Annotated in this window: 41 protein-coding genes, 1 tRNA gene and 1 pseudogene; 15 read left to right on the forward strand and 28 right to left on the reverse strand. The window is 67.1% G+C overall.

Features of this window, described 5'->3' with window-relative positions:
- From Q331_RS0116620 to Q331_RS0116665, 10 genes are all read right to left on the reverse strand, one after another.
- A partial coding sequence (locus Q331_RS0116620) for a transposase (RefSeq protein ID WP_026380667.1) occupies positions 1-257 on the reverse strand: 257 nt, incomplete at its 3' end.
- A 433-nt stretch (positions 258-690) separates the two neighbouring features.
- Positions 691-1,566 carry a hypothetical protein gene (locus Q331_RS0116625; RefSeq protein ID WP_026381599.1) on the reverse strand — a complete coding sequence of 292 codons (876 nt, stop codon included), beginning with the start codon at positions 1,564-1,566 and terminating at the stop codon, positions 691-693.
- Positions 1,567-2,033: 467 nt separating this feature from the next.
- On the reverse strand, positions 2,034-3,431 hold the full coding sequence (locus Q331_RS0116630) for an NAD(P)(+) transhydrogenase (Re/Si-specific) subunit beta (RefSeq protein ID WP_026381600.1): 1,398 nt from the start codon (positions 3,429-3,431) through the stop codon (positions 2,034-2,036).
- A gap of 60 nt (positions 3,432-3,491) precedes the next feature.
- Positions 3,492-3,938, reverse strand: coding sequence for an NAD(P) transhydrogenase subunit alpha (locus Q331_RS0116635; protein WP_026381601.1), 447 nt, complete (start codon positions 3,936-3,938; stop codon positions 3,492-3,494).
- Positions 3,928-5,121 (reverse strand): Re/Si-specific NAD(P)(+) transhydrogenase subunit alpha, encoded by a 1,194-nt coding sequence (locus Q331_RS0116640; protein WP_026381602.1) that lies wholly within the window; start codon positions 5,119-5,121, stop codon positions 3,928-3,930. Before Q331_RS0116640 ends, Q331_RS0116635 begins: the two co-directional genes overlap by 11 nt.
- A 15-nt stretch (positions 5,122-5,136) precedes the next feature.
- Positions 5,137-5,424, reverse strand: coding sequence for an aa3-type cytochrome c oxidase subunit IV (locus Q331_RS0116645; protein ID WP_026381603.1), 288 nt, complete (start codon positions 5,422-5,424; stop codon positions 5,137-5,139).
- A gap of 128 nt (positions 5,425-5,552) precedes the next feature.
- Positions 5,553-5,903, reverse strand: coding sequence for a hypothetical protein (locus tag Q331_RS22240; protein ID WP_156953391.1), 351 nt, complete (start codon positions 5,901-5,903; stop codon positions 5,553-5,555).
- A 42-nt stretch (positions 5,904-5,945) separates the two neighbouring features.
- Positions 5,946-7,373 (reverse strand): ABC1 kinase family protein, encoded by a 1,428-nt coding sequence (locus Q331_RS22245; RefSeq protein WP_051631290.1) that lies wholly within the window; start codon positions 7,371-7,373, stop codon positions 5,946-5,948.
- A 73-nt stretch (positions 7,374-7,446) separates the two neighbouring features.
- Complete coding sequence (locus Q331_RS0116660) at positions 7,447-8,190, reverse strand: ZIP family metal transporter (RefSeq protein ID WP_026381604.1); 744 nt, start codon at positions 8,188-8,190, stop codon at positions 7,447-7,449.
- Between the two features lie 392 nt (positions 8,191-8,582).
- Positions 8,583-10,442, reverse strand: coding sequence for a M3 family oligoendopeptidase (locus Q331_RS0116665; protein ID WP_051631291.1), 1,860 nt, complete (start codon positions 10,440-10,442; stop codon positions 8,583-8,585).
- Between the two features lie 224 nt (positions 10,443-10,666).
- Here Q331_RS0116665 and Q331_RS0116670 point away from each other — a divergent pair, with 224 nt between their 5' ends.
- The 3 genes from Q331_RS0116670 (at position 10,667) to Q331_RS24340 (ending at position 16,032) form a co-directional block, all read left to right on the forward strand.
- Positions 10,667-12,259: a sigma-54-dependent transcriptional regulator gene (locus tag Q331_RS0116670; protein WP_026381606.1), complete on the forward strand. Its 1,593-nt coding sequence runs from the start codon at positions 10,667-10,669 to the stop codon at positions 12,257-12,259.
- Positions 12,260-12,345: 86 nt separating this feature from the next.
- Complete coding sequence (locus tag Q331_RS22250) at positions 12,346-14,085, forward strand: L,D-transpeptidase family protein (protein WP_051631292.1); 1,740 nt, start codon at positions 12,346-12,348, stop codon at positions 14,083-14,085.
- Between the two features lie 204 nt (positions 14,086-14,289).
- Complete coding sequence (locus Q331_RS24340) at positions 14,290-16,032, forward strand: DUF882 domain-containing protein (RefSeq protein WP_051631293.1); 1,743 nt, start codon at positions 14,290-14,292, stop codon at positions 16,030-16,032.
- Between the two features lie 129 nt (positions 16,033-16,161).
- On the opposite strand, the gene Q331_RS0116685 is transcribed toward Q331_RS24340, so the two are convergent.
- The 3 genes from Q331_RS0116685 to Q331_RS0116695 form a co-directional block, all read right to left on the reverse strand.
- Entirely contained in the window at positions 16,162-16,452 is a 291-nt protein-coding gene (locus Q331_RS0116685; protein ID WP_026381607.1) for a DUF2312 domain-containing protein, read from the reverse strand.
- 116 nt (positions 16,453-16,568) lie between these two features.
- A complete protein-coding gene (locus tag Q331_RS0116690) occupies positions 16,569-16,868 on the reverse strand; it encodes a DUF1244 domain-containing protein (RefSeq protein ID WP_026381608.1) in 300 nt (99 codons plus the stop codon).
- A 5-nt stretch (positions 16,869-16,873) separates the two neighbouring features.
- The gene (locus tag Q331_RS0116695) at positions 16,874-17,704 is read right to left on the reverse strand and encodes an N-formylglutamate amidohydrolase (RefSeq protein WP_026381609.1); all 831 of its coding nucleotides are present in this window, start codon (positions 17,702-17,704) and stop codon (positions 16,874-16,876) included.
- Positions 17,705-17,808: 104 nt separating this feature from the next.
- Between Q331_RS0116695 and Q331_RS0116700 the strand changes: the two genes are divergently transcribed.
- The 3 genes from Q331_RS0116700 (at position 17,809) to pyk (ending at position 20,790) form a co-directional block, all read left to right on the forward strand.
- Positions 17,809-18,735 carry a DMT family transporter gene (locus tag Q331_RS0116700; protein WP_026381610.1) on the forward strand — a complete coding sequence of 309 codons (927 nt, stop codon included), beginning with the start codon at positions 17,809-17,811 and terminating at the stop codon, positions 18,733-18,735.
- 181 nt (positions 18,736-18,916) lie between these two features.
- Positions 18,917-19,357: a DUF1036 domain-containing protein gene (locus tag Q331_RS0116705; protein ID WP_034492804.1), complete on the forward strand. Its 441-nt coding sequence runs from the start codon at positions 18,917-18,919 to the stop codon at positions 19,355-19,357.
- Positions 19,354-20,790: a pyruvate kinase gene (gene pyk / locus Q331_RS0116710; protein ID WP_026381612.1), complete on the forward strand. Its 1,437-nt coding sequence runs from the start codon at positions 19,354-19,356 to the stop codon at positions 20,788-20,790. The genes Q331_RS0116705 and pyk overlap by 4 nt, the downstream gene beginning before the upstream one ends.
- Positions 20,791-20,816: 26 nt before the next feature.
- Here the strand turns inward: pyk and Q331_RS0116715 are convergent, their stop codons facing one another.
- Both Q331_RS0116715 and ykgO read right to left on the reverse strand, forming a co-directional pair.
- A complete protein-coding gene (locus Q331_RS0116715) occupies positions 20,817-21,392 on the reverse strand; it encodes a tetratricopeptide repeat protein (protein ID WP_026381613.1) in 576 nt (191 codons plus the stop codon).
- Between the two features lie 96 nt (positions 21,393-21,488).
- Positions 21,489-21,614 carry a type B 50S ribosomal protein L36 gene (gene ykgO, locus Q331_RS0116720; protein WP_026381614.1) on the reverse strand — a complete coding sequence of 42 codons (126 nt, stop codon included), beginning with the start codon at positions 21,612-21,614 and terminating at the stop codon, positions 21,489-21,491.
- Between the two features lie 158 nt (positions 21,615-21,772).
- Between ykgO and Q331_RS0116725 the strand changes: the two genes are divergently transcribed.
- Positions 21,773-22,210, forward strand: coding sequence for an EamA family transporter (locus Q331_RS0116725; RefSeq protein WP_026381615.1), 438 nt, complete (start codon positions 21,773-21,775; stop codon positions 22,208-22,210).
- Positions 22,211-22,328: 118 nt separating this feature from the next.
- Positions 22,329-22,943, forward strand: coding sequence for an MliC family protein (locus Q331_RS22260; protein ID WP_034492807.1), 615 nt, complete (start codon positions 22,329-22,331; stop codon positions 22,941-22,943).
- A gap of 71 nt (positions 22,944-23,014) precedes the next feature.
- Here Q331_RS22260 and choV read toward each other — a convergent pair whose 3' ends face one another.
- Both choV and choW read right to left on the reverse strand, forming a co-directional pair.
- Positions 23,015-24,247 (reverse strand): choline ABC transporter ATP-binding protein, encoded by a 1,233-nt coding sequence (gene choV, locus Q331_RS22265; RefSeq protein WP_051631299.1) that lies wholly within the window; start codon positions 24,245-24,247, stop codon positions 23,015-23,017.
- Positions 24,244-25,086, reverse strand: a complete 843-nt coding sequence (choW, locus tag Q331_RS0116740; RefSeq protein ID WP_026381616.1) for a choline ABC transporter permease subunit — start codon at positions 25,084-25,086, stop codon at positions 24,244-24,246. Before choW ends, choV begins: the two co-directional genes overlap by 4 nt.
- Positions 25,087-25,430: 344 nt before the next feature.
- On the opposite strand from choW, the gene Q331_RS0116745 reads away from it, so the two are divergent.
- Entirely contained in the window at positions 25,431-25,733 is a 303-nt protein-coding gene (locus tag Q331_RS0116745; RefSeq protein WP_026381617.1) for a hypothetical protein, read from the forward strand.
- Positions 25,734-25,826: 93 nt separating this feature from the next.
- Here Q331_RS0116745 and Q331_RS0116750 read toward each other — a convergent pair whose 3' ends face one another.
- From Q331_RS0116750 to Q331_RS0116765, 4 genes are all read right to left on the reverse strand, one after another.
- Positions 25,827-26,627, reverse strand: a complete 801-nt coding sequence (locus tag Q331_RS0116750) for a TlpA disulfide reductase family protein (RefSeq protein ID WP_026381618.1) — start codon at positions 26,625-26,627, stop codon at positions 25,827-25,829.
- A gap of 7 nt (positions 26,628-26,634) precedes the next feature.
- A complete protein-coding gene (gene dsbD / locus Q331_RS0116755) occupies positions 26,635-28,440 on the reverse strand; it encodes a protein-disulfide reductase DsbD (protein WP_026381619.1) in 1,806 nt (601 codons plus the stop codon).
- 87 nt (positions 28,441-28,527) lie between these two features.
- Complete coding sequence (gene dsbG, locus Q331_RS0116760) at positions 28,528-29,349, reverse strand: thiol:disulfide interchange protein DsbG (protein ID WP_051631296.1); 822 nt, start codon at positions 29,347-29,349, stop codon at positions 28,528-28,530.
- 154 nt (positions 29,350-29,503) lie between these two features.
- Complete coding sequence (locus Q331_RS0116765) at positions 29,504-30,055, reverse strand: thioredoxin family protein (RefSeq protein WP_026381621.1); 552 nt, start codon at positions 30,053-30,055, stop codon at positions 29,504-29,506.
- Between the two features lie 174 nt (positions 30,056-30,229).
- Here Q331_RS0116765 and Q331_RS0116770 point away from each other — a divergent pair, with 174 nt between their 5' ends.
- Positions 30,230-30,880 (forward strand): L,D-transpeptidase, encoded by a 651-nt coding sequence (locus tag Q331_RS0116770; protein WP_084175121.1) that lies wholly within the window; start codon positions 30,230-30,232, stop codon positions 30,878-30,880.
- 93 nt (positions 30,881-30,973) lie between these two features.
- On the opposite strand, the gene Q331_RS0116775 is transcribed toward Q331_RS0116770, so the two are convergent.
- From Q331_RS0116775 to Q331_RS0116795, 5 genes are all read right to left on the reverse strand, one after another.
- On the reverse strand, positions 30,974-32,338 hold the full coding sequence (locus tag Q331_RS0116775) for an ATP-binding protein (RefSeq protein WP_026381623.1): 1,365 nt from the start codon (positions 32,336-32,338) through the stop codon (positions 30,974-30,976).
- Positions 32,338-33,000: a response regulator gene (locus Q331_RS0116780; protein ID WP_026381624.1), complete on the reverse strand. Its 663-nt coding sequence runs from the start codon at positions 32,998-33,000 to the stop codon at positions 32,338-32,340. The genes Q331_RS0116775 and Q331_RS0116780 overlap by 1 nt, the downstream gene beginning before the upstream one ends.
- Positions 33,001-33,104: 104 nt before the next feature.
- Entirely contained in the window at positions 33,105-33,827 is a 723-nt protein-coding gene (locus Q331_RS0116785) for a LysE family translocator (RefSeq protein ID WP_026381625.1), read from the reverse strand.
- A 1-nt stretch (position 33,828) separates the two neighbouring features.
- A complete protein-coding gene (locus Q331_RS0116790; protein ID WP_026381626.1) occupies positions 33,829-34,896 on the reverse strand; it encodes a 1-aminocyclopropane-1-carboxylate deaminase/D-cysteine desulfhydrase in 1,068 nt (355 codons plus the stop codon).
- Between the two features lie 9 nt (positions 34,897-34,905).
- Positions 34,906-35,868, reverse strand: coding sequence for a hypothetical protein (locus Q331_RS0116795; protein WP_026381627.1), 963 nt, complete (start codon positions 35,866-35,868; stop codon positions 34,906-34,908).
- A gap of 345 nt (positions 35,869-36,213) precedes the next feature.
- Between Q331_RS0116795 and Q331_RS22270 the strand changes: the two genes are divergently transcribed.
- The 3 genes from Q331_RS22270 (at position 36,214) to Q331_RS23245 (ending at position 39,505) form a co-directional block, all read left to right on the forward strand.
- Positions 36,214-37,215, forward strand: coding sequence for a PLP-dependent cysteine synthase family protein (locus tag Q331_RS22270; RefSeq protein ID WP_051631297.1), 1,002 nt, complete (start codon positions 36,214-36,216; stop codon positions 37,213-37,215).
- Positions 37,216-37,552: 337 nt separating this feature from the next.
- Complete coding sequence (locus Q331_RS0116805) at positions 37,553-38,482, forward strand: DMT family transporter (RefSeq protein ID WP_026381628.1); 930 nt, start codon at positions 37,553-37,555, stop codon at positions 38,480-38,482.
- Between the two features lie 36 nt (positions 38,483-38,518).
- Positions 38,519-39,505: a LysR family transcriptional regulator gene (locus Q331_RS23245; RefSeq protein WP_026381629.1), complete on the forward strand. Its 987-nt coding sequence runs from the start codon at positions 38,519-38,521 to the stop codon at positions 39,503-39,505.
- A gap of 25 nt (positions 39,506-39,530) precedes the next feature.
- Here Q331_RS23245 and Q331_RS0116815 read toward each other — a convergent pair.
- Positions 39,531-39,617, reverse strand: a tRNA-Leu gene (locus tag Q331_RS0116815).
- Between the two features lie 222 nt (positions 39,618-39,839).
- Here Q331_RS0116815 and Q331_RS0116825 point away from each other — a divergent pair.
- On the forward strand, positions 39,840-40,433 hold the full coding sequence (locus tag Q331_RS0116825; protein ID WP_026381630.1) for a YqaA family protein: 594 nt from the start codon (positions 39,840-39,842) through the stop codon (positions 40,431-40,433).
- Positions 40,433-40,939: a disulfide bond formation protein B gene (locus Q331_RS0116830; RefSeq protein WP_026381631.1), complete on the forward strand. Its 507-nt coding sequence runs from the start codon at positions 40,433-40,435 to the stop codon at positions 40,937-40,939. Before Q331_RS0116825 ends, Q331_RS0116830 begins: the two co-directional genes overlap by 1 nt.
- A 259-nt stretch (positions 40,940-41,198) precedes the next feature.
- Here the strand turns inward: Q331_RS0116830 and Q331_RS22280 are convergent.
- Positions 41,199-41,514: pseudogene (locus Q331_RS22280) on the reverse strand (IS5/IS1182 family transposase); the annotation flags it as partial.

A 41,514-nucleotide genomic window follows, 5' to 3' on the forward strand; every position in this document is an offset into this window, starting at 1 on the left:
GGGCTGCTCGCCTGGCGCGCGGTGTCCCCCGCCAGCCGTTTCTTGCCGGCCTCGAGGAACTCCTTCGACCAGCTGTAGTAGAGGCTCGTCGCAATGCCTTCGCGCCGGCACAGCTCCGCGATGCTCTCCTCGCCACGCAGGCCCTCGAGCACGATACGGATCTTCTCCTCCGCCGAATGATGCTTGCGCGTGCGCCGACGGATGTCTTTCACGACACGATCGGCCGGCAGCTTGGGCGTTCCGGGTTTCTGTCTCATCTCCACTCCTTGGCGGTTACGATGAGCCAGAAACCCTCCTTTACGAAATCACCTCAGATGGCCCATGGGCGCTGATCCCGGACAAACACCGTACGCCGGTCAAGGAATTTTTTCCTATTTTTTTACGCGCCAGCCGTTGGCCGCTTTTCCGGGGAGCGTGCCCTTCTCGGCCCGTTCTCGGCCCTCGCCGTTTCCTCCCCCGGCCGCAACTGGTCGCCGCGCGCCCGCCCCCTCGCCGGAAGTCTCCGGCGGTTCGCGGGCGGAAGGTTTCGTGCCCCCCGGCCCTTCCGCCCGCTACGCCGTCGCGCCCTACCGCGACGCGACGGATGGAGGTCGGGCTTCCCCGACCCCCGCGCCTCTGGCCGCGGCCTGTCGGCCGCGGCCCGATATCTTCCAGGGTCCGATTTTTCCCCGGGAACCTCGGCCAGCCGGCTTATTCTTCCGGCAGCGTCCGCTCGAAGGCGAGCACGTTCACCGAATCCTCGATCGGGAAGGCCCGCAGCGTGACCATCTCGTGGCCGGGATGGCCGTTGCGGATCTTGTGCAGCACCTCCCAGGGATTGGCGTTGGCTTCCGTGCCGATATAGGCGTGCTCGCCGTTGTCGCCCCAATCGAGCGCCGTGCCGTCATAGCCGTGGCAGGCGGCGCAGATGTTCTGGAAGATGTCGCGGCCTCCCATCAGGTCTCCGGCCACCTCCCCTGTTTTGGCGTTGATATAGGCGTTGGCGTCGTGCTGGCCCTGGCTCAGGAACAGCCGCAGCCACTCCGTCGCGTCGGAGGAGATCATCGCCTGTGTGTATTGATGCGTGTCGTCGCGCAGGATGGCTTCGACCTCGTCCGTGCTCATGCCGATGGCGCCGCGCACGCCGACGATGCCGGTCTTGTACTCGTCGCTGGCGCGCTGGCCGGCGACGCCGAGATAGTCCCAGCCGTGGCAGGAGGCGCAGCGCCAGGTCGTGTCTCCCGACTTCTCCGTGTTGGAGGCCGGCCAGGAAGGATGCGTGCCCTGCGGCGCCGGCACGTTCAGCGCCAGCCACCAATTGTCGTAGATGCGCCCGCCCATCGACAGCATCCAGGCCCGGCTCGGCTGTGCCGGCCGTCCGTAGATGTAATTGTCGTGCCTGGCATCGTGCGCATGCGCCTCTTCGGCCTCGGCGCCTTCGGCCGCATCGGCCGTGTCCTTGGCGTCGCCGCTGCTGTCCTGCGCCGCCGCCGGCTGCACCGCCAGCGCCGCCAGAATGGCAAGCATGACAGCGCCCCGGCGCCAGAAAACCGGCACAAGGACGGATTCGTCCGCTCTCTCGTCCATAGATACCCCCCTAGTTCATTTCTTTATTCTTATTCCGGACTTTGCGTCCATTGGTCTCAGGATGCATTTCGTCGCAATGATGCCAAGTGTTCATCAATTATTACTTATTTCTAGTTATAATAATTCTCAAATAGCCATTTTTCGCAGATTCTCCGGCGGTTTATCCGAACCCGCCATCCGCCGAAGGTTTCGCCACGATGAATCGCCGGCGAAGCCGGCATGAAAAAAACCCTGCCGCCCGGTTCTTACGGGCGGCCCCAGGCCCGCCGGCGAAGCCGGCATGAAAAAACCCTGCCGCCCCGAAACTAACGGGCGGCCCAAGCCCGCCGGCGAAGCCGGCATAAAAAAACCCTGCCGCCCGGTTCTTGCGGGCGGCCCCAGGCCCGCCGGCGAAGCCGGCATAAAAAAACCCTGCCGCCCGGTTCTTACGGGCGGCAGGGCTGAAAGATCGCGGCTTGATGACGGCGTCAGTCGAGCGACTTGACGATCTCCTCCGTCATCTTCTTGGCGTCGCCGAAGAGCATCATCGTCTTGTCCAGGAAGAACAGCTCGTTCTGGATGCCGGCATAGCCCGACGACATGGAGCGCTTGACGAAGAGCACCGTGCCGGCCTTGTCGACGTCCAGGATCGGCATGCCGTAAATCGGCGACTGGGGATCGTCGCGCGCCGCCGGGTTGGTCACGTCGTTGGCGCCGATGACATAGGCGACGTCGGCCTGGGCGAACTCCGAATTGATGTCCTCCAGCTCGAACACCTCGTCGTAGGGCACGTTGGCTTCCGCCAGGAGCACGTTCATGTGCCCCGGCATGCGGCCCGCCACGGGGTGGATGGCGTATTTCACTTCCACGCCGTTCTTCTTCAGCATGTCGGCCATTTCGTGCAAGGCGTGCTGCGCCTGCGCCACGGCCATGCCGTAACCCGGCACGATGATGACCTTGGCCGCGTTCTTCATCAGGAAGGCCGCGTCTTCCGCCGAGCCCTGCTTCACCGGCCGGTCGTCATCGCCGCCGGCCGCCGCCGTCGTCTCGCCGCCGAAGCCGCCGAGGATGACGGAGATGAAGGAGCGGTTCATCCCCTTGCACATGATGTAGGACAGGATGGCGCCGGAAGAGCCGACCAGCGCGCCGGTGATGATCAGCGCCGTGTTGCCGAGGGTGAAGCCGATGCCGGCGGCCGCCCAGCCGGAATAGGAGTTGAGCATCGACACCACCACCGGCATGTCGGCGCCGCCGATCGGGATGATGATGAGGATGCCGAGCGCCAGGCTGACGAGGGTGATCAGCCAGAAGGCCGAATGCGCCTCGCTCGCCGTGAAGATGATGACGAGCAGCAAAAGCGCGACGCCGAGGCCGATATTGATGGCATGGCGCTGCGGCAGCATGATCGGCTTGCCGCTCATGCGCCCGTCGAGCTTCAGAAAGGCGATGATGGAGCCGGTGAAGGTGATGGCGCCGATGGCCACGCCCAGCGACATCTCAATAAGGCTCGCCGCGTGGATGTCGCCGACCGCGCCGATATCGAAGGCCTCCGGCGCGTAGAGCGCCGCGGCTGCGACGAGGACGGCGGCAAGGCCGACCAGCGAGTGGAAGGCGGCGACGAGCTGCGGCATCGCCGTCATGGCGATGCGCTGCGCCACCATGGCGCCGATGCCGCCGCCGATGGCGATGGCCAGGAGGATGAGGCCCCAGGCACCGAAGCCGGCCGGCGGATGGCCGATCAGCGTCGTCAGCACCGCGATCAGCATGCCGGCCATGCCGAACTGGTTGCCGCGACGGCTGGTTTCCGGATGCGACAGGCCGCGCAGCGCCAGGATGAACAGGACGCCGGAGACGAGATAAAGAAGTGCGGTGAGGCTGGCGGACATCAGGCGCGCGCTCCCTTAGCGACGCGCGCGCGCGCCGTTTCATTCGGCAGGCAGGTCATCTTATTTCTCTTTTCGCTTGTACATCGACAGCATGCGCTGCGTGACGAGGAAGCCGCCGAAGATGTTGACGCTGGCCAAGATCACGGCGACGAAGCCGAACCAGCGCGCCGCCCCGGTCCCCTCGCCGACCAGATCGACGCCGACGGCCAGAAGCGCGCCGACGATGATCACCGAGGAGATGGCGTTGGTGACCGACATCAGCGGCGTGTGCAGCGCCGGCGTCACCGACCAGACCACGTAATAGCCGACGAAGATCGCCAGAACGAAGATCGACAGGCGGAAGACGAAGGGATCGATCGCCCCTCCCGTGGCGGCGTGCGCCGCCGCGCCAGCCGCGTCCGCGCCGCCTTCTCCGAGCGCGGAAAGGGCCTGTGCGGCCGCCTCGCTCGCGGCCTCGGCCGCCGAGCGCGCCTGTTCTACCGCTTGTCTGACGGTGTCATCCGCCATGTGCTGCTCCCTGTGCTTTGGCGGCCTCGCCGTCCGCGGGCGCCGCGGTCTCGGCCGCCTTGCCGCCGAACTGCGGGTGCACCAGCGCTCCGCCATGGGTGAGAAGCGTCGCCGCGATGATTTCGTCCTCGCGGTTCGGCTTGAAGCTCTTGGTCTCCTTGTCGATCATCGGCTCGACGAAGGCGTAGATGTTGCGCGCCAGAAGCGCGGAGGCGGAGGCGGCGATCTGCCCCGCCATGTTGGTGATGCCGATGAGGGTGACGTTGCCCTTCTGAACGGCCTTGTCGGGCTCAACGCCTTCCACGTTGCCGCCGCGCTCCACCGCCAGATCGACGATGACGGAGCCGTCCTTCATCGACGCCACCATCTCAGCGTCCACCAGCTTCGGCGCCGGCCTTCCCGGGATGAGGGCGGTGGTGATGACGATGTCCTGCTTGGCGATGTGCTCGCGCACCAATTCGGCCTGCTTGGCGCGGTATTCCGCCGACATCTCCTTGGCGTAGCCGCCGGCCGTCTCGGCCGCCTTGAACTCCTCGTCCTCCACGGCGACGAACTTGCCGCCGAGCGATTCCACCTGTTCCTTGGCCGCGGGCCGGACGTCGGTCGCCGTCACCACCGCGCCGAGGCGCTTGGCCGTGGCGATCGCCTGCAGGCCGGCAACGCCCGCTCCCATGACGAAGACGCGCGCCGCCGGCACCGTGCCGGCCGCCGTCATCATCATCGGGAAGGCGCGCCCATAGGCTTCCGCCGCCTCGATGACGGCGCGGTAGCCGGCAAGGTTCGCCTGCGAGGACAGGACGTCCATGGACTGGGCGCGGGTGATGCGCGGGATGAGCTCCAGCGAGAAGGCGGCGAGGCCGGCATCGGCGAGCTTCTTCAGCTCCGCCTCGTTGCCGTAAGGGTCCATGAGCGCCACCACGGCGGCGCCGTTCTTGGCCCCGGCGAGCCCCTCCGGCCGGCGCACGGCGAGGATGACGTCGGCGCCTTCCAGCGCCGCCTCGCGGCTTGCGGCGATCGTGGCGCCGGTTTCCTGAAAAGCCTCGTCGGAGAAGGATGAGCGCGCTCCCGCGCCCGTCTCAACGACGATCTCGGCTCCGAGCGCGGCGAACTTTTTCACCGATTCGGGACTGGCGGCGACCCGAGGTTCGTCTTCCCTCGGCTCCTTGAGGACAGCAATACGCATGGAATTTTCAGCCTATTAGGCGAGAGAGATGAGAAAGAACAAGAGGGTAACGGCGAAAGCCCCTACAGCGGGCTTCCAATTGCCGCGCGTGAAGAGGCCGAAGAGCAGCGTGCCGAGGGCGAGCGCAAGCGCGATGGAGCCGAGCCAGAGCGCCCCGGCCAGCCCGAAGATCGCTACGATCATGACCAGGGTCACGACGTGGATGATGCCGAGAAGCGTCAGCGACAGGAAGGTGTTATAGGTCTTTTCGTGCGGCTCGAAATCGTTCGCCGCACCCCTCGGTGAGGTCACCTCTACAGCCATCAAGAAACCTTTGCATCGGTTGGCGGAAACGTCGTGCCCGCGCCTTTAGCATGCTCGTTCCAAGAAGAGCAACGCCGCCCTGCTTGAAAAGCCGGACGGCGCCACAAACTGTATTCGGCGTTGCCTTCCTAGCCGACCCGGTTCAGCGTGAAGGAAGCTCCCGGCTGGCTGCATTGCATCGTCGCAGGTCCGGCGAGGCGGCACGTTGCCGCCCGCTGCTGTCTGGTGGCGACGGAATACCAGCTGATTTCCACCGTGTTCGGCCCGGCCATGGCGTAGCTGCCGGTGGCGAGCTGCGCGCCGGTGGTGGCGTCCTGCGTCGTCATGGACCCGGCCTGGAAGGTGGAGACGAAGACGCCGTCGCTGGAGCGCCATCGTCCCTCCACCGGCGAAGCGATCTCGCGCCCGCCGCTCTGGCAGCCGGCGAGCAGCGCTGTCCCGGCAAGCGCTAGCGCCGCCACGAAATATCCTGTTCTCACATCAGGCCTCCTGATCCCGTCAGCATTGCTGCACTAATGCTGCTATGGGCGAATCGATCCAATTGTTTCCCCTTCCAGCCCTGCGGCCAAGAGCGCCGCCTCCTGGCGCCGCGTCACCTCTTCCACCGAGAATCCTTCGATCTCCTCGTTGAAAAGCCTGTAGAAGTTCATCTCGGCGCGAAGGTGCAGAAACACCCCGCCAAGGCCGATCGCCGCCCGGTCCATGAAGACGAACTCGCGCGGCACCGTCACCGGCCCCTTCTCTTTCAGCGCCTGATGCACCTTGAAGGCCTCGCCGCGACCGTATTGCGCCGGCGGCACGCCGTCGGCGATGGCCCGCACCCGGTCCTCCAGAAGCGGCCCGTAGATGAAGCGCGCCCAGATGTTGAGGATGTCGATGAGCTCGTTGGAAAGGCCGCGGAAGCCCCAGGTCTCGTAGGCGGCGACGATGCGCTCGCGATCCCCGTTCTGCAGCCCGCGATAGAGTTCGATCACCCCCTCCACGAAGCGCGGCGGGAAGATCCGCACGCAGCCATAATCGAGAAGGTTGATGCCGGCCGGCCGGCCCTCTTCCTCAAAGACGGTGTAATTGCCCAGATGCGGGTCGCCATGAATGACCGCGACATGGCTGAACGGGTGCCACCAGGCGCGGAACATTGCCTCGGCGAGGAAGTTGCGATCCTCCAGCGAGTGTTCCTTGAATTCCAGCAGACGCTTGCCGTCGAGCCAGTTCATCGTGAGCAGGCGCCTTGTGGAGAGTTCTGAGTAGAGCTGCGGCACGCGGATGCGCTTCTCGTCCTGAAGCACCGCGCCATAGAGCGCCATATGCCCGGCCTCGCGCTCGTAATCGAGCTCCTCGCGCACTCTCGCCGCGATCTCCTCGGCCATTTCGCGCGTGTCGATGGCCGGGTCCATGCGCCGGTGCAGGGCGAAGATCATGCCGAGCTGGGAAAGGTCGGCCTCCACCGCGCTCGCCATCTCCGGATATTGCAGCTTGCAGGCGAGCTTGGTGCCGTCATGCGCCCATGCCCGATGCACCTGGCCGAGCGAGGCGGCCGCCGCCGGCTGATGCTCGAACTTGGCGAAGCGCTTCTGCCAGCCGGCACCGAGCTCGGCGGTCATGCGCCGCTTGACGAAGGCCCAGCCCATCGGCGGCGCGTCCGATTGCAGCTGCGCGAGTTCGGCGGAATATTCCGGTGGGAGCACGTCCGGGATGGTGGCCAGAAGCTGCGCCACCTTCATGATCGGTCCCTTCAGCCCGCCGAGGGCGCGGGCGAGCTCGGCGGCATTGCGGCTCCGGTCGATCTCCAGGCCGAAGGCGCGCGAGCCGATCATCTTGGCGGCGATACCGCCCACGCCGGCACTGACGCGGGCATAGCGGGCCGCTCGCCCGGAAAAGCGGTTGCGCTCCTCGTCCTGCGCGTTCGGACGCGGATTGTCGGGTGTCTCGCGCGGCGGATCGCTCGGCATATTCCTCATCCAAGAGAAGTGGCACCGCCTAGATAGGGCGCCGGCGCGGCGTCTTCACCTGTCTTCTGGCGCTTCAGCCGAGCCCCTTGGAAAGGGCGAAGGAGACGACGAAGCCGGCGGCGGTGATGATGCCGGCGTAATCCTGGTCCTGCGCGAAGGCTTCCGGGATCATCGTATCCACCAGCATGGCCAGGATCGCCCCCGCGCCGATCGCCGTCGCCAGGGCGATGATGCGCGCATCGAGGCCGTCGAAGAGGAAGTAACCGGCGAGCGCCGCCAGCCCGGTGACGGCCATGATGCCGCCCCAGACGGAGAAGACATGTGCCGCCGAGCGCCCGGCGCCGCGCATGCCGGCGGCGCTGGAGAGCCCTTCCGGCACGTTGGAGAGGAAGACGGCGATCACGGTGACGAGGCTGACCGCCCCGCCCTCCAGCATGGAAAGCCCGATGACGATGGATTCCGGTATGCCGTCCATCAGCGCCCCGACGGCGATGGCGGCGCTGCTCCCCGCGCCGGCATGGGCCGGGCGCCGCGAGCGCTTGCGATGCCGCGCGCCGAAGCGGGCGAGGACACGGTTGGCGAAGGTGAAGGCGAGCGCGCCGGCGAAAAAGCCGCAAGCGCTCCACAAGAGGCCCCCGCGCTGGAAGGCGTCGTCCATCAGCTCGAAGGCGAGCGCGGAGATGAGGACGCCCGCGCCGAAGGCCATCACCCCGGCGATGACGGCCTGCGGCACGCGGGCGTAAAAGCCGATCGTCGCGCCGATGACGAGCGCGCTGCCGGCGACAAGGCCCCACATCCCGGCAAGAAGGCCGGTCATCGCGGCGCCTCATTTCCCTTGCTGATCATGCCCGATCTTGGGCGCAAAGCCGCCCGCCCTGCAACGTCGCCGGGCTCCCGCGCGGCCGCCTCCTTCGCCGGGCGCCGACGTCAAAAGGAAAGGGCCGCCTTTCGGCGGCCCTCCGCGAGAAACGGGCGGTTCATGCCCTTTTGAAAGCTCTGTTTCGTGCCTTTCACGAAACCGGCAGAGGCTGCTCCACCGTCACGTGATCGGCCGGGATTTCCCGCCTTCCATTCTCACTCGACACTGGATCACCTCCTTTCGCGTTGTTGCCATTGATGCGAATTTTGGGGCCTGGCCGGCGAAAGGCAAGCGCAAAGATCGGGCACGCCGGAAAACGCGGCAACTCCTGCCCTGCCTGCCTTGGCCGCTCACGTCCCCTGAACCTCCTCCAACTCGTCGATGAGCCCCTCGATCACCGACAGGCCCTTGGCCCAGAAGGCAGGATCGGAGGCATCGAGCCCGAACGGGGCGAGAAGCTCTTTGTGGCGCTTGGAGCCGCCGGCGCTCAGCATGTCGAAATAGCGCTCCTGGAAGCCCGGCTCGGCGCCCAGATAGACGGCGTAGAGCGAGTTCACCAGGCAGTCGCCGAAGGCGTAGGCGTAGACGTAGAAGGGCGCGTGGATGAAGTGCGGGATATAGGCCCAGAACACCTCGTAGCCCTCGCCGAGCCGGATGGCCGGGCCGAGGCTTTCGCTCTGGACATCCATCCACACCTCGCCGAGCCGCTCCGCCGTCAGCTCGCCCTGACGCCGTTCCATATGCACCTGGCGTTCGAACATGTAGAAGGAGATCTGCCGCACCACGGTGTTGATCATGTCCTCCACCTTGCCGGCGAGGAGCACCTTGCGCTCCTTGGCCGAGGGCGCCGCGTCCAGCATGGAGCGGAAGGTCAGCATCTCGCCGAAGACGCTTGCCGTCTCCGCCAGCGTCAGCGGCGTCTGCGCCATCAACAGCCCCTGCGGCCCGGCCAGCACCTGGTGGACGCCGTGGCCAAGCTCGTGGGCAAGCGTCATCACGTCTCGCGGTTTGCCCTGGTAGTTGAGCAGCACATAGGGGTGCACGCTCGGCACCGTCGGATGCGAGAAGGCGCCCGGCGATTTTCCCGGCCGCGTCGGCGCGTCGATCCAGCTCTTGTCGAAGAAGCGGCCGGCGATCTCCGCCATGCGCGGGTCGAAGCCGGCATAGGCGGAAAGCACCGTCTCCTTCGCCTCCTGCCAGCCGACGACGCGCTTCACCGTTTCCGGCAGCGGCGCGTTGCGGTCCCAGAAGTCGAGCTTGTCCTTGCCGAGCCACTTTGCCTTCAAGGCGTAATAGCGATGCGACAGGCGCGGATAGGCCTCCCGCACCGCCTCCACCAGCGCCTCGACGACTTCCGGCTCTACACGGTTGGCGAGATGGCGCGAGGCGGCGACGTCGGTGAAGCCGCGCCAATCGTCGGAGATCGACTTGTCCTTGGCGAGGACGTTGGTGATCAGCGTAAAGGTCCGCAGATGCGCCTTGAAGGTCGCCGCCAGCGCCCCTCCGGCGGCCTTGCGCCTTGTCTCTTCGTGCTCCGTCAGAAGGTTCAGCGTCGGCTCCAGGGGCAACTCCTCGCCGTCCACCTTGAAGCGCAGCGCCGACATCGTCTCGTTGAACAGCCGGTTCCAAGAGGAGCGCCCCGTCAGCGCCTTTTCGTGGAAGAGCCGCTCCAACTCGTCGGAGAGCTGGTAAGGCCGCTCCTCGCGCAGATCCTCCAGCCAGGGCCCGTAACGGGCGAGCGCCTCGCTTCTCAGCGCCTTCTCCAGCACCTCGTCGTCGATGCGGTTGAGCTCCAGCGGGAAGAATAGGAGCTTGGTGGAGATGCCGGTCAGCTTGTCCTGCAAATCGCCGTGGAACTTGGCGCGCCTGGCATCGCTGGTGTCGCCGGCATAAACGAGGCTGGAAAAGCTGATCAGTCGGCCGATCTTCTCCTCGATCGCCTCAAATTCGCCGATCAGCGCCGCCAGGCGGTCGCCGCCGTCGGGCGCCGCGGCGATGGCCGCCAGCTTGCCCTTATGCGCCTTCTCGAAGGCCGTGGCCGCGGCCTCCGCCCATTTCAGGTCGCCCGTCAGCTCCGGCGCGTCCATCGCCGGGTAAAGGTCGCTGAGGTCCCATTCCGGCAGCTCGCCCAGCCCCTCGGCGGCGCTCATCGCCTCCTCGGCCGCCGCGCGGCTCGGTTGCATCGGCGTTCGGCACGCATCTATCGGCATCTGCCTCTCCTCGTCGCTGTTGGCGGGCTCGCCGTCCCGCTCCTCGCTCCACGACCTAATGCCGCGCTTGCCGTCTGGCAATTTCGTCGCCGCCGGCAAGCGCCCCGACCCCAGGAGAAGGTCGCACGGTCTTTCCCGTCTTTCTCGTCGCATGGGTAATAGGCTCTTAACCCAAGTCTGGGCACCTTGGAGCGGAATGAGACAACTTCGCCGTAGCGATGCCGATGCCCGCACGCATTCTTCTCGTCGATGACGATCCGATAACGCTCCGCCTTCTGGCGAATATGGTCCGCGTCTTCGGCCATGAGCCGGAGGCCGTCTCCGGCGGCGAGGCGGCCCTGGAGCGCCTTGCCGATCCGAGCGGCGGCCGGATCGACGCGGTAGTTCTCGATCTCGTCATGCCGGACCTGGACGGCATGACCGTCCTGGAGCGCCTGCGTCGCTTTCCGGCTGCGCCGCCGGTCGTCGTGCAGACGGCGCAGAACGGCATCGACACCGCCGTCTCCGCCATGCGCGCCGGCGCGTTCGACTTTCTCGTCAAGCCCGCGGCTCCGGAGCGTCTTGGCGTCGCCCTGGCCAACGCTTTGAAGCTGACGACGCTGAAGGAAGAGGTGGAGCGTCTGCGCCACGGTTTCTCCGACACCCTCACCTTCGCCGATCTCACGGCCGCCGCGCCGGTCATGGGCCGCACGGTGGATCTGGCGCGCCGCGCCGCGCGCTCGGCCATCCCCGTTCTCCTGGAAGGCGAGCCTGGCACGGGCAAGGAATGGCTCGCCCGCGCCATCCATGGCGAGAGCCCGCGCCGCGCCCGCCCCTTCGTCACCTTCAATTGCGGCGCCGTGGAACCGGATGCGGTGGAAGATGTCCTGTTCGGCGTCCGGGCCAAGGGTGCGCGCCAGGCCCGGCGCGGGCGTGTGCACGAGGCGCAGGGCGGCACGTTGCTTCTCAAGCAGATCGCCGACCTTCCCGCCGCCGCCCAGGCCCGCCTCGCCGAGATCCTGGAGCAAGGCGTGCTGCCGCAGCTCGGCAAGGAGCGCGCCCAGAAGGCCGATTTCCGCCTCCTCGCCACGACCTCCCGGCGCCTTGTCGACCGCGTCGCGGAGGGCGGCTTCCGCGACGATCTGTTCAACCGCCTCAACGTCTTCCCGATCTGGGTGCCGCCGCTGCGCGACCGGCCGGAGGACCTTCTTTCCCTCGCCCGCGCCTGCCTCCTCCGCTTCGCCGCCGAGGAGGGCCGCACCCGGCTGCGAGACGTGGCACCGGATGCCCAGGCTCTCCTGGCGGCCTTCGCCTGGCCGGGCAATATCCGTCAGCTGGAAGGCGCCATCTATCGCGCCGTCATCCTGTGCGAGGGCGAGTTCCTGCAGCCCTGGGATTTCCCGCAGGTGCAGACCGCCCTTAATGCCGGCGCCATCTCAGATCTCGTGCGCGCCTGGCAGAGCGAGGCGCAGGCAGGAGTCGTCGCCGCGAACCTGGCGGCGATCGCCGATCCGCCCGCCGCGCGTGCTTATTTGCGGCCGGTCGAGGCCCTGCCCCGGCCCGATGTTGCCTCCCCGCATCAGCGCCGCGGCGAAACGCGGTCGGGCGTTTCCGCTGGCGCTGACAAAAATTCGCCCTCCCTCTATGGTTCGCTCCAACTGGTAGATCGTGATGGAGAGATGCGCTCTCTGGGGACGCTGGAGGAAGCGGCGATTCGCTTCGCCATCGAGCATTACGGCGGTCGCATGAGCGAGGTGGCGCGCCGCCTGCGCATCGGCCGCTCTACGCTCTACAGGAAGTTGAAAGAGTACGGCATCGCCGACGCCGACGCGGCTTGAATGCCGAAACGATAACGCGGCAAGACCGCTTGAGACGGGCCCGCTTGAGACGGGGCGGAGAGACGTTGATGAGGGCGATGGCGCCAATGCGAAAAACCCTTCTTTCCAGTTTCGTGACGGCCGTTCCGGGCCTCGCCGCGGGCACGCTCCTGGCGGCTCAGCTTGTCGGGCCGGCTTCCGCCGCGCCGGCGAGCCCCGCTCCGGCGCCCGCGCCGATCCAATTGGCGCATGTGCCGCCGCAGGACGACGAGGCGGAGGTCTCCCCGCCGGTCATCACCCCGGCTGCGGCGGAGCTGCGCGCCGCGCTCGGCCATGCCCGTTCCTTCTCCGATGCACGCCAGAAGAAGGTCTTCGCCGCCATTCGCGCCTTTTACGAGGAGCACCGTTTCGAACCGGCCTTCCTGCGCGACGGCAAGCCCACCCGCCAGGCGAGCGCCCTGGTGGAGCGCCTTGGCGAGGCAGCCGCCGACGGCCTTGACCCGTCCGACTACGCCGATGCGAAACTTCCGGCTGCGCGCCTCGACGATCTTGCCGAGCGCGCCCGCGCCGAGCTCGCCATTGCCGAGGCAGCCGCCCGCTTCCTCGTCGACCTCGCCGCCGGACGCATCGCGCCGAACTCGGTCGCTCCGAGGGACATCTTTCTAAAGCCGGAGCTGCCCGATATCGCCGCCGCCCTCGATGAGTTGGGGACCACGGACGACGTCGTCGCCACGCTTGCCGGTTACGAGCCGCCGCACCGTCAATACGCCGTGCTGAAGCGCCATCTTGCCGAGTTGCGCGCCGCCAACGACGGCGAGCCGCTGCCGCGCATCGAGCCGGGCAAGGTGTTGAAAAAGGGCGTGCGCGATGCCCGCGTGCCTGTCCTGCGCCAGCGTCTTGGCATGGAGGCGCCGGATATGCGCAATCCGGAGCTGCGCCCCTATCTTGACCATGCCGACCTGGAAATCTTCGACGAGGACGTCACCGCCGCCGTGGAGGCGTTCCAGACGGCGAACGGCCTCACCGTCGACGGCATGGTCGGTCCGCAGACCCTGGCGGCCCTCAACGGCGCCCGCCGCGAGGAGCGCATCGCCGCCATCGTCGTCAATATGGAGCGCTGGCGCTGGGCGCCGCGCCAGCTCGGCCGCTACTACGTCTTCGTCAACGTGCCGGAATTCATGGTCAGGGTGCACCGCGACGGCAAGACGACCTTCGAGACCCGCGTCGTCGTCGGCAAGCCGGCGAACCGCACGCCGGTCTTCTCCGACGAGATGGACCACATCGTCGTCAACCCGTACTGGAACGTGCCGAACTCCATCGTCTCCAAGGAGATGCTGCCGCAGATCCAGCGCGACCCTTACGGCTACTTCGCCAAGAACGGCTATCAGCTCCTCGCCGATATCCGCGGCAAGACCTATTATCTCGATCCCACGCGCATCGACTGGTACGCCATCGACACCAAGCTCTTGCGCGTGCGCCAGCCGCCGGGCGATCGCAACGCGCTCGGGCGCATCAAGTTCATGTTCCCCAACCGGCACGCCGTCTATCTGCACGACACCCCGGCCAAGAGCCTGTTTCAGCGCACGTCGCGCGCCTATTCGCATGGCTGCGTGCGCGTTCAGGACCCGCTCGCCTTCGCCGACGCGGTGCTGGCGGAGGACGGCGAGTGGAACTCCGACCGGCTGAAGCGCATGTTCGGGGGCCAGGAGACGCAGGTGAACATGTCCAAGCGCCTGCCGGTGCATCTCGCCTATTTCACGCTGGTGCCCCAGAAGGACGGCTCGCTTTTGACCGTCCCGGACCTCTACGGCTACGATGCGCGCATGCGTCAGATGTTGAATTTGTAAACCATGGCGAAGGTCGGGGCGGAAAAATGACCCGCCAGTCGCATTTTCGCCATAGGTTTCGTTTGGTAATGCCGCATTAAGCAAGGGGCGCGATAATCGCCTCTTCGCTGAGGGGTTAAAAGGGGAAGGGGCAATTCCCCCAAGGGAAGGTAAGTCCGCTTGCTGGTAACGGCCGGGTTCAAACTCGCCCGCCTAAGGCGTCCTGTGGCGTCTGCGGCCCTGGCGCTGTCGCTCGTTGTTGGCGGCGCCGGCATCGCCGATGCGGCCCGCTCTGGCGACCGCACCTTGAAGCTCTATTTCGCGCACACCAAGGAGCGCGGCACCTTCACCTTCCGCAAGAACGGCCGCTACGACCAGAAAGAGCTGAAGCGCCTCAACCATTTTCTGCGCGACTGGCGCCAAAATGAGCCGGCGCAGATGGATCCGAGCCTCTTCGACCTCATCTGGGAGGTTTATCGGGAGACCGGTGCCAAGGGCGAGATTCACGTCGTCTCCGCCTATCGCTCCTTGAAGACCAACAACATGCTGCGTCGCCGCTCCTCCGGTGTGGCCAAGCGCAGCCAGCACACCGCCGGCAAGGCGATGGATTTCTACATCCCCGACGTGCCGCTGGCGAAGCTGCGCAAGGCGGCGCTGCGCAAGCAGGTCGGCGGCGTCGGCTACTACCCGACTTCCGGCTCGCCCTTCGTGCATCTCGATGTCGGCAGCGTGCGCCATTGGCCGCGCATGACCCGCAAGCAGCTTCTCGCCCTCTTCCCGGACGGCAAGACGCTGCATATCCCTTCCGACGGCAAGCCGCTCTCCGGCTATCAGACGGTCCTCGCCCAGTACGGGCGCGGCGGCATGAAGGCCTCGCTCGGCACCGTCTCCTCCGGCCGCGGCTCAGAGCCGAGCGAGCGTCGCACCGTCGTCGCCTGGCTGAAGGACGTCTTCGACGATGAGGAGGCCGCGGACGATGCGGCCAATGTGGCCACCGGCGCCGCGCCTGCACGTGCCCTCCCCACGGAGAGCCCGACCGTTCTGGCCGAGGCGCCCTCGCTGCTGCCGCGTGCCGCTCCGGCGGAGATCCGCACCGTCGCCACCCGCACCGTTGCCCTCGCCGATATGGACGACGCGCCGGCCGGCTTTGACCCGTCGGATTCGCTTGCCATCATGGCCTATGCCGGCCTGCCGCAGGCGCGCCCGGTTTCCCTCGCCGCGGCCGATGCCGCGCCTGAGACCGCCGCCCCGCTCGCCGCCCCGCTCCAGGCACGCGAGCTCACCGCCCTTTACGAACGCGCCCTCGCCGAGGCCGATCCGGCCACCGCCGCGCCGACGGAGCGCGGCGCCATCGCCGGCATCGTTCTGGCCAGCGCCGTCGCCGAGCCGCCGGCCGCCGGCCTGCCGCGCGCCCTTGATGTGGAGCGGCCCGTCCTCGCCTCCCTCACCCGCGCCGATATCGCGGCGGAGGATCCCTTCCAGGCCATCGAGGCCGCCGCAGGTCCCGCCGGCCCCGCCGCCGCCGAGGAGATCGATGCCGGCGCCACGCTCGCTTATGCCACCATGCCGGAAGCCCGGCCGGAGCCCGTCGCGGCCGGCGCCAAGACCGCCGCCGCTGAGCGTCTCGATCGCTCGCCCGCGCCGCTCAGCCTCGCCGCCGCCATCGCCACCAGCGGCACGCCGGTCGCCGATGGCGCCGCCCCCCGTCTCGTCACCCAGCGGCCCGACGCCGGCGCGCTGTCGCGCCTCATGGGCAAGGACACGACCCGCACCTTCATCTTCGCGCTATTGAAGGCGCCGCATCCGGCGGGCGCGGCAGAGTTTTTCGCCATCCCGGTAAGCGAGGGCGCGGCGCGCGCCGTCATCGCCCCACAACCGCTGCGCACCGACCGCTTCGCCGCTCGCGACGATCTAGCCGCGCTGAACGAGCCGGACCGGGTCCACCTACTCATCGCCTCGCTGCGCTGAGGTCAAGCAAGGCGCCACAAGCGCCTGTTGAACAACCTCCAGGAACTGAAAAGCCCGGCACTCGTCCGGGCTTTTTCTTCTCGTCTGCCGCGCAAGCGTCCTTGCGGCCGCGCCCTGGCCAAACGGGGCTCAGGCGGCCTCGTCCTCGCCGACCCCCACCGGCGGCGCCATGCCGAGCGCATGCATATAAAGGTCCAGAAGCGCCTCCTGCTCCTGCCGCTCGGCCGTGTCCTGCTTTCTAAGCCGCACCACCTGGCGCATCACCTTGGTGTCGAAGCCGTTGGACTTCGCCTCCGCATAGACGTCGCGGATGTCGTCGGAGAGAGCCTTCTTCTCCTCCTCCAGCCGCTCGATCCGCTCAATCAACGCCCTGAGCTGTCCGGCAGCCACGCCGCCAGGGCCCGTGCTTTCGCCCGCCATGCCACTCTCCTTGAAAATCCCGTTGTTCCTGACCTGCCGGCGTCCGGCCCGACGGTCAATCGCGGCCTTGCCCCATCCACGCTTTCCACGCTCAGGGCAAAGGCCCTGAGGCTGAGCTAGTGCTGATGGTTTTTCGCCAGTTCGGCGAGCTTTTCCGGGCTCGCCTCCATCTGGTGGCGCGCCTTCCATTCCTCGTAGGGCATGCCGTAGACGATCTGCCGGCTCTCCGCCTTGCTGAGCGGCACGCCGCGTGCCTCGGCGGCCTCCTGATACCAGTTGGACAGGCAGTTGCGGCAGAAGCCGGCGAGATTCATCATGTCGATATTCTGCACGTCGGTGCGCGCGCGCAGATGCTCCACGAGCCGGCGGAAGGCCGCAGCCTCCAACTCGGTGCGCATTTCCTCGTGCTTGGCCATCGTCTTCATCCCTTCACAACGTCATCGGCATGCGAGCCGTATTGGCGCGTCTTGTAGAGCGCCTCGTCTTGGAGCACCTGGCGCAGGATCGCCTCCAGCCGCTCCGCCCATTCGGCGATGCCCGGCGGATGGGCGATGAGGTCGTTGCGCACTTCGATGAGCGCATGGGCGAGCCCGCGCGCCGTGCCATGCTTGTTGAGCGTATCGCCGCTGAGCGCGCCCGTATAGGGCTCGTTGTCCCCGACCCTCAGCCCGTGCTCCTCGCGCAGAAGCTCAAGCAGTGGCTGGGCGAGGCGTGGATCCTTGTCCCAGAGAACGCCCGCATGCCACGGCCGGCGCATGCCTTTCCAATCCGGCGTGAAGGAATGGATGGAGAAGATTGCCGGCGGCCGCCCGGCCGCGATCATGGCTTCGATCGTCGCCGTAATCCTCCGGTGATAGGGGCGATAGAAGCGCTCAAGCCGGCGCTCGCGCTCGCCGGCATCGACGCCGCGATTGCCAGGCACCAGCGTGCCGTCGGAGATGCGCATGATGAGCGTCGGATCGTCCTCGCCGCGGTTCGGATCGATGAGGAGCCGGGAGAACTGCGTCAGGATCGCTGGCGCGCCGAGCCGCTCCGCCAATTCCTCCGCGAGCGGGCCGACGCCGATATCGTAGGCGATATGGCGCTGAAGCTCCTCCTCCGGCAGGCCGAGATCGGCGTATTCGGCCGGCATCTTGCGCGTGGCATGGTCGCACAGGATCAGCAGCCCGCCGGCGAGGTCGCCGTCGAGACTGATCAAGGCTTCTTCGGGCGCGCCCGGCTGGTCGCTGCGCGCGGCGGCAAATTCCGTCATCGGGATGGGGCGAGACGCTTTGGCAAAGAGGGCGGCCCATGATAGGGCCGTGGCTCTTACATAGACCCGCGCGCGGCTTCCGCCAAGGCGGGGCGGAGATGGTCGTGAGCAATCGGGAAAGCTACCAGGCCGCCGGCGTGTCTGGCAGCGACTGGGTGCCCTTGTCGGCCCTCGTTCTGGGCGCCCTCGCCATGGGCGCCTCGCCGGTCTTCGTGCGCCTGGCGGAGGTCGGGCCGATGACCAGCGCCTTCTGGCGCGTCGCTCTCGCCCTGCCCTTTCTGTGGCTCTGGGCGCGCCTGGAGGCGGCGCGCATGCCCGACCATGCGCCTCTCGCTTCGATTTTCTGGCCGGTCTTCCTCGCCGGCTTCTTCTTCGCCGGCGACCTTACTTTCTGGCATCTGGCGATCCTCAACACCTCCGTCGCCAACGCCACCTTCATGGCCACCCTCGCCCCGGTCTGGGTGGCGCTCGGCTCGCGCCTCTTCCTCGGCGAGGAGGTCGGCCGCAACGTCGTCATCGGCCTCCTTCTCTGCCTCCTCGGCGGCGCCTTCCTGGTGGGCGAGAGCCTCAGCGTGGAGCCGGCCAACCTCCTCGGCGATTTCTACGGCCTTGTTACCTCGCTCTTCTTCGGCGCCTATTTCCTCGCCGTGCGCCTGGCAAGGCGCGGCGCCGGCGGTGGGCGCACCATGTTCCTGTCCACCCTTGTCACCGCCGCCTTCCTCGGCGTCCAGGCACTGCTGATGGAAGATCAGCTCTGGCCGGCGAGCGCTTCGGGTGTCGCCGCGCTGCTGGCGCTCGCCATTCTCAGCCATGCCGGCGGTCAGGGCCTTCTCGCCTTCGCCCTCGGCCATCTGCCGGCGGCCTTCTCCGCCCTCGTCATCTTCCTGGAAGGCGTCGCGGCGGCCGCGCTCGGCTGGCTGGTTCTGTCGGAGGCGATCGGCGTTCTGCAGGCGATCGGCGCGGCGGCCATCTTCGCCGGCATCGGCATCGCCCGCCCGCGCGCGCCCCGCCGCGTCCCCCCGCCGCTGTGAGCGCAGCGAAAGCATGCGCGGCGCGCTCGGCGGCGCGGAGGAGACCCGCCGTCCCGCCCTTCCCCGCCTTCGTCGGCCGCAAGGCAGATACGCACTTGCCGCTCCTCGCCATCGTTGACAAGCCGCCCCGCTCTCGCGCACAACCCGGCCGGGGCATCCGGAACACGAAGGTCGTAGCGACTTGAGAAGGCCACGACGTCTTGGTCTGGCGGCGATTGTTGGCGGCGCATTTCTCGCCGTCACCGCCGCCACCGCGAAGGCGGATTTGAGGCTCTGCAACAAGACGCCGAGCCGCGTCGGCGTGGCGATCGGCTACAAGGGCGCGAGCGACTGGCGGACCGAAGGCTGGTGGAATCTGGACCCTGGCGTCTGCGAGACGCTTCTCGCGGGGGCATTGTCCGCCCGCTATTACTACATCTACGCGGTCGATTACGATCGCGGCGGCGAATGGGGAGGCCGTGCCTTCATGTGCACGCGCGATAAGGAATTTACCATCACCGGGGTCGGCGATTGCGTCGCGCGCGGCTTTCAGCGCACCGGCTTTTTCGAGGTCGATACCGGCGAGCAGGCGAGTTGGACAGTCCAGCTCACCGAGGAGACGGGCGGAGGCGGCGCGCAATGAGGCGCAAGCGCAAGGTCAAGATTCTCGCCACCCTCGGCCCGACATCCAACAAGGTCGAGACCATCCGGGAGCTCTTCCGGGCCGGAGCCGACATCTTCCGCATCAATATGAGCCATGCCTCGCATGACGAGATGCGCCGGCTGGTGAAGCTGATTCGCCAGGTGGAGACGGAGGAGCGCCGTCCGATCGGCATTCTCGTCGACCTGCAGGGACCCAAGCTCAGGATCGGCGAGTTCGCCGAAGGCGCCGTGGAGCTCCAAGCCGGAGCCCACTTCACCCTCGACAGCAATCCCGAGCCCGGCGACGTGAGCCGCGTGCACCTGCCGCATCGCGATGTCATGGAGGCGCTGCATCCGGGTGACCGGGTTCTGCTCGATGACGGCCGCGTCTCCCTCAAGGTGCTGACCAACGAGGCCGATCACGCCGTCACCGAGGTCATCACCGGCAAGCGGCTTTCCAACCGCAAGGGCGTCAGCCTGCCAGACACCACGCTGCACACCAGCTCGCTGACGCCGAAGGACCGGCGCGATCTGGAGGCGGCGGTGGGCGAATCCATCGACTGGATCGCCATGTCCTTCATCCAGCGTCCGGACGACATTTCGGAGGTGCGCAAGCTCTCCCGCGGCCGCGCCGGCGTGCTGGCCAAGATCGAGAAGCCGCAGGCGGTGGAGCAGCTCGACGAGATCATCGATCTGGCCGACGCCATCATGGTGGCGCGCGGCGACCTTGGCGTGGAAATCCCGGTGGAGCTGGTTCCGGGCGTGCAAAAGCGCATCACCCGCGCCGGCCGGGCCGCCGGCAAGCCGGTCGTCGTGGCGACCCAGATGCTGGAATCGATGGTCACCGCCGCCGCCCCGACGCGCGCGGAGGTTTCCGACGTCGCCACCGCCGTCTTCGAGGGCGCCGATGCGGTGATGCTGTCGGCCGAATCGGCTTCCGGCGAATATCCGGTGGAAGCGGTCAGGATGATGAACGCCATCGCCGAGGCTGTGGAGCGCGAGCCCTACTATCCGACGATCATCAACGCCCAGCGCGCCGAGCCCTTGGCAACCGGGGCGGACGCCATCACCGCCGCGGCGCGGCAGATCGCCGAGACCTTGTCGCTGAGCGCCATCGTCTGCTTCACCTCCTCCGGCTCCACCAGCATGCGCGCCTCGCGCGAGCGGCCGATGCTGCCCATCGTCACCATCTCTCCCATCCCCTCCACGGCGCGCCGCCTGTCGCTTGCCTGGGGCGTGCACTGCGTCATCAGCGAGGACGTGCACAATATCGACGAGATGGTGGATAGGGCCTGCTCGATCGCCCATGAGGAAGGCTTCGCCGTGCCCGGCGAGCGGCTGATCATCACCGCGGGCGTGCCCTTCGCCACCCCGGGCTCCACCAACCTGTTGCGGCTCGCCTTCGTCAGCCCGGACGGGCGCACCGGCGTCTGAGCCTATCGCGCGGACCGGCGAGCGGTTCAGATCGCTTCGCCGGCCGCTTCCTTTTCCAGCTCTTCCAGGATTTTCTGGGCGTTCTGAAGATGCGGATGGATGTCGAGCGCCGCCTTGAAGGCGGCCATCGCCTCCTCCCTCTCCTCCATCTCCTTCAGGATCAGGCCGAGCCCGACGAGGGCGCCGAAATGGCGCGGCTCGATCTGCAGCGTCTTTTCGATATCGGCGACCGACTTGCCGTAATCCTTGGCGGCGAAATGCACTGTGGCGCGCTTGTTCCAGCCCTCCGCATAGTCGGGCTTCAGCGTCACCACCCGGTCCAGGATGTCGAGGGCGGCGCCGTATTCCTTCTCGCTCATCGCCCTGATCGCCCAGGACATGAAAAGATCGATCGTGTCGCTGCCCGATTCGTGGAAGCGCCGGAGGATCTCCCGCTCCGCCGGCTTGGCCGCCTCCTCGCTCGGGGCGACGTCCAGCATTTGGTAGAGCTCGTCGTTGGAGAGCTCGCGCAACGAGGGCGGATGCGGATTGGTGAAATCGTTCGCCGCCATCGCCGGCATGCCCGCCAGCGTCAGCGCGAGACCTATGGCAAATAGGCGCAAGAAAACCGTCATGCCGGAAAGTTAGGGCTTTCCGGCACCGGCGTCAAAGCGACGTGGTCAAGAAGCAGGCCTCGGCCGGAGACTGGCCGGCGCGCCTCAGCCCTGGCGGACTTTGAACTTCTTCTGCGTCTTGTTGATGATGTAGACGCGGCCCTTGCGGCGCACCATGCGGTTGTCGCGATGGCGGTGTCTCAGCGTCTTGAGGGAGTTACGGATCTTCATCGTTCTGTCTCGCAGCGCTGTCTCGCGCCCAATTCTGCTCGGGCGCTGAGATAGGCGCTCGTCCGGTGCTTTGTCAATGCAGGCGGCCGGCGCGCGCAGCTTTCGCCAGGGCCGGCAAGGTTCGCCGCGTCGCCGCACAAGAAGGAGGAGCAAGAATCGTGTCCGCATTCACCTTCACCTGGCAGATCTGGGCTCTGTTGGCGGCCTTCTTTGCCGCGCTGACGGCGATCTTCGCCAAAGTTGGCGTGGAGGACATCTCGCCCGACCTTGCCACCTTCATCCGCACCGGCGTCGTGTTCGTCGGCCTGTTTTTCCTGCTCGTCTCGCTCGGCGAATTGAAGCCGCTCCCAGCCGTCTCGGCGAGGAGCGCCGTCTTCCTGGTGCTCTCCGGCCTTGCCACCGGCGCCTCCTGGCTGTGCTATTTCCGCGCCCTCCAGCTCGGCAACGCCTCGCAGGTGGCCCCGCTCGACAAGCTCTCCATCGTGCTCGTCGCCGTCTTCGCCGCCGTCTTCCTCGGCGAGGAGCTGACCTTGCTCAACTGGCTCGGCATCGCCGCCATCGCTCTCGGTGCGGTCTTGCTCGCCTGGCGCTTCTAGAACGCGCCCATGTCGGCAATGTCGTGAAACGCTCCGCTGGCGATTGCAGGATGCGCTCGCGCGCCTAATTGCTCTTTCGCGCGGCAGGACCCCGCTTCCCGCAATGAGGAGAAATTCCATGCGCCGTCTGCTCATCTTCCTGTGCCTGTGCGTGGCGAGCCCGGCGCTCGCGCAGGACGGTCCCTCCTTCGATTGCGGCAAGGCCGAAAGCTCGGCGGAAAAACTGATATGCGGGGACGCGGCTCTGGCGGCTTTGGACCGGCGCGTCTCGGACCGCTTCGCCGCCGCGCTTGCCGCGGCCCGCGGCCTGGACGTCGGAGCCTCGCAGGCCGTCGACGAATTGCGGGCCTACCAGCGCGGCTGGATCAAGGGCCGGGACGAATGCTGGAAGGCCGACGACCTCAGGGCCTGCGTCGAGGCGGCCTATCTGCGCCGCGAGGGCGCATTGGTGGCGCAGTGGTTGCTTGAAGAGCCGACGGGAACTGCCTTCTGGACGTGCGGCGAGAACCCCGCCAACGAGGTCGTCACCACCTTCTTCGACACCGAGCTTCCCAGCCTGCGCTTTGAGCGCGGCGATAGCGTCGACACCGGCTCGCTGCAGCCGGCCGCGTCCGGATCGAAATACGAGGGAAGCTTCGGTCGCTCCATCTGGATCAAGGGCGAAGAGGCGACCTATCGCGAGCCCGACCCGGACGGCACCTCCTTTGAATGCGTGCTGCGGCAGCAGCAATGATCGCGTTTGCGGGCGGCCCGGCCTCTTGCGGCCCGACATCTTGACGCCTTTGCCGGGAGGCCGCGCCCGCCTCAACCCGGCGGCGGCGTCCCGGCCTCCTCGCCGCCACTGCCTCCACTGCCGCCATCGCTGCGGGTGAGGCCGCGAAAAAGCTCCTCGTCGCCGACGACGCCGCACAGCCCGGCCGCGTCGCGCACCAGGAAGGGGCCGCGATGCTTCAGGCGCGCATCGATCATCTCGCGCAGCTTCGTCTCGCGCTCCACGCAGATGCAGGCGGCGCTCGCGCTCTCGCCCGCCCCCTCCAGCGCCGCGAGCGGCACCATGTCGACGACGGCGCCGTTGCGCACAACCTCGCCCGCCGTGGTCATGCTGAGCCCCGCGCCGAGCCCCGTAGCCTCTGGCGCGCCCGTCCGCCGGTCCTGCGAGGGGATGCGCCGCATCACTTCCTGCGCACGCAAGACGTTGAGCGGGTTCATATGCGAGACGAAGGCGCGCACATAGTCGCTCGCCGGCTTGAGGACGATCTCCTGCGGCGTGCCCACCTGCACGATCAGCCCGCCCTCCATGATGGCGATGCGATTGCCGATCTTCAGCGCCTCGTCGAGATCGTGCGAGACGAAGATGATGGTGCGCTTCAATCGTCGTTGCAGGTCGAGCAGCTCGTCCTGCAGCCGGTCGCGAATGAGCGGGTCGAGGGCGGAGAAAGGCTCGTCCATCAGCAGGATCGGCGCGTCGTTGGCGAAGGCGCGCGCCAGGCCGACGCGCTGCTGCATGCCGCCGGAGAGCTCGTCCACCCGCTTGTCGCCCCAGCCGGCGAGGCCGACGAGTTCCAGCTGCCGCTCCACCGCCTCCCGGCGCTTGCGCCGCCTCTCATGCGAAAGCTCAAGGCCGAGCGCCACGTTCTCGCGCACCGTGCGCCAGGGCAGGAGCGCGAATTGCTGGAACACCATGGAGACGCGGTTGCGTCGCAGCTTGCGAAGCCGGCGCGCGCCGCAGGAATGTATCGGCACCTCGCTCTCGCCGTCGAAGACGTAGACCTCGCCGCGGGTCACCTTGTTGAGGCCGTTGACGGCGCGAAGCAGCGTCGATTTGCCGGAGCCGGAAAGCCCCATCAGCACCACCACTTCCCCGTCGCCGACGCTAAGGTCGGCTTGCTTGACGCCGACGATCTGGCCGGTCTCTTCCTGGATCTCCGCGCGGCTCTTGCCGGCATCGATGAGCGGCAGCGCCGATTTCGGATCGTCGCCGAAGACGATATCGACGCCGCAAAAGCGCACCACCGTCTGCGCTGGCGCCTCGCTCATGTGCGCCGGCCGGTCCCGCCGCGGCACAGCCGGTCGAGGATGATGGCAACGAGGACAATCGCCACCCCGACCTCGAATCCGCGCGCGATGTTCACCTGGTTGAGCGCCCGCAGGGTCGGCACGCCGAGCCCGTCCGCCCCCACCAGCGCGGCGATCACCACCATGGAGAGCGACAGCATGATCGTCTGCGTCAGCCCGGCCATGATCTGCGGCAGCGCATAGGGCAGTTCCACCTTCCACAGCCGCTGCCAGGAGGTGGCGCCGAAGGCTTCCGCCGCCTCGATCAGCGGCCGCGGCGTGGAGGCGATGCCGAGCTGGGTCAGCCGGATCGGCGCCGGGATGGCGAAGACGACGGTGGCGATGAGGCCCGGCACCATGCCGAGGCCGAAGAGGATGAGCGCGGGAATGAGATAGACGAAGGTCGGTATCGTCTGCATCAGGTCCAGCACCGGTCTGAGCGCCTGCATCAGCCAGGGCCGCCGCGCCGCGGCGATGCCGATCGGCACGCCGATCGTCATGCAGATGATGGCGGAGGAAAGAACCAGGGCGAGCGTCTCCGTCGTCTCCTCCCAATAGCCCTGATTGATGATGAGGGTGAGGCCGGCGGCGACGAAGATGGAAAAGCCGATCTTGCGCGACAGCGCGAAGGCGAAGGCCGTCGTCAACGCCACGACGATGAGCGGATGCGGCGCCTGCAGGACAAACAGGATCGCCTCGATCATATGGCTGAGCGCGAAGGAGATCGCATCGAAGAAGCCGGAGGCGTTCGCCGTCAGCCAGTCGACGCCGTCGCGGGCGAGCGGGCCGATCGGCAGCTTATGCTCTGTCAGCCATTCCATGCCGCCCCGTCACCTCTTCGCCTGTCGCCGGCGCGTCGCTTGTCCGGCGGTGAGCGCGCAAGAAACCAGTTTTAGGTGAGACTTCCAAGACCCGCCCGTGCCGCGCCGCAACGCGGCGCAGTGCCTGGCCGGGTGACGCGCTTGGTTATTCAAGAGGCCAGAGGCATGGGCGATACGCCGAAATATTCCGGCATGTCGGCACCGAAGGCGCAACTGCACGCCAAGAGCGATGACACTTATCATCGAAGTCTAAGCGTAAAGGATGCTCGCCCAGAAACACAACCTACGGAAACTTTTCCTTCATAAAGCAACTATAAGTAGATCATCGCAGAGGAGAGCATTCCATGGCGTTCCGACTGGAAAACCGCACCAATCTCTATATCGGCCTGTGGATTGAGGCCGGCGCCCACAATCCGGAGGTGACGCTCGACCCCGGCGAGGCGCAGCAGATCGGCAATCTCGACGGCGAGGTCATCTCCGAGATCCGTTCCGCCCCGAATGTCGGCCAGGCCTTCAACCGCACCTATCTGCCCGCCAACCAGCCCGGATACCGGCTTCCCAATACCGGCACCGTGCGCATCGATCCCGACGGCCAGAACCTGATGGTCTCCGACGGTTCCACGGGCATGGGCTACACCCGTCAGTGAGTGCTCCGGTCGGCCGGGCTGAGGAAGCGGCCCGCCCTCCGCTTTGCCGGGCCGACCCTCTTCTACCCCCTGCTCGAGCCTTTGAAGGGCGGTCTACTCCAGTTCTTCGATGCCGCCGAGAAGCGCTTCGCGCGAAATCTCGCCCAGATGCATGGAGCGCAGCAGACCGTCGGGCCCGATGAACAGCGTGGCGGGCAGGCCTCGTGCCGCGTAATGGCGGCCGAATTCGCCCAGGGAATCGACGATGATGTGATCGAGCCGGAGATTTTCGCTCGTCAGATATCGTTCGATGGTCTCCCGTCCCTCGCCCTGGTTGACGAAGACGAAGACCGCATCGTCGTTGTTTTCGGCCACATCGACCATCATCGGCATCTCTCTGCGGCAGGGCGGGCACCAGGTCGCCCAAAGATTGACGACCGCGGGACGGCCCTCAAGCTCGCGCGGCTGGAACGGTTCGCCGGCGAGGGTGAAATAGCCGCCATCGCTGGGCAGCGCCGTTTGCGGTGTGCCGGCGGTCAGCTGGATGACGAGGACGGCCATATAGGCCGCCGCCGCCGCCGGCAGCACCGTCCAGGGCACCAGGCGCAGATGATGGCGGAAACGAAAGGCGGTGAAGAGGACCGCGACACCGAGCCCGGCCTCCACGAGAAAGCCTCCCTGCCAGACGGCGAAGACCCGCCACGGCTCGGCCAGGAAGCTTTCCGCGTAGCTGAGAACGTGCCCCAGCCGCGCTCCGACGATAAAGGCGATGGTGGTTCCCCACGCCCATGCGGAGAAGCGCGCATCGACCTTGCGCGACAGTACCTCGCTCAGGATGAGGAATGCCGCGATCGCCAGGATGGCGGCAAACCGGTCGGGGGCGAAGACGAGAGGACCTATCGCAACGGCGTTCATCTTGGCTCTAGCTCCCCACCCGCGCGATCGACGCCTTGAGCGTTTTTGCTGTCACGTCGCCGACAAGCCTGGAGCCGCTGAGCTCGGCCCCTTGCTGATCGAAGAAGATCATCGTGGGCGGACCGACGACGGCGAGATCGCGCATCAATTCCTGGTTCGCCTCGTCCAGGCTCGTCACGTCGATCTTGACGCGCTGAAACCCGTCGAGCCCGGCGACGATCTCTGCCGCCGGCAGGACGTCCCGCTCGATCACCTTGCAGGTGACGCACCAATCGGCGGTAAAATAGACGAGCGTGGGACGGCCCTCGGCCGAAGCCAGCCTTTCCGCGAGCCCTGCCGTGGAATCGGCTTCCACGAAGCTGAGCTGTGCCCTCGCCTCTTGCCCCGCGCCGTCCGTGCCGAAATGGGCGAGCGGCCGCAGCGGGTCGGTTCCGCCCGACGCCGCGCCGATGGCGAGAATGACGCCGCCGAGCGAAAGCGCCAGCCCGCCGGCCTTGCGAAAGCGCGGGCCGGCCGTCGCATCCGCCGTCAGCCTGTCGGCGAGGCCGACGAAGACGGCCGCCGTGATCAAGAGAACCGCCCACAGCGCCAGGCTGAGCTCCGGCGCCACGATCCTCGACACCATCCACACGGCGGCGCCGAGGAAAACGAAGCCGAAGATATGCTTGACGTGCACCATCCAGACGCCGGCGCGGGGCAAGGCGCGGCTTCCCAGCGTGCCGAAGGCGATGAGCGGGATGCCCTGCCCGAGGCCGAGCGCGAAAAGCGCCGATGCGCCGAGATAGACGTCCCCCGTCTGGGCGATGTAGAGCAGGGCGGCCGCCAGCGGCGCGGTAACGCAGGGCCCGACGATGAGCGCGGAGACGAACCCCATGGCCGCCGCGCCGCCTATGGAGCCCCTTGTGCCGGCCTGCGCGCCGGAAATGCGGCTCACCCAGGCGGACGGCAATTGCAGCTCGAACAGGCCGAACATCGAAGTCGCCAGCACGACGAAGAGCACCGCGACCGCGCCGATGGCGTAGGGCGATTGCAGCACCATTTGCAGGTTCTGCCCCGACCAGGCGGCGACGACGCCGAGCATGCCGAATGCCAGCGCCATCGCCGTCACATAGGCTGAGGAAAGCACGAACCCCCGCCACGCCGTCAGCGCCTCGCCTTCGCGCGCCAGCGTCGCGCTCAAGATCGGATACATCGGCAAGACGCAGGGCGTGAAGACGAGGAGCAGCCCGAAGAAGAGGAAGCTCGCGACAACCCAGAGCGCCCCGCCGCTTGCCAGCAACGAGCCGACCATGCCGCCGCCGAGCGTTTCCTCGGCGAGCTTGAAGCCCCCAGCCTCGCCCTCGCCCGCCGCCGTCTCCTGCGCTGCTGCGACCGCGAAGCCGACGACGGGCTCTGAGACCTTCAGGCTTTCGGTGTGAACGGTCAGGGTGAGCGGCGGATAGCAGATGGAGTTCTTCTTGCACCCCTGATAGCTGACCGCGACCTTCTCCGGCGCGTCGCTGCCAAGCCGCGCCACGGCCTGCGAATAGTAGACCTCCGACGGACCGAAATTGGCGTCGTCGGCCTCCATCACCCCCGGCTCGCTCTGAAGCGCCAGGCTCTCGCCGCTGCCGGCATCGCTCGCCTGCAGATGCTCGCGGTAAAGGTAGTAATCCTCCGCAATCTCCCAGCGCAGCACGACCTCGCCGCCCTCGCCGCGTTCGACGGAGAAGCGGAAGGCCTCCTCCGCTTCCAGGAGATCGGATGGCTGCGCCGAAGCGGCGAGGGGCAGAAGGACGAAAAGCAGGCTGGCAAGAAGCCGAAGGATATTCATGTGCGGCATCAACTCACTGAAGCGGCTGCGCGGAACGGCCGGCGGGCGTCTGTCGAAAGGCGGAAGGCGAAACTTGACCGCGGCGGCTCAGCGCGGTCCCAGGAGCGTCTCCAGAGCGGAGCCCCGCGGCGCGCCCGTCTGAAGGACGAGCGAGCCGTCGCCACCTCTCGCCACGATACCCGGCGTTCCGCTGAAGCCCAGCTCTCGCATCAGCTCCAGATTTTCGGCGAGATCGGCGCTCGTCTGGCGCGAGACGCTGGGCAGCGGCGAAATACCCCCCTCGCCCTGGTTGCGCTCGTTGAAGGTGAGCGCTTCCTCCGGCGCCTCCGCCTCCAGGATGGCTGCGGCCTTGGCCGCCGAATCCGGCCGGATGATCCCGACCATCACATGCCTGAGCTGCACCTTGCCGGCTTCCACCCATGGGCGCGCGGCGCGCCAGAACTCGTTGCAGAACGGACAGTTCGGATCGGTGAACGTATAGACGATGCGCGCCGCCTCCGGATCGCCATCCGGCACCCAGCGCGCCGCTTCCAGGCTGCCCCAGGCCCCTTCATCGACGGGCAGGCTGACCATTTGCCGAAGCTCCTCCTCCAGCACCGGATTGCCCTGCGCGTCGATAAGGGTCCCGATCACCGCATAATCGGGGTCGGGCAGGATATAGACGGCGAGCGGTCTTGCCCCCGAGCTTGCGGCGAAGGCGCTGAGCCCGCCGGGCGCCTCCAGCGGGCCGTGGATCTTGAGGCCGCGGCTCTCAAGCGTTGCGAGGAGCGCCGCCCCCGCGCCCGCCTTGTTCTCGCCCGCCTTGTTCTCGCCCGGCTTGTTCTCTGCCGAAGTGACCTGGCCCGAAGTGTCGTCGCTGCAGCCCGCCAGGAGAAGGATCGCGGCTGCCGCGGCAAGGTATCGTATCATCTGGTAAGCACCGCCGTGAGATTGTGTGAGCGTTCGAAAGCTTGCTGGTGTGCGGCGGCCTCTCCCGGTCCAAGCTTAAGGCAACATTAAGGGCGTTCCCGCTCTGCCGATACTGCCGCGAGCTCGGCGAATGGGTCGCCGGCGCACCCAAGCCTCAGCCGGCTTGCGCGAACGGGCGCAGCCGCCGCACGAGATCGCGCCGCCGGAACGAGCCGACCGAGCGGGTGCGCGCGTATTCGGCACCGCTGGCGGTCTCCACCACGAAGAAGGTGGGCGGCCCGTCGGCGCGCAGGTAGGAAAGAAGCCGCCGATTGCCGTCGTCCATGGCCGTGACGTCGACCTTGACGAGCGGCACGCGCTGCAAGAGCCGCTCCACCGAGGGATGGGCGAGAACCTCCCGCTCGATCCTGTGACAGACTGCGCACCATTCGGCCCGAATATCGATGAGAGCGTATCGGTGTTGCCGGGCGAGCGATGCCAGCGCCTGGCGATAGCTCTCCACGTCGCTCACCGTCAGGGGCGGGGCGGCAAGCGCGGAGCCGATCGGGGGCGCGGCGAGTGCCGCCACGGCCAGCGCGCCCCCCAACACCAGGGCGCGCCGCGACAGCCCGCCGGAAGGCGCCGCGACGTCTTTCGGCAAGGATGGCGCGCGGCGTTTCTCCTTGGCGGGCTGGCGACGATCCTGGTAACGCGTGTTTGAAGACATGGCTGCGGGCCCTCCGGTTCGAAAACCGGACGGGCCCGCGCTTCCTTAAGCCAGTCTTAAGGTGGGAAATCTGCCTGTCAGAGCCACGACAACGAAAAAAGGTTGGACAAACAATTGGATAAGCAAGTGATCTCGGCCCTTCCCAGGCGCGCATTCCTGCTTGGCGCCGGTGCCTTGGCTTTGACGGGTTGCGTCTCCACGCGCTCGGCTGCGGTGGCCCCGGTCGCGCCCGAACCTGTCCGCCCCGTCACGCCGTTGATGTACGCGGCCATTCCCGATGAGAAGTTCCCGATCCCGGAGGTCGACGTCTCCAAGGTCGACGAGCGCTGGTGGCGCGCGGAGGTGGATTATCCGACCAAGGAGAAGGTCGGGACGGTCATCGTCGATACGCCCAATCGCTACCTCTACCATGTCAGGCCCGAGGGCCGCGCCATGCGCTACGGCGTCGGCGTCGGCCGCGACGGCTTTTCCTGGGCCGGCCGCGGCCATATCGCCTACAAGCGCGAATGGCCTCGCTGGAACCCTCCCGACGAGATGGTCGCCCGCCAGCCCGAGCTTGAACCCTACAGCATCGCCAATGGCGGCATGGGTCCGGGGCTGCACAACCCGCTCGGCTCCCGCGCCCTCTATATTCACGAAGGCAACCGCGACACCATCTATCGCGTCCACGGCACCGCCGAGGACTGGAGCATCGGCAAGGCCGTCTCGTCCGGCTGCATCCGGCTCCTCAACCAGGACGTCATCCATCTTGCCGACAATGTGCGCGACGGCAGCGCCATCCTCGTCATCCCCGATCCCTCGGGCGGCCAGATCCTCGTCGGATGACGGGCGTCGGGCCGACCGCAGCGGGCGGTGACGATGACCGGGCGGTGATGCTCGCAGCCGCGAGCGCGCCGGGCGGCCCGGCACAGGGCCGCCTCAGGAAGCTCCGGCCGCCCGTGACGCGGGCGCATAGGCGATGATGGCGCTCAGCCCGCCCGCGACCCGGTTTTGCAGCCTGAGCCGCCAGCCGCTTCGCCCCAGCGCCAGTTCCACGATCGCCAGCCCCAGCCCGCTGCCGATGGGCGCCTTGTTGCGACCGCGGAAGAAGCGTTCGGTGACCTTCGGCAACTCGTCCGCCGCGATCCCGGGGCCGTCATCCTCGATGACGATACATTGCTCCTCGCCCTCCACCGCCATGTGGCAGCGCACGACACCGCCTTCGGGCGAATGGTTGACGGCGTTTTCCATCAGGTTGCGCGCGGCGAGCGTGAAGAGCTCCGGCTCGATTTCAAGCTCCAGCGCATCGAGGCCGGGCGCGATTTCGATCGTCACCTTCCTGGCCGGATCGGCCAGTTCGCGCGCCAGCGAGGAAAGCACCGTCCCCGCTTTGACCGCGCCGCGTCGCTCGGCCGGCTCGCGCGCCTCGATGGCCGACATGTCGAGAAGCTGCCGCACCAGCCGTCCGGTGCGGTCGACCCCCACCATGATCTGCCGCAACGCCTGATCGCGTATCGCCCGCTCGTCGCTGGCCAGGGCCACCTGCGCCTGTGTCTTGAGGCCGGCGAGCGGCGTGCGCAGTTCATGGGCGGCGAAGGCGATGAAATTGCGCTCCCGCTCGCGCAATCGGGTGACGCGCGCAAAGAGTCCGTTCAGCGAATCCAGGACCGGAACGATTTCCTTGGCCGTCTCCACGCCTTTGATCGGGCTGAGATCGGAAGCCCGGCGCCCTTCCAGGTCGCGCGCGATGTTGTTGAGAGGCGCAAGCCCGCGCCGCACGCTCAGCCAGATGAGACCGGCAAGGGCGGGAAGGATCAAAAGCACGGGCAAGAGCAGGCCGCGGATGACGTCGTTGACCAGCCCGTCCCGTATCGTGAGATTGTCGCCAATGAGGACGCGCACGCCCAGATCGGCGTTGGTGATGGCGTAGACGCGCCAGCTCTCGCCGTTGATCATCGTCTGCGAGAACCCGTCCGCATGTTCGGCGAGTTCTTGATCGGGGGCACCGCCGGAGCGTCCGATCAAGACGCCCTGCAAGGACCAGATCTGGCAGGAAAGCTGGCGCTCGTAGGATAGGTTCGGGCGCGCCGGAAGCTCGGCGCCGAGCGGCTGGTCCGCATCGACCTTGATGTCCTGGCTGACGATGAGGGAGCTGACCATGCGTCCCGCCTCCATCAGGCGCGCATCCAGGACCCGTTCCACCTCCGCGCGTGTGCTGAGGAAGATCCACACCACCGCCGACAGCCAGACCAGTCCGGTCGTCATCACCAGGATCAGGAAAAGGCGCGTGCTGATGGAAGGCATTAGGCCTCCTCCCCTAACCGATAGCCGATACCGCGCACCGTCTCGATGAGGCCGGGCCCGAGCTTGCTGCGCAGATGATGGATGTGGACTTCCACCGCGTTGCTCTCCACCTCTTCCTGCCAGCCATAGAGCTTTTCCTCGATCTGGCGCTTGGAAAGGACCCGCCCCGGATGCGCCATGAGCACATGCAGGATGGAATATTCGCGCCGCGAAAGCCGAACCGGTTCGCCGCCCCGCTCCACCAGCTGCGCCGAGGGATCGAGCCGCAGATGCCGCCATTCCAGGACGGTGCGCGAGCGCCCGCCGGCGCGGCGGACAAGGGCGCGCAGGCGCGCCGCCACCTCGTCGAGATCGAAGGGCTTGCCGAGATAGTCGTCGGCCCCGGTATCCAAGCCGGCGATCCGGTCGGCGACGCCGTCGCGCGCGGTCAGAAGAAGGACGGGCGTGTCGTCGCGGCGCTCGCGCATGGATTTGAGCACGTCGAGCCCGGAACCGTCGGGCAGCATCAGATCGAGCACGAGCGCGTCGAATGCGTGGTTCTTCAGAACCGCGTTCGCTTCCTCGCAGCTCTCCACCGCGTCGGCCGTGAAGCCGCTTATCGCCAAGCCCACCTTGAGACCGTCTCTGAGGACGGCGTCGTCCTCCACGATGAGTATCCGCATTCCGATCACCTGCCAGCCTGAGCGTGCTTGTCCATCAGGCTTAAGGCAGACTTAAGGATGGCACGGCCCAATGGTCGGGGCCGAACGCGTCGGTGAGCTCCGCTTCATGCCGTCGGGCCGGGCCATACGATGCCGCTCAGCATCTTCGCCGCAAAGACGAGATAGAGGGCGGCGAAGCCCCAACGCAAGGCGGCGATCGCCTGCGCGTAGAGCTCTCGCAGGGCGGGGATCTGCACCGCCATGGCAAAGCCGCTGTAAATGACTACGGCCAGCGCGGTGCAGCCGAGGACGATCGCCGCAAGCAGCGATGGCGCGGCGTCGGGCTGCAAGGCCAGCGACATGACCGCGATCCAGAACAGCGCCGATTTCGGGTTCGACAGCGATACGACGAGCCCTTTGCCCATCAGTGCGAGCGGCCGCTCCGTTAGCGCCCCGGGGGCGGCGTCCTTGCCTGCCCCGCGCACATCGCTTTCCAGGCGTTCTTCCGCTCCAGTTTCGGCGGGGCGCGGACCTGCCCGCCCCTTCCGCCCAACCGGCTGACGCAGCGCCTGCCGGGCACTGTCGGCTGCCAGCTTGAACAGCACGATCGCCCCTAGGACGACGAGATATGGATAGGCGGCGCTTTCCAACAGGAAGATGCCGATACCGAGCGCCGAGCCGAGAGCCCAGAGAAAGCTCCCCGTCGACACGCCGAAGGCGAGGGCGAGCGCCGGCCGAGCCCCACGCGACAGCGAGGTCTCCACGATCAGGACATTGCTCGGCCCCGGCGCGATCGCCGCCACGACGAAAAGCAGAAGCGCGGAGGCGAGCGCGGCGAGCGCCGACATCTCATCGGCAGCCGACGGCGAGGCGGTCGGCTTGGCATTTCCCTGGCTGCAGGGCGGCGCGCTCGTTCACCCCGCCCGTATGCACCAAAAGCACTTTGTGGCGCCGGTCGAACTCTCCGGCAGCGGCCATTGCCTTCAGGCCGCGTAGCGCCTTCAGCATATAGGTGGGCCCGAAATAAAGGCCCGTGGCGGCAAGCAGCCTTTCGCTCTCCTCGACGTCTGCGTCGGTGAAATGGCCGTAACCGCTCCCGAGCGCCCCGTCGAACAGCGTGAACGGCAGCTCGTCAACAAGCTCCGGCGCCACCCCCTGGGGCGGGACGATGCCGAGTGCTTGGGCGCATTCGGCAAGTCGCCGCCGATAGGTCATGCGCTCGTAATCGTCGATGCGCACCCCGACCACCCGCCAGCTCGCGTCGTGGAAATGCCTGCTGAGGTAAAGGCCGATAATCGTCCCTCCGGTACCGACTGGAAGCACAACCGTGTCGAATGAGATGCCGAGCGCCTTCTCCTGCGCGGCGATCTCGCAACCCAGCCCGATCGGCCCGGCTAGAGCGAAAGGGGCGGCCGCGCCGGCCGGCACGATGAGGGGGGCAAGTCCCCTTTCCTCCAGCTCGGCGAGCTTCGCCTGCCGGCACGCTTCAAAGCGCAAGGGGTCCTCGATCTGCACCACCTCCGCGCCCGATTGCAGGATGGCGCGGTAATTGCCCTGCGCAGAGGACGGCGCCGGGCCGCGCAGGATGATAGAGATCGGCACGCCTTCCTGCCGGCAGTAATGCGCCATGGCGCGCATGCAGTTCGATTGCGGCACGCCGTCGGTGAGGATGGCTTTCTTGCCGCTCGCCGCGCGATGGGCGAGCACGGCGGCGACGGCGCGGCGCTTCACGCCCGAACCGATCGCGTCATGCCGGTCCTCGCGCTTGACCCAGACGTCGAGCCCGATTTCCGCCGAAAGCGCCGGGCTTGCCTCGATCGGCGTCGGCTGCAGCGCCAGCCGGCCCTGGCCGGCGGCCCCGGCGCCGGCGGCATGCAGGGCTTGCTCCGCCGCAAGGGGATGAAGTTGCGCGACCAAGGGTCTGGCTCACGCCTTGGGCACGGCCCGGAAGCCATAGGACAGATGCGCAACGTGGTGCCCGTCGCTCACGCGCTGCCTGGCCTGCTCCGCCGTCAGGGCCGCCGGCGCCAAAAGGAGCCGCATCTCCTCGGCCGAGACGTCGACGATGGAAGGGTAGGCGTAGCCGCATTCGCGAAGGATGCCTGCGGCCGCCGCCTCGTCGTAGAACAGGAAGGCCTCGTGCGTGAACTGCGCTTCGTAGAGCGCATATTGCTCCACATATTCCTCATCGCTCTGACGCATGACCGCGACCGTCCCGCGCTCGAAGGCCATGCCGGCGCGCTGAAAGCATTCGGCGATGGCGTCTTCGGGAATGCGCCCGCCGATCAAGGTGATGACGCAGCCGCCCGGCGCCAGCTTCTCCTTGGCTGAGAGGAGAAAGCCGAGCTGGGGCAGGAGCGACCATTTCAGCAACGGGTCGTCCTCTGCGTAAGCCAGTTTCAGATAGGCGCTGGAATCGGTCAGCGTCGTCGTCGCCAGGTCGGATTGAAGCTCCTGGTCGGAGGCCATCACCAGCGGCAGGTTGGCGTAGATGAGGTCGCATTCCCACGGCACCGGCTCGCAATCGCGCCCGACGACGAAGCAAAGCTCCTCCGGCAGATCCTCAGGCACCGTGTTGTCGCGGATGTTGCGCTCGATGTCCGGGATGATCTCCGGCACGATATCCGTCACCACCAGCGAGCCGATGCGGAACAGCCGCAGCGCGGCGATGACGTCGACGCCGTTGGCGCTGCCGATGAAGGCGGCGCGCGCGATGTTCTCGCCCCGGTCCTGCTTCAACCGGCGCAGCTCCGAAAGGGCGACATGCAGCCAGTCGTTGCACGGCTCCTCCTCGATGCCGGACATGCGCGGGCCGAGATGGACCCGGTCATGCATCGTCACGGAAGCCAGATCGTGAAGCGCAAGCAAGGGGCGAACGGAAACATCCATGGCACGATCCTCTCTTCAGCGGCCTCTCTGGCCGCACTCGGCGGCCGCGGGCGCGCCGCTCGCGAAAGCGCCGGCCCGCCCTCCAAGTCTCGCCTCAAGAGTGCGCATCCGCGCCGCCGCCGGCAAAATAAGAAAGTTCAATTCCGCCTACGAAACGCTTCCCGGTCCGGCGCCAAGATTGAATTCTTACAGTCTATCCAACGCGGCAATATGAGAAAAACTTATTACTTGAGCGTCGGCCCATAAGCTTATTCTTCGCCCAGGACCGGCCAGCTCGGCGAGGTTTCAGCCGAAAAGCTGCGCAGGGCGAAAGGGCATCTCATGGCACAAGGAATGGCACAAGGAATGGCACAAGGATTTGATGCGTTGGAGCATTCGCTCCTTTCGGCGATCGGCAACACGCCGCTCGTCAGGCTGGACAACCTGCCGCTCGGCGACAGTGCCAGCCTCTGGGCCAAGCTCGAATTCCTCAATCCGGGCGGCAGCGTCAAGGATCGCATCGTCCGTTACATTGTCGCCGACGCGCAAAGGCGTGGCCTGCTTCAGCCCGGCGGCACCATCGTGGAAAACACCTCCGGCAACACCGGCGCCGCCATCGCCATGGTGGCCGCGCAGCAAGGCTACCGGGCGATCCTGACGATGCCCGACAAGGTCAGCGCCGAGAAGCAGGCGGTGCTGCGCGCCATGGGCGCTGAGGTCGTTGTCTGTCCGACCAAGGCCCGTCCCGGCGATCCGGATCATTACGTGCAGCGGGCGCGGGACATCCACGCCGGCCTGCACGGATCCTTCATGATCAACCAGTACGACAACCCGCTCAATGCCGAGGCGCATTATCTGACGACCGGCCCGGAAATCTGGGAGCAGACCGGCGGCCATATCGACCTGTTCGTCGCCAGCGGCAGCACCGGCGGCACCATCTGCGGCGTCGGCCGCTACCTCAAGGAGAAGGATCCGAGCATCAAGATCGTGCTGCTCGATCCGGTCGGCTCGATCTACTACACCTATTTCTATACCGACGCCGTCGATGAGAGCGAGATCGCCCCTTATGCGGTGGAAGGCGTGGGCGAGGACCATCTTGCCGGCTGCATGGATTTCTCCCTCATCGACGAGGTCGTCCGCTTCACCGACGAGGACGCTTTCGGCGCGGCGCGGCTGCTGGCCAGGTCTCAGGGCCTGATGTGCGGCGGCAGTTCGGGCGCCAATGTCTGGGGCGCCATGGTGCTGTCCGGGCGCCATCCCGGCGCTTCCATCGTCACCGTCCTGCCCGATATGGGCATCAAGTATCTCTCCAAGATCTATTGCCAGGCGGCCAGGGCCCCGAGGGTCGCGGAGCCCGCGCTCGGCTGAGGTCGCGCATCCCCCTCGCCGTGCTTCACAGCCCGCCGGCCTTGCCCGGCGCCGCTCCGCTTCGGCGGGGTACGGCGGAATAAGGATATTCGATTTGTCTTCGTGGCTGGGGCGGGCAGGCTGCTGCGGAGCCCGGCGCCGGCCGGGCCCTCAAGATCGGCAAGCGAGGGATGAAGGCATGTCGGCGATGGTGGGGCGGGACAATAGCCGCCTGGCGCTTTCGGCGCGGGACACATGCCTCGCCGGGCGCCAAGCGAAGCCTTTCCGTGCCGCCCCGGCGGGCGCGCGCCCTCCAGTTTCGCGGCGCGGCGGAAGCCGCGCGCCGAGGGTCTGATTCATGCTCTTTTCCCAGGCCACGCAACGCCTCTCCGCCCTCACCTTTTGGGTTGTCCTTGGCGGAACGCTCTTCGCCCTGATCTGGTCGCTGTCTTTCGTCGTCACGCGTCTTGCCCTCGACGAGATCCCGCCGGTGCTTCTGGCGGCCATCCGGCTGACCCTTTCCGGGACGATGCTGATGGCGCTGCGGCTGCGCGCCGCCGCCGAACTCTGGCGCAGTTCTCCGTCCTCCGCGCGGCAGACCATCCTGCTCTCCGGCCTGTTGTCGCAAGCCGTCTATCTGGGCGCCTGCTATTGGGCGCTGACGGCCATCCCGACCTCCATCGTCAACATCTTCGTCTCTTCCCTGCCGCTTCTCACCATCCCGGCCGCCTTTCTGGTGCTGCAGGAGCGGGCTGGACCTCTGGAGATCCTCGCCGTGCTCATGGGCGTTGCCGGTGTCGCCATCGCCGTCTTCGATGCCGACACGATGGGCGCCGCCAGCGGCGCCTACCTCCTCGCCGTCCTCCTCCTGGTTGTCGCGGTGGCCTCGCTGGCGCTCGGCAACACCTTGATCAAGCGCATCGTCTCCACGCGCAACTTCTTGGAGGTCTGCGCCTTGCAGTTCCTCTCCGCCGGTCTGGCCCTCTTGCTCCTGGCCCCGTTCTTGGAGGCAATGCCGAGCCTGGCCAGCGTCGTTCGGGCGATCCCGGAACTCGCTTACCTAGTTCTTTTCGGCTCGATCCTGGGAACGGCCATCTGGTTCCGGCTGCTCACCGTCCTCACGGCCAACCAGGCGGCGTCCTTCTTTCTCTTGACGCCGATCATGGGCATCCTGCTCGGCAGCCTGGTCTTCGGCGAGCCTTTAACCTTGGCAAAGCTGTTCGGCGTTCTCGTACTCGTCACTTCAATCGCCTTAAAGGTGCTGGTAACGTTTCAGAATAACTCCTGATTGAGAAGGTCTGGGCGGAGGCGCGAGGAGAGCGGCATGTTCTATTTGGAAAAGCTGTCGTTTCGCCACCTGGTCACCCTGCGGGTGCTGTATCGCACCCGCAGCATGTCGGCGACGGCGATGGAAGTGGGGCGCACCCAGCCCGCCATCAGCCAGCAGATCGCCGCGGTCGAGGATGCCGTCGGCTTCGCCGTCCTCTACCACCGGCGCGGCAGCATCCACTTTACCGCCCGTGGCGAGCGTCTCGTCGGCGAAGCGACGCGGCTTCTGGAGGATTTCCAGGCGAGCGTCGCCGAGATTCGCCGCATCTCCGGCGAGCCCATCAGGATCGGCATGCCGGAGGATGTGCGCCTCGCCCTGGCGAGTTCTTTGGCTTCCCTCAAGGCCGGCAACGTTGAGATCGTCTCCATGACCTCGCTCGACGTCATCCGCTCCTTCCATGCGGGCGATTTGCATCTCGGGCTGGCGGAGACGGCCGAGCCCCTGGCCGACTCCATGCGGACCTGGCGTTTCGGCCTTAGCTGGGCCGGCTGCCGGCCGCACATTCCCGGCCCGCAGGATATCCGCGTCGTCTCCTTCCCGCATGGCTGCTTCTATACCGGGCTTGCAGCGGAGGCGCTCTGCCGCGCCGAGCATCGCATGACCCGGCATCTCACCTTCTTCAGCCTCGGCGAGATTTTTCGCGAGCTGGCCAATGGTGGCGTAACCATCGTCTCAGCGCATCTATCCAACAGCCTGGGCTCCTGGCATGGCGACATCGACCTGCCGCCGCTGCCGAGCTCCAACCTCAACCTTCTGGCGAGCTCTGCCGACGACGACCATCTGTCCTGGGCGAGCACGACCCTTGCGGGCGGCCTGACAAGGGCCTTGAGCCGCAACGCGCAGAGCCCCATCGCAGAGATGCTGAAAAGCCTCGATATCGATTTGCGCGTCTACGGCCATGCAGGCCGCGGGGCGTCGGGCGATAGCGGGCCTTATGCCGGTGTTCCGCCCCAGGCGCCACCCGATCGCCGGCTTATGTAGGCGCTGGCCGATGTCCTTGGCGAAGTGGTGCGGGCGGTCGGACTCGAACCGACACTCTGTCACCAGAACCGGATTTTGAGTCCGGCGCGTCTACCAATTCCGCCACGCCCGCATGCGCTCATCGGCCTGCCCCTTGAAAGGCTCGCCCGAAGCGCCGCCGGATTGCTTAGGCTCTCGGCTGGCGAAGCGCAAGACGGCAATCGCCACGCCTGCATCTCACGCCCGCCCGCCATCTTTCCGCACATTGCGCCGCACACGCGTTCTAAGCGCCAGATAGGGCTTGAGCCGCGGCCGGGTGAAGGCGATAAGCCTCTCGCCGACAAACGGAATGCCCATGCTACGCGCCCTCTATGACTGGACCATGAGCCTAGCGGCCAGCCGCCACGCGACATCCGCGCTCGCCGGCGTCTCCTTCATCGAAAGCTCCGTCTTTCCCATCCCACCCGATACGCTGCTCATCCCGATGGTGCTGGCGGAGCGGGCGCGGGCCTGGTTCTACGCCATCGTCTGCACCATCGCCTCCGTCCTCGGCGGGCTCGCCGGCTATTTCATCGGCGCCTTCCTCTACGAGGCGGTGGCGGAGCCGATTCTCGCCTTCTACGGCTATGGCGACAAGTTCCAGGCCTTCGCCGAGCGCTACAATACCTGGGGCGCCTGGGCGGTGCTGATCGCCGGGGTCACGCCCTTTCCCTACAAGGTCATCACCATCGCATCGGGCGCCACCGGCCTGTCGCTTCCGGTCTTCATGGTCGCCAGCATCGTCGCCCGCGGCATCCGCTTTTTCGCCGTGGCCGGCCTGCTCTATGCTTTCGGCCCGCCTGTGCGCGCCTTCATCGAGCGTCGCCTCGGCCTCGTCTTCACCGTCTCGCTCGCGCTCCTGCTCGGCGGCTTCGTGGTGGCGAGATACGCCATGCCGGGAGGCCATTGATGGCCGCCCTCCTGCGCTCCCCGCTCGCCCTTGCCCTCATCGTCTTCCTGGCGTCGGGGGCGACGGTGCTCGCCGCTCTCGCCTTTGAGCATATCGGCGGTTACGAGCCCTGCGCCCTCTGCCTGACGGAGCGCGTCCCCTACTATCTCGCCTTGCCGGTCGCCGCGTTCGCCGCCGGGGCCGCCTGGCGCGCCGCGCCTCCCGCCCTGCTCATCCTCGTCTTCGCGGGACTGGCGCTCATCATGGCCGTCAGCGCCGGGCTCGGCGTCTATCACGCCGGCGTGGAATGGGATTTCTGGGAGGGCCCGGCCGCCTGCGCCCCCACGGGCGGGCCGTCGGACGCCACCTCCATGCTGAACTCCCTGCAGGCCGGCAATGTCGGGCCGAGCTGCGAGGATGCCGTCTGGCGTTTCCTCGGCCTCTCCTTCGCCGGCTGGAACGTTGTCGCCTCCCTCTTCCTGGTGACCCTCGCCCTTCTCGGCATGGTGAGCGCGCGCCGCCGCTGAGACCTGGAGCGGCGAGGTGCGCCAGAGCGTGTCATGCCTTGCTGGAAGCGGTTCTGTTTTGGTTTCGGCGAGGCTCGACGCGGCGAGCCCCGCCGAAACCAAACCTGAAGGGCCGGGGCTTTTGCGCCCAATGCTTCGGCGCTCGGCTCGTCCGTAGCCCCGCTGCGGCCGAGCCGATCCCCAAAGGCGCCGATCCCCAAGGGCGCCGATCCCCAAGGGCGCCGATCCCCAAGGGCGCCGATCCCCCAAGAGTTGACTGTTAAGAAGCCGTCTGGAGCGCGGTTTTGGGGCCAATGGCTTTGGCAAAGGCCTCCAGGATGAGGCGCAAGAGAAGCCTCAGCCAGCGGAGGATGAGGCGGAAGTTGTAGCCGGCGGCGGTGAGGACGGCATTGGCGTGGTCGCCGTGGCGTCCCTTGAGGAAGTTGCGGCCCATGTGGCCGTCGGTCTTGAGGTGTCCGATAACGGCCTCGATGGCGGATCGTCTTCTGAGCTCCTTCTTGATGGCCCCGAACACGCCCCGCTTCTGCCCGGAGCGGAAGACGCCGAGCGGCCTTGGCGCATCGTGGCCGCGGTAG

The organism is Afifella pfennigii DSM 17143 (genome assembly GCF_000688515.1).
GTDB classification, from domain to species: Bacteria; Pseudomonadota; Alphaproteobacteria; order Rhizobiales; family Afifellaceae; genus Afifella; species Afifella pfennigii.

What these genes read in the sequence shown, in the direction of transcription:
- Q331_RS0116695 (WP_026381609.1), bottom strand. Translation starts at nt 17,704, where the DNA reads ATGACGGAATTTGCCGCCGCGCGCAGCGACCAGCCGGGCGCGCCCGAA.
- Q331_RS0116685 (WP_026381607.1), bottom strand. Translation starts at nt 16,452, where the DNA reads ATGGCGGGCGAAAGCACGGGCCCTGGCGGCGTGGCTGCCGGACAGCTC.
- Q331_RS0116635 (WP_026381601.1), bottom strand. Translation starts at nt 3,938, where the DNA reads ATGGCGGATGACACCGTCAGACAAGCGGTAGAACAGGCGCGCTCGGCG.
- Q331_RS0116645 (WP_026381603.1), bottom strand. Translation starts at nt 5,424, where the DNA reads ATGGCTGTAGAGGTGACCTCACCGAGGGGTGCGGCGAACGATTTCGAG.
- Q331_RS0116625 (WP_026381599.1), bottom strand. Translation starts at nt 1,566, where the DNA reads ATGGACGAGAGAGCGGACGAATCCGTCCTTGTGCCGGTTTTCTGGCGC.
- Q331_RS0116795 (WP_026381627.1), bottom strand. Translation starts at nt 35,868, where the DNA reads ATGGATGTTTCCGTTCGCCCCTTGCTTGCGCTTCACGATCTGGCTTCC.
- Q331_RS0116805 (WP_026381628.1), top strand. Translation starts at nt 37,553, where the DNA reads ATGCTCTTTTCCCAGGCCACGCAACGCCTCTCCGCCCTCACCTTTTGG.
- ykgO (WP_026381614.1), bottom strand. Translation starts at nt 21,614, where the DNA reads ATGAAGATCCGTAACTCCCTCAAGACGCTGAGACACCGCCATCGCGAC.
- Q331_RS0116690 (WP_026381608.1), bottom strand. Translation starts at nt 16,868, where the DNA reads ATGGCCAAGCACGAGGAAATGCGCACCGAGTTGGAGGCTGCGGCCTTC.
- Q331_RS22245 (WP_051631290.1), bottom strand. Translation starts at nt 7,373, where the DNA reads ATGCCGAGCGATCCGCCGCGCGAGACACCCGACAATCCGCGTCCGAAC.
- Q331_RS0116665 (WP_051631291.1), bottom strand. Translation starts at nt 10,442, where the DNA reads ATGCCGATAGATGCGTGCCGAACGCCGATGCAACCGAGCCGCGCGGCG.
- Q331_RS0116785 (WP_026381625.1), bottom strand. Translation starts at nt 33,827, where the DNA reads ATGTCGGCGCTCGCCGCGCTCGCCTCCGCGCTTCTGCTTTTCGTCGTG.
- Q331_RS0116630 (WP_026381600.1), bottom strand. Translation starts at nt 3,431, where the DNA reads ATGTCCGCCAGCCTCACCGCACTTCTTTATCTCGTCTCCGGCGTCCTG.
- dsbD (WP_026381619.1), bottom strand. Translation starts at nt 28,440, where the DNA reads ATGAATATCCTTCGGCTTCTTGCCAGCCTGCTTTTCGTCCTTCTGCCC.
- dsbG (WP_051631296.1), bottom strand. Translation starts at nt 29,349, where the DNA reads ATGATACGATACCTTGCCGCGGCAGCCGCGATCCTTCTCCTGGCGGGC.
- Q331_RS0116825 (WP_026381630.1), top strand. Translation starts at nt 39,840, where the DNA reads ATGCTACGCGCCCTCTATGACTGGACCATGAGCCTAGCGGCCAGCCGC.
- Q331_RS22250 (WP_051631292.1), top strand. Translation starts at nt 12,346, where the DNA reads ATGCGAAAAACCCTTCTTTCCAGTTTCGTGACGGCCGTTCCGGGCCTC.
- pyk (WP_026381612.1), top strand. Translation starts at nt 19,354, where the DNA reads ATGAGGCGCAAGCGCAAGGTCAAGATTCTCGCCACCCTCGGCCCGACA.
- Q331_RS0116745 (WP_026381617.1), top strand. Translation starts at nt 25,431, where the DNA reads ATGGCGTTCCGACTGGAAAACCGCACCAATCTCTATATCGGCCTGTGG.
- Q331_RS0116830 (WP_026381631.1), top strand. Translation starts at nt 40,433, where the DNA reads ATGGCCGCCCTCCTGCGCTCCCCGCTCGCCCTTGCCCTCATCGTCTTC.
- Q331_RS0116765 (WP_026381621.1), bottom strand. Translation starts at nt 30,055, where the DNA reads ATGTCTTCAAACACGCGTTACCAGGATCGTCGCCAGCCCGCCAAGGAG.
- Q331_RS23245 (WP_026381629.1), top strand. Translation starts at nt 38,519, where the DNA reads ATGTTCTATTTGGAAAAGCTGTCGTTTCGCCACCTGGTCACCCTGCGG.
- Q331_RS0116780 (WP_026381624.1), bottom strand. Translation starts at nt 33,000, where the DNA reads ATGCGGATACTCATCGTGGAGGACGACGCCGTCCTCAGAGACGGTCTC.
- Q331_RS0116750 (WP_026381618.1), bottom strand. Translation starts at nt 26,627, where the DNA reads ATGAACGCCGTTGCGATAGGTCCTCTCGTCTTCGCCCCCGACCGGTTT.
- Q331_RS0116670 (WP_026381606.1), top strand. Translation starts at nt 10,667, where the DNA reads ATGCCCGCACGCATTCTTCTCGTCGATGACGATCCGATAACGCTCCGC.
- choW (WP_026381616.1), bottom strand. Translation starts at nt 25,086, where the DNA reads ATGGAATGGCTGACAGAGCATAAGCTGCCGATCGGCCCGCTCGCCCGC.
- Q331_RS0116660 (WP_026381604.1), bottom strand. Translation starts at nt 8,190, where the DNA reads ATGACCGGCCTTCTTGCCGGGATGTGGGGCCTTGTCGCCGGCAGCGCG.
- Q331_RS22270 (WP_051631297.1), top strand. Translation starts at nt 36,214, where the DNA reads ATGGCACAAGGATTTGATGCGTTGGAGCATTCGCTCCTTTCGGCGATC.
- Q331_RS22260 (WP_034492807.1), top strand. Translation starts at nt 22,329, where the DNA reads ATGCGCCGTCTGCTCATCTTCCTGTGCCTGTGCGTGGCGAGCCCGGCG.
- choV (WP_051631299.1), bottom strand. Translation starts at nt 24,247, where the DNA reads ATGAGCGAGGCGCCAGCGCAGACGGTGGTGCGCTTTTGCGGCGTCGAT.
- Q331_RS0116775 (WP_026381623.1), bottom strand. Translation starts at nt 32,338, where the DNA reads ATGCCTTCCATCAGCACGCGCCTTTTCCTGATCCTGGTGATGACGACC.
- Q331_RS0116640 (WP_026381602.1), bottom strand. Translation starts at nt 5,121, where the DNA reads ATGCGTATTGCTGTCCTCAAGGAGCCGAGGGAAGACGAACCTCGGGTC.